This window comes from Streptomyces sp. NPDC007896 (assembly GCF_042959425.1).
Classification (GTDB): domain Bacteria; phylum Actinomycetota; class Actinomycetes; order Streptomycetales; family Streptomycetaceae; genus Streptomyces.
In genome coordinates this window covers 97923-154950 of record NZ_JBIBKX010000001.1, presented here as the reverse complement: position 1 = coordinate 154950, position 57028 = coordinate 97923, and the positions used below count along the sequence as shown (strand labels likewise).

The following is a 57028-nucleotide window of genomic DNA, read 5'->3' as shown; positions in this document are numbered from 1 at the left end:
GAGCAGCCGGGGCACGAAGCGTACGACCGTGAACATCGCCAGGGTCATGGGCAGGAAGGCGAATCCCGCGCGGAGCGGGCTGTAGCCCAGGACCTGCTGGCAGATCAGGGTGAGGAAGTAGAACGCGCCGAACATGCCCGCGGGCAGCAGCAGTACGCCCGCGTAGCCGCCCGCGCGGTTGCGGCTCGCGAACAGGCGCAGCGGCATGATCGGCTGGTCCGCGCGGGACTCGATCAGCGTGAAGCCCACCAGCAGGGCCGCCGCCGAGCTGAAGCCCAGCAGCGCCTGGGTGTCGGACCAGCCCTCCTCCGAGACCCGGATGAACGCGTACACCAGCGATGTCATCCCGGCCGTGCCGGCGAGTGCCCCCGCCGCGTCGAACCGGCCCGCGTGGCGCTGGGTCTCGGTGACGAAGCGGGGCAGGGCGACGGCGACCGCGATGCCGATCGGTACGTTGATCAGCAGGGCCCAGCGCCAGGACGCCCAGGAGGTGAGCATGCCGCCGAGGACCAGGCCGATGGAGGCGCCGATGCCCGCCATCGACGCGTAGATGCCCAGGGCGTGGTGGCGGCGCGGGCCGTCGGGGAAGTTCGTGGTGATCAGCGCGAGGGTGCTGGGTGCGGTGAGGGCGGCGCCGACGCCCTGGAGGGCGCGGGCGGTGAGCAGCCAGGCGCTTTCGGTGGCGAGACCGCCGAGTAGGGAGGATCCGGCGAAGAGCAGGACGCCGATGGTCAGGGTGCGGCGGCGGCCCGCGATGTCGCCGACCCGGCCGCCGAGGAGGAGCAGGCCGCCGAAGGTGAGGGTGTACGCGTTGAGCACCCAGGACAGGCCGGTCGGGCTGAAGTGCAGGTCCTTCTGGATGTCGGGCAGTGCGACATTGACGACGGTGGAGTCCACGCCGACCATCAGGTAGGCGGTGACGATGACGAACAGGACGGCGCCGAGCCTGGCGGGTTGGGGTGGTGCGGAGAGAGCGTCGGTGGTGGTGGACGGTGCGGACGGGGTAGACGAGGTGGACACGGTGTTCTCCCGGTCTGGCGTCCCCGGACGAAGGTGCGTACGGGCAGCACGGACTGCCCGCGAAATAAGCGGGGACTGTCTCCGTTTAACCCTCGCTAAGATACGGAGGGGGTCCCCGGTTCGCAAGGAGTATCTGAATGACGCAGGTCAAGCCCATGCGCGCGGACGCTCGGCGCAACTATGAGCGGTTGCTGAAGGTGGCGGCCGAGGCGTTCGCCGAGCACGGGGAAGGCGCGTCGCTCGACGACATCGCCAAGCGGGCGGGTGTCGGGTCGGGCACGCTGTACCGGCACTTCCCCACGCGGCAGGCGCTGTTGGAGGCGGCGTACGTCGACCGGATCGAGGCGCTCGGGGCGCGGGCCGACGAGATCGCGAAGGAACTGCCCCCGGGCGAGGCGCTGGCGGAGTGGCTCTACGAGCTGTGCGTCGGCACCATCCAGGTACGCGGAATGAAGGCCCTGCTGGGCTCGGCCGTCACGGACGGCAGCAGGGCCGCGCTCACGGCCTGCGGCACTTCCATGAAGGGGGCGGCGCAGCGGCTGGTCGAGGCGGCGCAGCGGGAGGGAACCCTGCGGCAGGACATCGAGCCGATCGAGGTCCTGCGGCTGGCTCACGGGGTGTCCACGGCCTCGGAGCTGGCGAACGGCCAGGGCAAGCAGATCCGCCGGTATCTGTCCCTGCTGACGGAGGGGCTGCGGCCGTAGCGACGGAGGGTCCTCAGGCGGTGCGTTGTCCGGCGTGCGCTGTCCGCCGGGGGGTGGGTCGGGTCCGTGGCGGCGCGTCGAGCCCGTCGCCGCCGGATCAGGCGTGGGCCGGGCAGGCGAGCCGCTGCTCGATCCGGACGTAAGCGACGGGCTTGCGACGCACCGCCATGGTCCCTTCCGTGGGTGGGCGGCCGCGGGTCAGAGGGCCTGGGCCGCGGGCTTCACCATGCCGCGGACCGTACGCGACTTCACGAAGTCGCCCATGGCCGTCATCTCCCACTCGCCGGAGAACTGCTTGATCATCTTGGCCATCATCACGCCGGTCTGGGCCTCGGCGCTGGTGAGGTCGAAGCGGACCAGCTCCTCGCCGGTGGCGGCGTCCAGCAGGCGGCAGTAGGCCTTGGCGACCTCGGTGAACTTCTGGCCGGAGAAGGAGTTGACCGTGAAGACGAGGCCGGTCGCCTCCTGGGGGAGGCGGCCGAGGTCGACCACGATCACCTCGTCGTCACCGCCGCCCTCGCCCGTGAGGTTGTCGCCGGAGTGCTTGATCGCGCCGTTCAGGATGGACAGCTTGCCGAAGTAGCAGCTGTCGATGTGGTTGCGCTGCGGGCCGTAGGCGATGACCGAGGCGTCCAGGTCGATGTCCTTGCCGCGGTACGCCGGCTCCCAGCCGAGGCCCATCTTGACCTGGGAGAGCAGCGGGCGGCCGCCCTTGACCAGGGAGACCGTCTGGTTCTTCTGGAGGCTGACGCGGCCCTTGTCGAGGTTGATCTTTCCGGAGGCGGGGGGAGTGGGAGGGGCGGGCGGCGCGGGAGGGGCCGGCGGGGTCACGGGGGTGTGCATGGGGGGTGCGGGCGGGGTCGCGGGTGCGGCTACGGGCTGGGCCGCCGGGGCGGGTGCCGGTTCCTCCACCGAGACGCCGAAGTCCGTGGCGATGCCCGCGAGGCCGTTCGCGTACCCCTGGCCGACCGCGCGGGCCTTCCAGGCGCCGTTGCGCAGATAGATCTCCACGACCACCAGCGCCGTCTCGGTGCCGAGTTGAGGGGGCGTGAACGTGCCCAGGACGCTGTTGTCGTCCGCGTTGCGGATCGTGGCCGTCGGTTCGATGCCCTGGAAGGTCTGGCCCGCGGCGTCCGGGCTCGCGGTGACCACGATCTTCTCGATGCCCGGGGGGACGGCACCGGTGTCGACGGTGATCGCGTCGGGTGCCGCACCGCCGCCCGAGCGGTACGTCACGCCCGGCCCGCTCGGCTGGTTGTAGAAGATGAAGTCGTCGTCCGAGCGCACCTTGCCGTCGGCGGTGAGCAGCAGGCCCGACACGTCGAGCCGCACCGGAGCGGCGACGTCCACCGTCACGCGCGCGGCGGAGAGAGGGATGTTCGAGCCAGGGGTCATAGCTGTCATGCCTGGTGAACGAGCGAGACCATTTTGCCGTTCCCTTACCAAGCGGCCAATTGGCGGAACCCCGAAACCCTGGCCCGAATCCCGATGATTCCCTACGGAACCACCACGATCTTCCTGCCCACGCCCGCCGCGAACTGCTGCAACGCCAGCGGATACCGCTCCAGCTCGATCCGGTCGCTGATGAAGATCTCGGGGTCGAGCACGCCGTTCGCGAACAGTTCCGCCGCCCGCTCGAAGCTGTGCAGCACGGCCATCGAACCGGTGATGGTGATCTCCTGGTTGTAGATGCGGTACGGGTCGATCGTCACGCGGGTCGCGTAGTCGGCGACCCCGAACTGGAGGAACGTGCCCGCCTTCGCCACCCGGTCCAGGCCGTCCTGGATCGCGGCCGCGTTGCCGGTGGCGTCGACGACGAGGTCCCAACCCTGCGGGCGGTCCAGCTCGTCCGCGTTCGCCGCCGACCCCGAGACACCGAGCGTGCGTGCCGTCTCCAGCCGGGCCGGGTTCAGGTCCACGACGTCCACGCTCGCCGCGCCGGTCCGCTTGGCCAGCTCCAGCATCATCAGGCCCATCGTCCCGGAGCCGTAGATCAGGACATGGGCGCCGAGCCGGGACCGCAGGACGTCGTAGCCGCGCACCGCGCAGGACAGCGGCTCCACGAGCGCGGCGTCCTGGGTGCGTACGTGCTCGGGCAGCTTCACGCAGTTCGCCACCGGGGCCACCGCGTACTGCGCGGCCCCGCCCGCCGTGGTGACGCCGATCGCGGCCCAGCGTTCGCAGAGGTTGTTGTGGCCCGTACGGCACTGCCGGCACTCGTAGCAGTACAGCGAGGGGTCGACGGCCACCCGGTCGCCGACCGCGAGCTCGGTGACCTGGGTGCCGACCCCGACCACCTCGCCCGCGAACTCGTGCCCCGGCACGATCGGCAGCTTGGGCGCGAACTCGCCCTGGAGGATGTGCAGGTCCGTGCCGCACAGGCCGCAGGCGGCGACCTCGACGACGACCTCGCGGGGGCCCGGTGTCGGGTCCGGGACCTCGGTGACGACGGCGCGGCCCACGGACTCGATGACGGCGGCCTTCATTTGACGGCTCCCAGGGAGAGGCCCTGGACCAGTTTGTCCTGGGCGGCGAACCCCGCGGCGAGCACCGGCAGGGAGATGACGAGCGAGGCGGCGCACACCTTGGCCAGGAACAGGCCCTGGCTGGTGATGAAGCCGGTCAGGAAGACGGGGGCCGTCTCGGCGACCACACCGGTCAGCACGCGGGCGAACAGCAGTTCGTTCCAGCTGAAGATGAAACAGATCAGGGCCGTGGCCGCGATGCCGGGCAGGGCTATGGGGGCCACGACGCGGGCCAGGATCGTCGGCAGTTTCGCGCCGTCGATCTGGGCCGCCTCGATCACCGCCACCGGTACCTCGGCGAGGAACGACTGCATCATCCACACCGCGATCGGCAGGTTCATGGAGGTGTAGAGGATGACCAGGAGCCAGATGTTGTCCAGCATTCCGGTGTTCTTCGCGAAGAGGTAGATCGGGAGGAGTCCGGCTACGACCGGCAGCATCTTCGTCGACAGGAAGAAGAACAGGACGTCCGTCCACTTCTTCACCGGGCGGATGGAGAGTGCGTACGCCGCCGGGAAGGCCAGCAGGAGGACGCAGAGGGTGGAGACCACCGAGGCCACCGTCGAGTTGATCAGCGCGGGCCAGGGGCTCGCGCCGCCGCCCGTGCCGAAGAAGTCGCGGTAGCCGTCGAGGGTGAGGGCGGCGCCGAAGGACGGCGGGTTGGTCGCCGCGTCCGACTCCGAGTGGAACGACGTCAGGGCCATCCATGCGATGGGCAGGAAGAACAGCACACCGAGCAGCCAGGCCAACAGGCCCAGGCCCGTCCCCCGGGCACGCCGGGGTCGTACGCGGATCGTGGTGGCGCTCATGCGCGGGACACCTCCTCGCGGAACAGGGACGAGACCACGCGCAGCGCGAAGGTCGCGATGATGATCGAACCGATGACGACCAGGACGCCCGCGGCGGAGGCGAGGCCGTTCTCGTGGGCCTGGTAGAAGCTCTGGTAGACGGTGTAGGGGAGGTTGGCCGTTCCCAGGCCGCCGGACGTGAGGGTGAAGACCGCGTCGAAGTTCTGGACGATGTAGATCGAGCCCAGCAGGGCGCCGAGTTCCAGGTAGCGGCGCAGGTGGGGGAGGGTGAGGTAGCGGAAGACCTGCCAGTCGCTCGCGCCGTCCACCCGCGCGGCCTCGATCTGCTGGTGGTCGCGGCTCTGCAGGCCGGCCAGGAGGATCAGCATCATGAAGGGCGTCCACTGCCAGACCAGGGAGGCCTCGACCGCCAGCAGTGGGGTGCCCGAGATCCAGTCGGGCTGGGGACCGCCCACGTAGTGCAGCAGTCCGTTGAGCAGGCCGTACTCCGGGTTGTAGAGCACGTGCTTCCAGAGCAGGGCGGCGGCGACCGGGACCACCAGGAAGGGGGCGATGAGGAGGGTCCTGACGATGCCCCGGCCGCGGAATGTGCGGTCCAGGAGCAGGGCCAGGCCCAGGCCGATGACCAGGCTGGCGACGACCACGGCCGCCGTCAGGAGGATCGTCGTCCACACCGAGTGGCGCAGGTCGGGGTCGGTGAGGACGTCCGAGTAGTTGGAGAGGCCGGTGAAGTGGCGGGCCTTGGGGTAGAGCGCGTTCCAGTCGAAGAAGGAGATCACCAGCGTGGCCACGAAGGGGAGCTGGGTCACGGCGATCATGAAGATCAGGGCGGGGAGCAGCGGGGCGCGGGTGGCCCAGGCGCGCAGCCGGTTGGACGGCTCTTTCAGGGTGCGTACGGGAGTGGCGGCCACGGGGGCCGTTGTCGTGGCGGTCATCGTCCCTCGTACTCCTTGGAGATCTTCTCGGCGAGTTTCTGGGACTTCTTCAGGGCCGAGTCGACGGACTGGCGTCCGGCGATGGCCGCGCTGATCTCCTGCGAGACCTTGGTGCCGAGGTCGGTGAACTCGGGGATGCCGACGAACTGGATGCCGGGCGCGGGGCGCGGCTGCACCCCCGGGTCGCGCGGGCGGGCGCCCTCGATGGCCTCGCGGGTCATCTCCTGGAAGGCGGCGGCCTCCTTGGTGTACGCGGCGTTCGTGTAGGTGGAGGCGCGCTTGCCGGCCGGCACGTTGGACCAGCCGATCGTGTCGCCGACCAGCTGCTCGTACTGCTTGCTCGAGGCCCAGGAGATGAACTTCCAGGCCTTGTCGGAGTTGTGGGAGGCCTTCTGCAGACCCCAGGCCCAGGTGTAGAGCCAGCCGGAGGACTTGGTCTTCTCGACGGGTGCGGGTACGTAGCCGATCTTGCCCTTGACCGGGGAGTCGGACGCCTCCAGGGAGCCCGCCGCGGAGGTGGCGTCGTACCACATGGCCGTCTTGCCCTGGGTCATGTTGTTGAGGCACTCGGCGAAGCCCGACTGGGCCGCGCCGGACTCGCCGTGCTTGCGGACGAGGTCCACGTAGAACTTCGTCGCCTTCTCGAACTCGGGGGAGTCGAGGCGGGCCTTCCAGTCCTTGTCGAACCAGGTGCCGCCGAAGGTGTTCACGACGGTGGTGAGGGGTGCCATGAGCTCGCCCCAGCCGGGCAGGCCGCGCAGACAGATGCCCTTCATGCCGGACTGGGCGCCGTCGGCCTCGGCGGCCAGCTGTCCCACCTGCTCCCAGGTGGGGTGGTCGGGCATCGTCAGGCCCTTCTGGGCGAAGACGTCCTTGCGGTACATCAGGAAGGACGACTCGCCGTAGAACGGCTGCCCGTAGAGCTTGCCGTCGGCGGCCGTCAGGGACTGCCGCATGGGGGCGAGGATGTCCTGCTCGTCATAGCCGCTGTCCTGGCGTACATAGGAGTCCATGTCGTGCAGCCAGCCGTTGCGGGCGTAGATCGGTATCTCGTAGTTGGAGAGTGTGGCGACGTCGTACTGGCCGGCCTGGTTGGCGAAGTCCTGGCTGATCTTGTCGCGGACGTCGTTCTCCGGCAGCACGGTGAAGTTCACCTTGATGCCGGTCTCCTTGGTGAAGTGCGCCTTGGTGAGTTTCTGCAGCTCCACCATCTGCGGGTTGTTGACCATCAGGACGTTGATGGAGTCGCCGCCCGACCCCGACCCGCCCGCTCCGACCCAACAGCCGGAGAGCAGCGGGGCGAGCAGCGTCCCTGCGGCGGCCGCGGCGAGTGCGCGCGACCTCCGTCGGCTCTGGGTTCGCATGGATCGCTCCTGGACGTATAGGGAGATAAAGGGCTTCTTCGGGTGTGGGCGTGCCCTTGTAGCGGGTGAGTTGGGTTTTCAGACTCGGATGACCTGGGGGCCTTGCAAGGAGTACCGGTGCGCCTCCGACGTCGGAAGGAGCGTGCTCGTGACGATGGCTTCCAGGGCGGTGATCTCCGCGAAGCGGCAGAAGCTGACCGCCCCGAACTTGGTGTGCACGCCCGCGAAGACCGTGCGCCGGGAGGCCCTGATCGCCTGGGCCTTGACCTCGCTGACCGCCGGGTCGGGGGTGGTGAGGCCGTGTTCGCGGGAGATGCCGTTGGCGCCGATGTACGCCAGGTCGATGACGAAGCCGGCGAGCATCTTCGTCGTCCAGTGGTCCACGGTCGCGAGCGTGCCGGGGCGGACCCGGCCGCCGAGCAGCAGGACGCTGGTGTGGTCGGCCTCGGCGAGCGCGCCCGCCGTGGCCAGGGAGGCGGTGACCACGGTCAGTGGCCGGTCCCTTGGGAGCGCCTCGGCGATGAGCTGCGGGGTGAACCCCTCGTCGATGAACACGGTCTCGGCGTCCCCGAGCAGCTCGGCCGCGGCGCTCGCGATCCGGCGCTTCTCGGGCACATGGCTGGTGGCCCGGAAGGCGAGCGTCGTCTCGAACCCGGCGCTCTCCACGGGGTAGGCGCCGCCGTGGGTGCGGCGGACCAGACCGTGGTCCTCCAGGGCGCGCAGGTCGCGCCGTACGGTCTCCTTGGCGACGCCCAGTTCGGTGGCGAGCGCGGTGACGTCGACCGCGCCGGTACGGCGGGCGGCCCTGACGATCTCCCGCTGGCGTTCTTCCGCGGTCATGGCCGGCACCTGCTCCCTGCGTCCAGTGCGTACTGCCCGTTCGGGCCCGGTGTGGGCCTTGGGGGAAGTTCTACAGCGGGTGCGCGGCACTGACCAGGCCTGTTGCGTGACCGATGATGCCCGGCTGTGACCGTTCGGCGCGGCGGGCGCCCGTGCCGGACCTGGGGCGGAGCGGTGGGCGAGGTGGGATCGGGCAGGGTTCGTGCCCGAACACGGCGGCGGGCGGGCCCGTTCGGTGCCCGCCCGCCTTCTCGCGCCGTGGCCGCAGGGTCGTCTTCCGGCCGCCCGGTCGTGAGTACGGCCGTCCGGTCGTAGGTCGTGAGTACAGCCGTCCGGTCGGAGGTCGTGAGTACGGCCATCCGGTCGTAGGTCGCGAGTGCGGCCGTCCGGTCGTAGGTCGTGAGTGCGGCCGTCCGGTCGTCAGTACGGCCAGATCGGCGGGTGCGTCGTGAAGTGGCCGCCCAGGTGGGCGTGGTCCGGGTTGGCCGGGTCGAGCTCGCCCTGTTCGGCGATGAGCTTCTCGGCGTACGGCTCGGAGTCGTCCCGCGGCTCGTAGCCCAGTGCCCGGGCCGTCGAGAGGTCCCACCACAGGCGGGTGTTGGCGGAGGAGCCGTAGACGACCGTGTGCCGTACGTCCTCGGCGGTCAGCGCCGCGTGGAAGAGGCGGGCGCCGTCCTCGGGGCTCATCCAGACGGAGAGCATGCGCACGCTGGTGGGCTCCGCGAAGCAGGAGCCGATGCGGACCGAGACCGTCTCCAGGCCGTGCTTGTCCCAGTAGAACTGCGCCAGGTCCTCGCCGAAGGACTTGGAGAGCCCGTAGAAGGTGTCCGGGCGGCGCGGGGTGTCGATCGGGATCAGGGCGCTGTCGTCGAAGGGGGCCTCGCCCTGGGGGTGCGGGGTGAAGCCGACGGCGTGGTTGGAGGAGGCGAAGACGATCCGTCGTACGCCCTCTTCGCGCGCCGCCTCGTACAGGTTGTACGTCCCCTCGATGTTCGCCTTGAGGATCTTGTCGAAGGAGGCTTCCAGGGAGATGCCCGCGAGGTGGATGATCGCGTCGACGCCCCGCACGGCCTCGCGCAGGGCGGCCTTGTCCGCGAGGTCCGCGGTGAGCGCGTCCGGCTCGCCCTCGACGGGCAGCAGGTCGAGGAGGCGCAGCCGGTAGCCGTAGTCCGGCAGCAGCCCCCGCATCAGGGTGCCGAGTCCGCCGGCGGCGCCGGTGAGCAGAACGGTGCGGGGAGCGGGCATGCGGGTGTCTCCTCACGGCCACGTGAGTGGCCGTATTCGTGTACGGCATTCACATCCATGGACACGCTAAGGAGCGCCGACCTGCTCCGTCAAGTGTCGCGCGGAGGTGGCGAATCCGCTGCTGTGTCGCGGGTTTGCGCGCTTGACCGGCCCCAAGGTCGCGCTTTAGCGTGGTGGCGTTCAGAAATATGGACATGGATCAGAAACATGCACCGGCTGTTGTGTGCGTGAGCACCTGCCCCAGGGAGAGTCCGTGACGTCAGCCCCCCTTGCCGCTCGGCTCAGCATCCCCAGCGGGCCGCTGTTCTTCCCCGTCACGGCGTACGGCCCCGACGGTGCCCTCGATCTCGACACCTACCGCGCGCACGTGCGACGCGGCGTCGAGGCCGGTGCCGCCGCCGTCTTCGCCTGCTGCGGCACCGGGGAGTTCCACGCGCTCACGCCCGAGGAGTTCCAGGAGTGCGTGCGGGCGGCCGTGGAGGAGACGGCCGGGCGAGTTCCGGTCGTCGCGGGCGCCGGATACGGGACCGCGCTCGCCGTACGGTTCGCACGCCTCGCCGAGGAGGCCGGGGCCGACGCGCTGCTCGCGATGCCGCCGTATCTGGTGGTGGCGGGGCAGGAGGGGCTCCTGCGGCACTACCGGGAACTCGCCGCCGCCACCTCGCTGGACATCGTGGTCTACCAGCGCGACAACGCCGTGTTCACGCCCGAGACCGTGGTCGAACTCGCGCGCACCGAGGGGATCATCGGTTTCAAGGACGGGGTGGGCGACCTCGACCTGATGCAGCGGATCGTGAGCGCGGTGCGCAGTGAGGTCCCCGGTGACTTCCTGTACTTCAACGGGCTGCCGACCGCCGAACTGACGGGGCTCGCGTACCGGGGCATCGGCATCACGCTGTACTCGTCGGCGGTCTTCTGCTTCGCACCCGAGATCGCCCTGGCGTTCCACACGGCGCTCAACACGGGCGACGACGAGACGGCGAACCGGCTGCTGGACGGCTTCTACCGCCCCTTCGTCGACCTGCGGGCCCAGGGCCGCGGATACGCGGTCTCCCTGGTCAAGGCGGGGGTGCGGCTGCGGGGGCTGGACGTGGGTGAGGTACGGCCGCCGCTGCACGAGCCGACCGAGGACCATGTGAAGCAGCTCGCGCAGCTGATCGAGCGTGGGTATGCGCTGCTGGAGCCGCTCGAAGGACCTGAGGGGCCTGAGGGGCCTGAAGGGCCTGAGGGAGAAGGACGGCTGGGGGAGGGCGAGTGAAGGCGTCCGCTTTCGTCTATCCGTGGGACGTCGTCGGGGATCCGGGGGCGGCCGAGCGGATCGCCGGGCTCGGGGTGCGGCAGGTGACGCTCGCCTCCGCGTACCACTCCACGCGCGCGCTGACCCCTCGCCACCCCCGGCACCGGATCGTGACGGCCTCGCACGCCGCCGTTCTGTACCCCGTCGACGACGCACGGTGGCAGGGGCGCGCGCTGCGGCCGTACGCCGCCGGGGAGTGGGCACCCGGGGACGCGTACGGGGAGGCGGCCGGCGCGCTCGCGGAGGCCGGGCTGGACGTCCACACATGGGTGGTCCTCGCGCACAACTCCCGGATGGGTGCCGAGCATCCGTCCACCTGCGTCGTCAACGCCTACGGGGACCGCTATGCGTGGGCGCCGTGCATCGCGCAGGCCGACACACGGGCGTACCTCGTCGACCTCGCGGTGGAGTCGGCGGTGCGGCCCGGGGCGCCGGGTACGGAGCTGGAGTCGCTCGGCTGGTACGGCCTCACGCATCTGCACGCCCACGACAAGATCGGCGGGGTGGGGCTCGGGGACGCCGGGCAGTACCTGATGTCGCTCTGCTTCTGCGCGGCCTGCCGGGAGGGGTACGGGGGACGCGGGCTCGACGCGGATGACCTGGCGGCGGCCGTCCGGGAGGCGCTGGAGCCGGTGTGGCGCGGGGACGTGCCGTCGGACGGCGGCTGGCCGGCGGTCGAGAAGCTGCTCGGGGGCGAGACGGCGGCCGCCACGCGCGCGTGGCGTGAGGGCGTGGCCCGTTCGCTCCAGGAGACGGCGGTCGCGGCGGTGCGGGCGGCCGCGCCGGCCGGCTTCCAGGTGTTGCTGCACGCCGATCCCGTGTCGTACCACTGCGGGGCGAACGCCGGGGTCGATCCAGGGCACATTCTCTCCGTGGCGGACGGGGTGGTGGTGCCGTGCACGGGTGGGGTGGGCCCGCTGACGCCGTTCGCGGAACAGGGGCGGGAGGCGGCCGTACTGGCCGCCAACTTCACGGTCGTGTCAGGGATGGGAGGCAGTCCGGGCACGTTGGCGGCGGACGCGGCTCGGGCGGCTTCGGCGGGCGCGACCGAACTGCGGCTGTATCACGCGGGGTTGGCCTCGGACGGGGATCTGGACGCCGTGCGGGCGGTGCTGACGGGGCCGGCCTGAGCTCAGACCCCGGGGGTGCGTCTTCTAGGTGCGGGTGAGCGGGGGCAGCGTCAGGAGGCGGGTCAGCCCGAGGACCAGGAGCAGGGGCCGGTAGTCGACCAGTTCGATCAGGCCCGCGCCGACGGCCAGCCCGAGCGCGTTCGGGGCGTACATCAGGGTGTTCGCGGTGGCGGAGGTGCGGCCGAGGAGCGGGGCCGGAGTCTCGCGCTGGACGGCGGTGTACGCGGCGATCAGGACGCAGGGGAGGCCGAAGCCGATCACCGCGCCGCAGACCAGGGCCACCGCGTCGGACGGGACCGCGCGGAGCGCGACCGCGACCGCCGTGAGGGCGGTGCCGTACGCGGCGAAGCGGCGCTCGCCCAGTCGGCGCAGCAGGGGACCCGAGACCAGGCCGATCAGCACCGAGCCGGCGCCTTGGGCGACGTAGAGGAGGCCGACGTACGCGGGGGAGTGGCCAAGACCCTCGGCGACGGCGTAGACCGTGGCGCCGTTGACGCCCGCGAAGAGCATGGTCGTGGCGGCGGCCAGGATCAGTGGCCGCAGTTCCGGGTGATGCCGGATGTGGCGGATGCCCGCGGCGGTCCGGGCCCGCCAGGCCGAGGGGTCCGACGCGGGCGGGGCCTCGCGGACCCGCAGCAGCGCGTACAGCCCGGCCGCGAGGGCGAACGTCCCGGCGTCCAGGACGGCCACCCTCGCACCGCCGTACGCCGCGTACAGGCCTGCCCCGGTCAGCGGAGCCAGGAGCTTCATGCCCTCGCCCGCCGTCATGCGCAGGCCGTTGAAGTCGCCGAGGAGGTGCCTGTCGACGGCCGTGGCCATGAGCGCCGACTCCGCCGCGTCATGGACGACGCCCGCCGCCCCGTAGAGCACCAGCACCGTGAAGAGGATCCACAGGCCCTCCCGGGTGGTCACGGCCGACAGCGTCGGCAGGAGCGCGGCCAGGGCCAGGTTCAGGGCGATCAGGAGCGGCCGGCGGCGGGTGCGGTCCGCGAGCACGCCGAGGACGGGGCCGACGAGCGTGGGGGCCCAGAGGGCGAACACGCACAGGGCCGCCAGACCGTTCGAGCCCGTCAGGTCCTTGACCCAGATGCCCGACACCAGCCACATCGCCGACGAGCCGAAGCCCGAGACCACCACTCCGGCCAGGTACAACCCCGCGTTGCGGTCACCCAGCACACGCGTCACCGTCCATGTCATGGCAGGTGATCGTGGTTCTAAGGGGGGCGGTCGGGGATCGGGCATGCGACCTATCTCCTCGGCCGGGAGCGATTCTCCTCGGCCGGGAGCGATGAGTTCCGGGCGCCGTTTCGGTCTGTCTCCGGAGTGGAGTCACAGATGAGCCGACGAGCTGAAGAGCTCAAGAGCCGGGGAGCAGCGGATGACGGACGACCGGACTTTCGACACCTTCGACCTCGGGCCGCAGGCCCTGATCGTGGCGCGCCTCGCGGCGGGGATGACGCAGGAGCAGCTCGACCGCGCCACGCCCTGTCCCGGGCTCGCGGTGCACAACATGCTCGGGCATCTGGGCGGACTGGCCGTCGCCTTCCGTGACGCCGGGCGCAAGGACCTGGGCGTCACGACCGACACCGACCCCGGTTCCGTGGTGCCGGACATCGGGCCCGACTGGCGCGCGGCCCTGCCGAAGGCGCTCGACGAGCTCGCCGAGGCCTGGCGCGACCCGGCCGCGTGGACCGGAGTGACCCGTGCCGGCGGGGTGACGCTGCCGGGCGCGGTCGCCGGGGCCGTGGCCGCCGACGAACTGGTGGTGCACGGCTGGGACCTGGCCCGGGCCACCGGCCAGGAGTACGAGCCCGACGCGGTCGCGTTGCGGGCGGCGTACGGCTTCCTCGCCGCCGCGGCCGAGAGTTCCGGCCCGGGCGGAGGCGTGTTCGGCCCCGTGGTGCCCGTGCCTGACGATGCGCCCTTCCTCGACCGCGTGATCGGCCTCAGCGGCCGCGACCCCGGCTGGAAGCCGTAGCCCCGCCTTGCCGGAGGCTCGGGCGCTGCTGAAGCGGAGTGCCGGAACGGGGGTGCCCGGCGCCTTCGCCGAGTTGCAGAGGCATATGGATGTTGCAGAGGCATATGGATACGGAAGGGCTGTGCGTGATCTGATCGCGCACGAAATCGCGGCTCTCGCGTCCCTCTGCGAGGCGGACGCCGACCGGAATCGCGAAAGCGAACGTCAGGTGAATCTCATCCCCGAGGGTGTTGGCGCCGTCGCCCGGTGGCGGGCGCGGGGGAGCCGCTCGTCACGCACATGGACCGTCCGGCGGCCCGGACCTCCTTGGTCACTCCACCTTCTTTTGTCGCAAGCGTTGACGAAACACGGCTGCGCTCCTACCTTCAACGCGTCGTACTTCGTACGTCATATATGAGACGCGATACACGAGATCAGATACAGATCCGAGAGGCGCGCATGACCTCTGTGCCCATTCCGATCCCGTCCCGCACGCAGTTCGTGCTGGAGGGGATCAAACACCGCATCCTCACCGGGCAGTTGACCCCGGGACAGGCCCTGGTCGAGACCGAGCTCGCCGCACAGTTCGGGGTGTCGAAGACGCCCGTGCGTGAGGCGCTGAAGACCCTGGCCGGCACCGGACTCGTCGTGATGAACCAGTACAAGGGCGTCACGGTGCGCATGGTGGACGCGGACATGGCGCGCGAGGTGTACGACGTGCGGCTGCTGCTGGAGCCGGAGGCGCTGCGGCGGACCGTACGGCGCGCGGCGTCGCTCGACGCCGCGCGCGACGCGCTGACCCGCGCCGACGACGCCTCCGACACCGCCGAACGCTCGCTCGCCAACCGGGAGTTCCACCGCGCCCTGTATGTCTCCTGCGGCAACCCGCTGCTCGGCCGGATGCTCGACGAAGTGCGTGACCAGGCCGCTCTCGTGTCGGCGGTCGCCTGGGCCGCGGACCCGTCCTGGGAGCGCGAGGCCGGCGAGCACCGGGAGATCCTGCGCCTCGCCCTCGACGGTGACTGCGACGGCGCGGCCCGCGCGCTGCACGCCCACATCGAGTCGTTCGTGCAACGGGCCTTCCCCGCGGCCCAGGAAGAGGTTGGACAGGAATGACAGCGACGTACGAGACCCAGCGGGCGGCGCTCGCCGAGGTCGTGGCGATCCCCGTGACCCCCTTCACGGAGGACGGGACGATCGACGGCGACACCCACCGGGCCCTGCTGCGTCGGCTGCTCGACGGCGGCATCCGCACCCTCACCCCGAACGGCAACACCGGTGAGTTCTACGCCCTGACCCCCCAAGAGCGGCAGCTCGTCACCGAGTTGACGATCGACGAGGCCGGCGACCGTGCCACCGTCCTGGTCGGCGTCGGACACGACGTGCCGACCGCCATCGCCTCCGCCCGGCACGCCCGGGAGCTCGGCGCGCAGATGGTGATGGTCCATCAGCCCGTGCACCCCTATGTCTCGGAAGGCGGCTGGGTCGACTACCACCGGGCCATCGCCGAGGCCGTGCCGGAACTGGGCGTCGTGCCCTACATCCGCAACCCGGTGCTGCCCGGCGCCCGGCTCGCCGACCTCGCCGACGTCTGCCCGAACGTGATCGGCGTGAAGTACGCCGTCCCGGACGCGGCCCGCTTCGCCGCCTTCGCCCGGGACGCGGGGCTCGACCGGTTCGTGTGGGTCGCCGGCCTCGCCGAACCGTACGCCCCCTCGTACTTCTCGGCCGGCGCCACGGGCTTCACCTCGGGCCTCGTGAACGTCGCCCCGGCCGTCTCCCTGAACATGATCGAAGCCCTCCGCGCCGGTGACTACCCGGCCGCCATGAAGGTCTGGGAGCAGATCCGCCGCTTCGAGGAGCTGCGCGCGGCGAACACCTCCGCCAACAACGTCACCGTGGTCAAGGAGGCCCTCGCCTCGCTCGGCCTGTGCCGCCGCGAGGTCCGCCCGCCGAGCAGGGAACTGCCCGACTCCGAGCGCGCGGAAGTCGCCGCCATCGCCGCGAGGTGGTCCATATGAGCCAAGGAGGAAGGGAGCCGAAGCGCCCCGAGGAGCTCCGGAGCCATCAGTGGTACGGCAGCGGCGTCTCGTCGGGTCTGCGCTCCTTCAGCCACCGGGCCCGCACCCGCCAGCTCGGCTACCTGCCCGAGGAGCACCTCGGCAAGCCGGTCATCGCGATCCTGAACACCTGGTCCGACATCAACCCCTGTCACGTCCATCTGCGCGACCGCGCGCAGGCCGTGAAGCGGGGGGTGTGGCAGGCCGGGGGCTTCCCGCTCGAGTTCCCGGTCTCCACCCTCAGCGAGACCTTCCAGAAGCCGACCCCGATGCTCTACCGCAACCTGCTGGCGATGGAGACCGAGGAACTGCTGCGCTCGTATCCCGTCGACGGCGCGGTACTGATGGGCGGCTGCGACAAGTCCACGCCCGCCCTGCTCATGGGCGCCGCGTCCGTCGACCTGCCGGCGGTCTTCGTGCCCGCCGGGCCGATGCTGCCCGGTCACTGGCGGGGCGAGGTCCTCGGTTCCGGCACCGACATGTGGAAGTACTGGGACGACAAGCGCGCCGGACTCATCGGCGACTGCGAGATGACCGAGCTGGAGAGCGGGCTCGCGCGCTCTCCGGGGCACTGCATGACCATGGGTACGGCGTCCACGCTGACGGCCGCCGCCGAGGCGCTCGGGGTGACCGTGCCCGGCGCGTCCAGCATCCCCGCCGTCGACTCCGGGCACGACCGGATGGCGGCCGCGGCGGGCCTGAGGATCGTCGAACTCGTCCGCCAGGACCGGAAGCTGTCCGACATCCTCACCGCGGACGCGTTCGAGGACGCGGTGACGACCGTCCTCGGGCTCGGCGGTTCCACCAACGCCGTGATCCATCTGATCGCCATGGCGGGCCGCTCGGGTGTCACCCTCACGCTCGACGACTTCGACCGGATCGCGCGGACCGTGCCGGTGCTCGCGAACGTCCGGCCCGGCGGCCGGAAGTACCTCATGGAGGACTTCCACTTCGCCGGCGGTCTGCCCGGGTTCCTCTCGCGGATCACCGATCTGCTGCACCTGGACCGGCCGACGGTGTCGTACGACAGCATGCGTGAGCAGCTGGCCGGCGCCCAGGTGCACGACGACGACGTCATCCGCACCCGGCACAACCCGGTCGCGGCCGAGGGGGGAGTCGCCGTACTGCGCGGCAACCTCTGCCCCGACGGAGCCGTCATCAAGCACATCGCCGCCGAGCCGCACCTGCTCGAGCACACCGGTCCCGCGGTCGTCTTCGACGACTACAAGACCATGCAGCGGACCATCAACGACCCGTCGCTCGGCATCACGGCGGACAGCGTGCTGGTGCTGCGGGGCTCCGGGCCCAAGGGCGGTCCCGGCATGCCGGAGTACGGGATGCTGCCCATCCCCGACCATCTGCTGAAGCAGGGGGTACGGGACATGGTGCGGATCTCCGACGCCCGGATGAGCGGCACGAGTTACGGCGCCTGTGTGCTGCACGTGGCGCCCGAGTCGCACATCGGCGGACCGCTCGCCCTGGTACGCACCGGGGACACGATCACCCTCGACGTCGGGGCACGGTCGCTCCAGCTCAACGTGGACGACGAGGAGTTGGAGCGGCGCAGGGCGGAGTGGACGGCGCCGCCCGAACGCTACGAGCGCGGGTACGGGGCGCTCTACAACGAGCAGATCACCCAGGCGGACACCGGCTGCGACTTCGCGTTCCTGGCCCGGCCGGGGAAGGTGCCGGACCCGTACGCGGGCTGAGCGTGCCCGCGAGGACCGCCCCTCTTTGAGTCTCACCTGATCGACATCTCGAACAGCAAGCAGTGATGAGTAAACAGCAAGCGCTTCACCCATGTGTACGTAGCAAGCGCTTCCTGTCGGTAGAGCAAGTGTTCCACGGCACCCGCCAGAACGGAGAACAGTCATGGCCCAAGCCGCAGTCGTGGCGAAACAGCCCGCGCCACCCCGGCGGCGCCGTGGCTCGGCGACGCCCCGCAAGCTGCCGTATCTGCTGATCGCCCCGGCGGGCCTGCTGATGCTGGGCTTCATCGCCTACCCGGTCATCAGCGTCTTCTACTACAGCCTGCAGAACTACAACCCCACTAAACCATGGCGCAACGGCTTCGCGGGCCTCGACAACTTCACCCACGCCTTCACCAGCGACCCCCAGTTCTGGGACACACTCACCTTCAGCGCCAAGTGGGTCTTCGTGGAGGTCGGCCTGCAACTGCTCTTCGGGCTCGCGCTCGCGCTGATCGTCAACCAGACCTTCGTGGGACGGGCCGTCGGCCGCGCGCTGGTCTTCTCGCCCTGGGCCGTCTCCGGTGTGCTGACCTCCGCGATCTGGGTGCTGCTCTACAACTCCCAGACCGGCATCACCCGTTACCTGGCCGACGCGGGCATCGGCCAGTACGGCACCAGCTGGCTGTCGGACACCTCCACCGTCTTCCCGGCGGCCGTGGTCGCCGACCTGTGGCGCGGTGTCCCCTTCTTCGCGATCCTGATCCTCGCCGACCTCCAGTCCGTCTCCAAGGACCTGTACGAGGCCGCCGAGGTCGACGGCGCCAGCCGCTTCAAGCAGTTCCTGCACATCACGCTGCCGCACCTGAAGGACGCCATCATCCTGTCCACGCTGCTGCGCGCGGTCTGGGAGTTCAACAACGTCGACCTGCTCTACACGCTGACGGGCGGTGGTCCCGCGGGCGAGACGACGACCCTCCCGCTCTACATCGCCAACACCAGCGTCGACGCCCACAACTTCGGCTACGCGTCCGCCCTCACCACGGTCGCGTTCGTGATTCTGCTCTTCTGTTCGGTCGTCTATCTGCGACTGAGCAAGTTCGGAGGCGGGGACAAGTGATCACCAAGGACGCCACGATCAGCGCCCCCGCGGCGCCCGCCCCGCTCGCCGAGGAACCCCGGGAGCGCCCGGGCAGGAAGCGCCGCGCCTGGGACGAGGTCCCGCGATGGCACATCTACCTCCCGCTCTCCCTCTACCTCCTCTTCACCCTGATCCCCTTCTACTGGATCCTGCTCTTCGCGCTCCGCCCGGCCGGCTCGACCTCGCTCGTGCCGTGGCCCATGACCTTCGACCACTTCGACAAGGTGTGGAACGACCGCAGCTTCGGGACCTACTTCCAGAACAGCGTGCTCATCGCCGTCGCCACGCTGGTGATGACGACCCTCGTCGCCCTCGCCGGCGGGTACGCCCTGGCCCGATTCGACTTCAGGATCAAGCGCGGCTTCATGCTGGCGCTGCTCTGCTCCCAGTTCGTGCCGGGCGCGCTGCTCCTGGTCCCGCTCTTCCAGATCTTCGCCAAGCTCCAGATGATCAACTCGCTGGGCAGCGTCATCATCGCCGAGACGGTCTTCCAGCTGCCGCTGTCGATGATCCTCATCAGCGGGTTCATCAGGAACGTCCCGTACTCGCTCGAAGAGGCCGCCTGGGTCGACGGCTGCGACCGCTTCACCGCCTTCCGGATCGTCGTCCTGCCCCTGCTGCGGCCCGGGCTGATCGCCGTCGGCTCCTTCGCCTTCGTGCACGCCTGGAACCACTTCCTGTTCGCCCTGATGTTCCTCAGCGACCAGAGCAAGCAGACCATCCCCGTCGGCCTCAACACGCTGATGAGCTCCGACAGCGTCGACCTGGGCGCGCTCGCCGCGGGCGGCATCATCGCGGCCGTCCCCGTCGTCATCGTCTTCGCCTTCATCCAGAAGTGGCTGATCACCGGGTTCAGCGCGGGGGCGGTGAAGGGATGAGGCCCGCCGAGGAATTCCCGTTGAGCACGTCCACCGGACAACTGCCCCTTCCCGTAGTTCTCGCGGGTGCGCGCGGTCACGGCCGCTGGCACCTGGAGAACATCCGCCGGCTCCAGGACAAGGGGCTCGTGCGGCTGGCGGGCATCTGCGAGCTGACCCCGCTCAGCGCGCAGGAACTGAACGGGCAGAGGGTCGAGCAGTCGGCCGACTTCGGCGCCCTCCTCGACTCCACCGGCGCCGCGATCGCCGTGATCTGCACGCCCATCCCCACCCACACCGACCTGGCGCTGATCGCCGCGGGCAAGGGCGTACACCTGCTGCTGGAGAAGCCGCCCGCGCCGTCGTACGCCGAGTTCCGCCGGATGGCCGACGGGGTCGCCGCGGCCGGGGTCGTCTGCCAGATCGGGTTCCAGTCGCTCGGTTCGCACGCCGTGCCCGCGATCCGGAAGCTGATCGCGCAGGGGGTGATCGGCCAGGTGACCGGGATCGGCGGGGCGGGCGCCTGGGCGCGCGACGAGGCGTACTACCGGCGGGCGCCGTGGGCGGGCAAGCGCCGTCTGAACGGCGTGGACGTGATCGACGGTGCGCTCACCAACCCCCTCGCACACGCCGTCGCCACCGCCCTGGCGCTCGACGGATCCACCCGCGCCGAGGACGTCACCGCGATCGAGACCGAGCTGCTGCACGCCAACGACATCGAGTCCGACGACACGTCCTGCGTACGGATCACCACCCCGCGGGGCCGGGTCACCGTCGCCGCCACGCTCTGTGCCGAGCGGCCCGGCGAACCGTACGTCCTGGTGCACGGCAGCAGCGGCCGGATCACCTTCTGGTACAAGCAGGACCGGGTGCTGGTGCAGCGGTCCGGGCACGGCCCGGAGGAGATCGAGTACGGCCGCACGGACCTGCTGGAGAACCTGGTCGCGCATCTGACGGAGGGTGCCGAACTGCTGGTCGCGCCGGATGCGACGGGTGCCTTCATGAAGGTGGTGGAGGCGATCCGGCAGGCGCCGGACCCGCTCGCGCTGCCCGCCGACGCCTGGGAGCCGCTCCCCGGGGAGAACCGCAGGGTCGTGCCCGGCATCGACGGACTCGTCGCGGCCGCCGCCGACACCCTCGCCCTCTACTCCGAGCTCGGCGCGTCCTGGGCCCGGCCGCACCAGGCCCCGAACCGAGCCCCGAACGACGTTCCGAGCGACGTCCCGAACAAGGCCGCGAACAGGGCCGCGAGCAGGGCCGCGAACCAGGTGGGAAACGAGGTGAGCACCCCATGAACCACGCACAGAGCACCGACTCGCTCGTCCTGCGCGTCGCGGGCCGCCCGGTCGGCCGGTACGTCACCCGGCCCGAACTCGCGCCCCGCCTCTCGCCGCGCCCCTACCTCCACCCGGTCACCACCCTGGCCGGCACGGCCGTCACCGAGCTCAGCCCCGCCGACCACACCCACCACCTCGGCGTCGGTGTCGCCGTTCCCGACGTCGAGGGGCACAACTTCTGGGGCGGGCGCACCTACGTCCGCGACCAGGGACCCACCGAGCTGGCCAACCACGGCGCCCAGCGGCACTCCGGTTTCCAGCTGCGCGACCCGGACGGCTTCGTGGAGGAGCTGCGCTGGGTGGCCGCGGGCGGCGAGCTGCTGCGGGAGCGCCGTACGGTCGCCGTCACCGAACTCACCGACTCCGCCTGGGCGTTGGACTTCACCTTCTCCCTCACCAACACGACCACCCGCCCCCTCTCGATCGGCAGCCCGGCCACCAACGGGCGGCCCGGGGCGGCCTACGGAGGCTTCTTCTGGCGGGCCCGCAAGGAAGCGCGGGCGCCGCGCGTCTTCACCGCCGACACCGAGGGCGAGGAGGCGGTCCACGGGGCCCCCGCCGACTGGCTCGCCCTCGTGGGCGCGGGCTGGACCCTCGTCTTCGCCGGGGCCACCGCCGCGACCCGCCGCGACCCGTGGTTCGTGCGCACCACCGAGTACCCGGGCGTCGGCTCCTCCCTCGCGCACACCGAACGGCTGCCGATCCCGCCCGGGGAGACGGTCGTACGCCGGATCGTCACCGTCGTCGCGGACGGCGCCCTCGGCAGCAGCGAGGCCGCGGCGCTGGTACGCAAGGCGGTGAGCCCCTGATGGCGCTGCCCTCCGCGGACCTCGGCGACGGCACCTACCGCAACCCCGTCCTCGACGCCGACTGGTCCGACCCCGACCTGCTGTGCGTGGGCGACGACTTCTACCTCACCGCCTCCAGCTTCGGCCGCGTGCCCGGCCTGCCGCTCCTGCACTCCCGCGACCTGGTCAACTGGACGCTCGTCGGGCACGCCCTCCAACTCCTCGAGCCCGCGAAGGAATTCACGAAGCCCCGGCACGACTGCGGTGTGTGGGCCCCGTCCCTGCGGTACCACGACGACCGCTTCTGGATCTTCTGGGGCGACCCCGACCACGGCATCTTCCAGGTCAACGCCTCGGAGATCCGCGGTCCCTGGACCCGGCCGCACCTGGTCAAGGAGGGCAAGGGCCTCATCGACGCCTGCCCGCTGTGGGACGAGGAGACCGGCGAGGCGTATCTCGTGCACGCCTGGGCCAAGTCCCGTGCGGGCGTCAAGAACCGGCTCACCGGCCACCGTATGCGCCCCGACGGCACCGGGCTGCTCGACGAGGGCAAGGTGATCATCGACGCGGACGTGATCCCGGGCTGGTTCACCCTCGAAGGGCCCAAGGCCTACCGGCACGACGGCTGGTTCTGGATCTTCGCACCCGCCGGGGGAGTGGAGACCGGCTGGCAGGGCGCCTTCCGCTCGCGCGGCTTCTTCGGCCCGTACGAGGAGCGGGTGGTGCTGGAGCAGGGGGACACCGAGGTCAACGGCCCCCACCAGGGCAGCTGGGTGCGCACGGGGGCCGGCGAGGACTGGTTCGCGCACTTCCAGCAGCGCGGGCCCTACGGGCGGGTCGTCCACCTCCAGCCGATGCGCTGGGGCGCCGACAGTTGGCCGGTGCTCGGTGACGAGGGCGCCCCCGTGGCCGTACACCGCAAGCCGCGACTGCCGCCGCAGCCGCCCTGCGCGCCCGCCACCGACGACGACTTCCCCGGCGGCCGGTTCGGACGGCAGTGGCAGTGGACCGCCAACCCGCAGGACGGCTGGGCCACCCAGCACTCGGGCGACGGGCTGCGGCTGAGCTGCGTACGGACGGCGGACGCGCACGACCTGCGCAGACTGCCGAACGTCCTCACTCAGCGGTTACCCGGCAGTCCCGCCACCGTCGAGGTGGAGCTGCGCCTCGACAGCGAGGAGCCCAGGGCGCGGGCGGGGCTCGCGGTGCTCGGGGACGCCTTCAGCTGGATCGGGCTCCAGCGGGAGGCGGACGGGTCGGTGCGGCTCGTGCACCGGTTCGCCGAGTCGGTCGGCATGGGGGCACCTCCCACGCCTTTGGGGCAGTGGCGGAGGGAGCGCGACGCCGCACCTTCGCGAGAGGCGCCCGAGGGGCGGGCCCGGCTGTGGATCGAGAGCGGGGCGGGGGCGCGCTGCCGGTTCTCGTACGACGTCGGGGGCGGCCGGCAGTCCTGCGGCCAGGTCTTCGCCGCCACCTCCTGGCGCTGGGTCGGCGCCCTGCTCGGACTTTTCGCACGCGCGCCCGTCGGCCCGGGACACGCCGGCGCGGCCTCGTTCACGCGGTTCCGCATCACCAGTTCCTCCCGCTGACAAGACCACACAACCCCGTTGGATCCAGAAGAAGAGAGCCGATCAATGAAGATCAACATCCACAGAACCGGGCGTGCCGCGACGGTCGTCGCCCTGGGCTCCGTGCTTGCGCTCACCGCCACCGCCTGCGGCGACAACGGCAGCGGAGCGGCGGGCGACAAGGGCACCGAGGGCTCCGGCAAGGGCGAGATCACCTTCTGGGACAACAACGGCGGTGTCCGCACCGACATCTGGAAGCAGATCATCGCGGACTTCGAGAAGAAGTACCCGGACATCAAGGTCAAGTACGTCGGCATCCCGGCGGCGAGCGCCCAGTCGAAGTACGACACCGCCATCCAGGGCGGCGGCCTGCCCGACGTCGGCGGTGTGGGCACCGCGATGCTCGCCGAGGTCGCCGTCCAGGGCGCGCTTGAGCCGCTGGACAGCCGGCTCAAGGGGAGCTCGCTGAACGGCAAGCTGAGCCAGAACCTGCTCGACGTCAGCCGGGCCGCGGGCGGCGGTGACGCCCTGTACCAGGTGCCGACCTCCGCCAACAACGGCACGCTCTGGTACCGGACGGACCTGTTCAAGGCGGCGGGACTGGACGCCCCGACCACCTGGTCGAAGTTCTACGGCGCCGCCGACAAGCTCACCGACAAGGGCAAGAACAAGTTCGGCTTCACCATCCGGGGCGGCGAGGGCGCCATCGCGCCGGCCCTCGACGCGGTGTACGGCCAGACCGGCATCACCTCGTTCTGGAACGGCGACAAGACCACCGTCAACGACCCGAAGAACGTCGCCGCCCTCGAGAAGTACATCGCCCTGTACAAGAAGGACACCCCGTCCGCCGACGTCAACAACGACTTCACCAAGATGGTCGCCCAGTGGGACAGCGGCACCATCGGCATGCTCAGCCACAACCTCGGCTCCTACCAGGACCACGTGAAGGCGCTGGGCGCGGAGAAGTTCCGCGGCATCCCGAACCCGACGCAGGACGACGGCACCCGCGTGCAGGTGTCCAACCCGGTCGACGGGATGAGCCTGTTCAAGTCCAGCAAGAACAAGGCGGCCGGCTGGAAGTTCATCGAGTTCGCCCTCTCGGCGGCGGAGAACTCCAAGTTCAACGAGTCGGCGGGACAGGTCCCGGCGAACACCGACGCCGCGAAGGACGCGTGGATCCAGAAGGCCGAGCCCACCAAGCTGGCCGCGGAGGCGCTGAACGGGGCCGGTACCAAGATCGTGCAGCTGCCGTACTACCTGCCGGACTGGAACACGATCTCCAAGTCCGACAACGAGCCGAACTTCCAGAAGCTGCTGCTCGGGAAGATGAGCGCGAAGCAGTTCCTGGACACGTTGGCTGACCAGTTGAACAAGGCTCAGGCGGACTGGAAGGCGAACCACTAGCTCAGCCGGCCGGGCGCGGTCGGTTCGGGGGCGCGGGGTTGTCTTGCGGCCCCCGGACCGGTTGTGGCTGGTCGCGCCCACGCGGCGGAGCCGCACATTGATACAGCCCCGCGCCCCTGAAGGGGCGCGCCCCTCACCCCCGGTTGAAAGGCACCCCTGTGTCCCTCACCCGCAGACAGGTCACCTCGGCGGCCCTTGCCGCCGTTCCCGTTGCCCTTGCGGCAACCGGCGCCGCACAAGCCGCCCAGCGTCGCCGCACCCTCTACATCGCCGGTGACTCCACCGCCGCCCAGAAGTACGCCGACGCCGCGCCCGAGACCGGGTGGGGCATGGCGCTTGCGTTCTTTCTGCGGGAGCACCTGGAAGTCTCCAATCACGCCGTGAACGGACGGAGTTCGAAGAGTTTCGTCGACGAGGGGCGGCTCGGCGTCATCCTCGACGTGATCCGGCCCGGTGACTTCCTGCTCATCCAGTTCGGGCACAACGACGAGAAGAGCGCCGACCCGACGCGCTACACCGAGCCCTGGACGACGTACCAGGACTACCTGCGGCAGTACGTCTACGGGGCGCGGGCCCGTGGCGCGCGGCCCGTGCTCGCCACCCCCGTCGAGCGCAGAAAGTTCGACGCGGACGGCAACGCCGTGCCGACCCACGGCGACTACCCGGCGGCGATGCGCGCCCTCGCCGAACAGGAGCGCGTGGCGCTGCTCGACATCCAGGCCCTGTCGATCGCCCTGTGGCAGCGGCTCGGCGTCGAGGAGACCAAGAAGTACTTCAACTGGACCGCGACCGAGCAGGACAACACCCACTTCAACCCGCCGGGCGCGATCGCCGTGGCCCGTCTCGTCGCGGCCGAGCTGCTGCGCCGCCGGGTGCTGGCGCACCGGGACGTGTGCCGGCTGGACGAGGAAGTCCCCGAGTCCTGGATCACCTGGCCGGACGCGGCCGCGTAACCCCCTTCCACAGAACCTCCGCCAGAAGGAGAGCCGCACAGTGAACCCACAGATATGGCATGGCCATGCCACGGCCAGGCCGGTGGCGACAGCCCTGCTGGTCGGTTGCACCGCCCTGGCCCTCGCTGTCACCGGCACCACCGCCCAGGCCCAGGCCCGGTCGGGCGACCTCGGTCGAGGGACCCTCGCCGCCGGTGACGGCTGGGGCTCCTACGGCACGGGGACCTCCGGTGGTGCGGCGGCCGACGCCGCGCACGTGTACACCGTCACCACCTGGGCCGAGTTCAAGGCCGCGCTGAAGAGCGGCGGCACCGCCCCGAAGATCATCCAGGTGAAGGGCACGATCGACGCCAACGCCGAGGGCTGCGACTCCTTCGCCGCGCCGGGCTACGACTTCGACGCCTATCTGCAGAAGTACTCGCCGGAGAACTGGGGATACGGCACCAACCTGGACGCCGAGCCCGACGACAGCCCCGAAGGCCTGCGCCGCGCCTCCGCCGCCGCCCAGGACACCGCCATCAAGGCGGAGATCCCCGCCAACACCACCCTCGTCGGCCTCGGCAAGGGCGCGGGGTTCAAGGGCGCCAGCCTCCAGATCAAGGCCGTGGACAACGTCATCGTCCGCAACCTCACCTTCGAGAGCCCGCTCGACTGCTTCCCGCAGTGGGACCCGACCGACACCTCCGTCGGCAACTGGAACTCCGAGTACGACAGCGCGGTGGTGTACGGCTCGACGCACGTCTGGCTGGACCACAACACCTTCACCGACGGGGACCACCCCGACAGCACGCTGCCCACGTACTTCGGCCGGATCTTCGAGCAGCACGACGGCGAGCTGGACATCGTCAAGGGCGCGGACTACGTGACCGCCTCCTGGAACGTCTTCGCCGACCACGACAAGACGATCCTCATCGGCAACAGCGACAGCGCGTCCACCGCCGCGGTCGACCGGGGCCACCTCAAGGTCACCTTCCACCACAACCTGTTCTCGAACCTCGTCGAGCGCGCGCCCCGGGTCCGCTTCGGCCAGGTCGACTCGTACAACAACCACTTCGTCGCGGGCGACGGCTACTCCTACAGCTACGGCATCGGCATGGAGTCCCAACTCGTCGCCGAGCACAACGCGTTCACGCTGCCCGCCGGGGTCAGTGCGGCGACCGTCCTGAAGAAGTGGAAGGAGGCGCCGCTCACGGCGGCGGACAACTACGTCAACGGGGCGGCCACCGACCTGATCGCCGTGCACAACGCGGAGATCCCGGCGGAGACACTGCAGTCCGGGGCCGGATGGACGCCGACCCTGCGGACCAAGGTCGACTCGCCCAGGGCGGTGCCGCGGATCGTGGACCACGGGGCGGGCGCCGGAAAGATCTGCTGACCAGCTGATCCGGCCGGCCAGCTGATCCGGCCGGCCAGCTGATCCGGCCGGCCAGCTGATCCGGCCGGCCAGCTGATCCGGTCGACCAGCTGATCGGGCTGACCAGCCGACTCGGTCGGCCGGCTGATCCGGTCGAACCGGCTCCGATCGTTCCACCCCTCCCGGTCAGGCCGGAGCGGCTCCGCACCGCCCCTCACCCAGGGCGCGCCGCTCCGGCCCCTCGTCCCTCCCGCAGAGCCCGCGAGGCCTTGGAGCCTCGCGGCACAGCGAAGGAGCATCGCCATGCTCTCCCGCACCACCGCACCCGGCCCTGCCGTCCCCAGCCGGAGAACCTTCCTCGTCGCCAGTGCCGGAGCCGCTCTCGCGCTCGGCCTCGCGACTCCCGCGCGGGCCCAGGCACGGCCCCAGGAGAAATCTCCCTTCGGGCGTTACGGTTCGCCGTCCACCCGGCTCACCGAGCGGACCCTGTACGTCCACCCCGGCGGCCTCGGCGACCACACCACCGTCCAGGCCGCCGTCAGCGCCGGTGGGGGCACCTCCCAGGCGTCAAGCACGGGGGGAGGGGCCGGATACACCCTGGTCATCGCGCCGGGAACGTACCGCGAGACCGTCGCCGTCGGCGTCGCCCGTACGGAGATGACCTGGATCGGCGCCTCCGGGGACCCCCGTGACGTCGTCGTCGTGTACGACAACGCCAACGGCACCCCGAAGCCCGGCGGCGGCACCTACGGGACCACCGGGTCGGCCACCACCACCGTGCAGGCCGACGGATTCACCGCCCGTGGGATCACCTTCGCCAACGACTTCCTGCGTGCCGACCACCCCGAGATCACCGGCACCCAGGCGGTCGCCGTCAAGGTGCAGGGCGACCGCTCGGCGTTCGTGGGGTGCCGGTTCCTGGGCCACCAGGACACGCTGTACGCCGACTCGCTCGCGCTCGGCACCTTCGCCCGCCAGTACTACCGCGACTGCTACGTCGAGGGTGACGTGGACTTCGTCTTCGGCCGGGCGACCGCCGTCTTCGAGCGCTGCCACTTCCGCACCCTGAACCGCACGGACCTGGCGGCCGCCCCGTACGGCTTCGTCTTCGCCCCCTCCACCGCGCTCGCCAACCCGCGCGGCTACCTGGTCACCCACGGCCGTGTCAGCAGCGAGGCCCCGGACGCGTACTACAAGCTCGCCCGCCCCTGGGTGCCCGGCTCGGACACCACCGCCCGGCCCATGCTGACCGTCCGCGACACCCGCCTCGCCGCCGGGATCGACGCGGTCGCGCCCTACACCGACATGGCGGACGCCCACCCCTGGCAGAGCCAGCGCTTCGCCGAGTACCGGAACACGGGGCCGGGCGCGGTGATCAGCGTCCCGGAGAACCGACCCCAACTGAGCCCCGCCGAGGCCGAGTCGGCGACCCGGGAGGCGTATCTCGGCGACTGGACGCCGTGGAAGGGGTGCTGAGATGCGCCGACGCGCCTTCCTCACCACGGCCGGTGCGCTCACCGTCCTCGGCGCGACTCCCGCCTTCGCGGGCGGGCGCCGGGTGCTGCACGTCCGCCCCGGTGACTCCGTCCAGGCCGCCGTCGACGCGGTGACCGGCGCCGACTGGACGATCGTCGTGCACCCGGGCACCTACCGCGAGGTCGTGAACATCCCCGCCGACAAGGCCGACCTGACACTGCGCGGTGCCACCCGCGACCCGCGCGACGCCGTCATCGTGTACGACAATGCCAACGGCACACAGAAGCCGGACGGCTCGGGGACGTACGGCACCGCCGGCTCCGCCACCTTCACCTCGGCGGCACCGGGGCTCACCGTGCACGGGCTGACGCTCGCCAACGACTGGCTGCGCGCCGACCACCCGGACATCACCGGGACACAGGCGGTGGCGGCGTACGTCACCGGGGACCGCTCGTCCTTCACCCAGGTCCGCCTGCTGGCACACCAGGACACCCTGTTCGCGGACACGACGGCCCTGACCGCCTTCGACCGCCAGTACTTCCGCGACTGCTACATCCAGGGTGACGTCGACTTCGTCTTCGGGCGGGCCACCGCCGTCTTCGAGCGCTGCCACTTCCACACCCTCGACCGGGACGTCACCTTCAGACCTGAGGGGATGGTCTTCGCGCCCTCCACGGCCCGCGCCAACCCGCACGGCTTCCTGGCCCTGCGAGGCCGGGTCACCTCGGGCGCGCAGGACGGGGCGTACAAGATCGCGCGGCCGTGGGTGCCGTCGTACGAGACGACGGCCTGGCCGTCCCTGGTCGTACGGGAGACGGAACTCGGCCCCGGCATCGACGCGGTGGCGCCCTACGTCACCATGCGCGAGGCCTACCCCTGGCAGTCCATGCGCTTTCGCGAGTACCGCAACACCGGCCCCGGCGCGGAGATCACGGTGCCGGAGAACCGTCCCCAGCTCACGGACACGGAAGCCGTGTCGCACACGCGTGCGGCGTATCTCGGCGACTGGTGCCCGTGATGTCCCCGCACCGATCACCGCGGTAGCTCCCCCACCCGCATCGACGAAAGGACCGCACTCCATGTCTCGTCGAACCGCTCTCGCCCTCGGCGCCACCCTGGCGCTCGGCGCCGGACTCGCCGTCCTGCCCACCCAGGCCCAGGCGGCGACCGTCGTCGTCAGCACCACGGCCGACCTCACCAGCGCCATCAAGAACGCCACCGCCGGCACCGTCATCCAGGTGCGCGCCGGCACGTACCATCCGACGGCCACCCTCCAGTCGACGGCCAACGGCACCTCGTCGAGCCCCGTCACCCTCCAGGCGTACGGCTCGGAGACGGTGAAGATCGACGGTTCGTCGCTGCCCGCCGGGGACTGGATCTTCAAGCTGACCGCCGACTACTGGAACGTCTCCAACCTGACCTTCCAGAACTCCCCGGACAGCGCGGTCGTCTGCCAGTCCTGCACCGGCACGAACTGGAACAACATCAAGACCATCAACGGCGGCGACTCCGGCTTCACCCTCACGGGTGACGGCACCGTCAACAACACGGTCAAGAACATCGACTCGTACGGCAACTACGACGCCGCGGGCCACGGCGAGAACGCGGACGGCGTCGCCGTGAAGTTCGGCTCCGGCACCGGCAACCTGATCACCGGCGCCCGCCTGTACAACAACTCGGACGACGGCATCGACTTCTGGTCCTTCTCGTCCCCCGTCACCGTCGAGCACACCTGGTCCTTCGGCAACGGGAAGAACCGCTGGGGCGACTCGGCCTTCGCGGGTGACGGCAACGGCTACAAGCTGGGCGGTGACGGCGAGGTCGTCGCGCACGTCGTCAACAACTCCGCCGCCTGGGACGACGCCGGCAACGGCTTCACCGAGAACTCCAACACCGGCTCGATCGTCATCAACCGCACCACCGCGTACGCCAACGGCAAGTACGGCTACTACTTCGCCACCAGCTCCGCGAAGCTCGGCAAGAACCTGGCCGTCGGCAACGGCAGCGCGGCCGTCTCCAAGGGGTCCTCCGTCACGTCTTCCGGCAACAACTGGGACTCGGGCATCTCCACCCCGTCCTTCGTCTCCACGGACGCGTCGACGACATACAACTCCCGCACGTCCGACGGCTCGCTGCCCGCGACGACATTCCTGACGACGGGCAGCACGACGATCGGCGCCACGATGAACTAGCTCTCAGCAACCGTCCCGTGCGGGAAGCGGCAGGGCCGACCGCTTCCCGCGCGTACGTCGACGCACACTCAGCCCAAGTGCCACAGGGCGTACGCCACCACGCACAGGATCACACCGGCGAACGCCATCAGCGCACCCAGGAACCGGAGATAGCCAGGGGTCGCGAAAAGGGTGGGCGACCCGCCCAGGCGCCCCATCGCCGCCCAGCTCTCCTCGTTCTTGCGGCGAATCCGCTCGGAGCGCCGGGTGGTGATCCCCCGCACGTCGAACGCCCAGCCCACCCCGCACCACAGGGCGACCAGGCCGCCCAGCAGGAACACGGCGAGGACGACCGGCGAGGGGCCGTGCGACCCCGCGGCGAGGTTGAATCCGTCAGTCAATTTTCAGATCCCTTTCGAGGTGTTCATTTCGCATTATTTCTGGCGGACTTCGACCGGCCACGGGCTGCCGGTGCCGGTCGATGCGGAGTAGTCCCCGCGCTGAATCTCAAGGAGTGCCTCGCTCGAGTAGCTCTCGATGTCCTCTACATATGGCGGGAGGCCGGGGTGATGGCTGGAGAATGTCACATTGGCCGTGAGGACATCGTCGTCGATTCCGCCCATCGAAAGAGAGACGTAGGCGCACACGGAGTTCTTCCCGAATTGGTCTGCCGCGCTTTCGAGGCATGCGAAGGAGTAGGCGAGACATCGGCGGAGAAGCTGCTCCTCGCGGCTTTGTCCGGATTCGGGAAGATCGTAGTCGGTCATTCCGCGACCGTTGACCGAGGTCTCTTCCTGGACCACGTCGAAGAAGGATCCGACCGTGCCCTCAGTCAATTCGGTCAACAGGACGGCGCCATCGGAGCCGACCGTCCAACCTCGTCCGGCGACATCCCGGAAGGGCAACGGAATGTCCGGTTCGGACAGTCGGGTGAGGTCGGTCCGCTGCATCATGGCGGCCATCATTCTGTTCATGCGCATGTCTATCCCTCGCCCAGAGCGGCGAGTCCCTTTCTGATGGCCGCGATGAATCCCGGATTGTTCCCCACGGCCTTCAATACTGAACGGGGGAGTCCGTCGAACTGTCCGGTCTCAAAATTGTACTGGTACTTTGCGCTCTTGTTCGTCTGGTCCTGGAAGTGCAGTTGGCCGGGGCGCTGCCCAGGGTTGGGATTTTCTACGTCGATTCGGTAGGGGCCCTGATTCCAGAGGGTTTTACTGGTGATCTGCGGACCGTTGGCGCCGATCATTCCCGCGGACTTGGGGTCGCGTATTCCGTACAGATCCCGCATGTCCTGAACGCGGTCGTCCACGGCCTTCGGGTGGTACGGGTCGTCCTTGAACGCGGGCTGGGAGCTGTAACCCTCCCTGAGCTGCGGGCAGGGTCCCAGGCCGAGCGGGTCCGACCAGGAGTACGGGTTGTGAACATACGCGGCCGGATTGGGGGCCGGCGCCAGACCGAGGGGGTCGGGCGAGAGATAGCGTGCGGTTTCGGGATCGTAGTAGCGGAAGTAGTTGTAGTGCAGACCCGTTTCCGGGTCGGCGTACTGGCCGGGGAAACGGAGGGGGCAGTCCGTGCCCGCCCTCCCTCGGTCCTCGGGGCCGGGGAGACTGGTGCCCCACAGGCCGGTGCGCCGCTGCCAGGTCACCTCGCCGTCGGCGGTGACCAGTTCGGCGGGGGCGCCTACGGCGTCCGTGACGATCGCGTGGAACCGGACGGCGCGATCGCCCGTGGTCTCCTCGGCCAGCCGGGCCAGGAAGGATTCCTGTGGGCCGCGCGGCGTTGGTGTGCGCTCGGTCTGCGCGACCGGCCGGTGTGTGTCGGGGGAGTAGTCCCAAGAGGTGACGCGGCCGTCGGGGGAGACCTGCTCGGCCAGGCGGGTGCCGTCCCACGAGAAGTCCGTGCGCGCGGTGACCGAACCGTCCTCGGCGAGGCGCACCTTGGCGACGCGACGTCCGAGAGGGTCGTACAGGTACTGCCAGTGCTCGCCGTCCGGGGTGGTCACCCCGGCAAGCCGGTCCTCGGCACTCCACGCGTACGTCCACGTGCGCCGCTGCCCGTTCAGGAGCATGCGTGCCCTGCGCACGAGTCGGCCCTGGGCGTCGTGATCGTACGTCGTGCGATCGGCACTGCGGATGCGGGTGCCGTCGAAGGTGCGCTCGCCGGGCGCCTCGTGGGCCGGGGCGGTGGCGTGTGTGAGGTTGCCCGCGGTGTCGTAGGCGTACGTCTCGCTCCAGCCGAGGGCGCGAACCCGGGTGACCCGGCCCGAGGCGTCCAGTTCGAATGACCGGGTGCCGGAGGTGAGTTCACGGATCTCGGTGAGATAGCCATCGGGGCGATAGGCATAGGAGCGGTGCTGGAGAAGACGGTCGCCCGCCCCGTCTCCGGTGTCGGTCACCGCCTGGGACATGAGGCGTCCAGCGGGGTCCCAGCTCTGGGAGAGCCGCACGTGATCGCCGACAAGACGCCGTGTCTCCTGGCCGGCCGCGTCGTACTCGAACCTCAGCTCTCCGGCGTCTGTACAGAGTGCGACCGCGCGGCCCACCGGATCGTAGGTCCAGTGTGAAGCGAGTCCGGACGGTGTGGTGCGACGGGTGGTGCGCCCCAGGGTGTCGTAGGCGAACGCGGTCGTACGGCCATTGACGGTCTCGCTGATGGTGCGGCCCGCCGCGTCGTACGCGAAACCGATCTCGGCGTCCGCGTTGCTCGCGGTGGCCAGACGGCCGCTCGCCGCGTAGGTGTAGACCGTCGTCCTGCCGGTGTCGTCGCGCTGCTCGGTGACACGGCCGAGCGTGTCCCGTGTGAAGTGCAGCGTCTCGCCCGCGCCGTTTCCGCGCGAGACGAGTGCGCCCGTCGCGTCGTGCTCGTAGGCGAGGACTCGGCCGTCGAAGTCGGTCTCCGCGACGAGGCGCCCCGCCCTGTCGTACGAGTACGACCACGTTCGGCCCTGCGGGTTGGTGACGCCCGTGAGGCGCAGCTCCGTGTCATGCGTGAACGTGTAGGTCGTGCCGTCCGGCGCGGTACGGGTGGCGGGGGCGTCGAACGGGGCGACGGAGTGGCGCGTGACGTTCCCCGCAAGGTCTGTGTGGGTCAGGAGATTGCCCTCGGCGTCCCAGGCCCACGACTCACGGGCGCCGTCCGGGAGTTCACGCCACTCAGGTCGGCCCTCGACCGACCAGCTCATCCGCGTCGTGCGGCCCAGCGGATCGGCGACCCCTACGATCCGGCCGAAGGTGTCGCGGCGGATGGTGGTGACCTGCCCGAGTTCGTCGGTGACCGCCACGGGGAGCCCGGCGGAATTGGAAGTGACCACCCGTGTGTGGCCGAGGGCATCGGTCAGGGTGGCCAGATGACCGGACTCGTCGTACGTGCAGCGGGTCTCGGCGCCGAGGGGGTCGCGGGTGGTGAGCAGATTGCCGCGGGAGTCGTAGGTGTGGCGCCACTCGGCACCACCGGGCTCAAGCACGTGGGCGGGCAGACCGAACGCGGTGTACGTCGCGCTCGCCACCGACCCGTCCGGCAGGGTGAGCTCGGTGAGGTTCCCGGCGCCGTCGTAGGCGAATCGGGTGGCACGCCCCAGCGGATCGGTGACGGCGAGGGGACGGGCCCCGTACGCGTCCCACTCCGTGCGCGTGACGTGCCCGAGCGGGTCCGTCTCCTCGACGACCAGGCCCTCTGCGTTGTATCGATGGCTGGAGACGCGGCCGAGGGAGTCGGTGTACGTCGTCGTGGACGCGTCGTCGTCGTACGTCAGCGTGCCCGACAGGATGCCGTCGACGCCCTCGGTGCGCACGACGCGGCCGCGTTCGTCGTAGACGTACGAGAACCAGGTGCCATTGCGGTCGGTCCAGCGCGTCATCCGGCCCTGGTCGTCGTAGGTGAACCGCAGTGGCTCACCGCTGGAGTTGACGACCTCGGTGAGGTTGCCGGACGGGTCGTAGCCGTACCGCATGACGACCGTGCCCTCGCCCACCGGGCCGTCGGGGCCGTAGCGGGACGGGGCCTCGTCGAGCAGGCGCAGGGCCGTGATGCGGGGGCCCCGGGTGTCGACGGCCAGGTAGTAGCCGCCCGAGTGGCGGATCCCGAACGGCACGCCCTCGTCGTCGCGTTCGACGTCGATGCGGGCGCCGTTGCGGTCGCTCCAGGAGTCCAGCGGGAGGTGTACGACGCCGAACGAGCCCGACGAGAAGGGGGTGCTGAAGGTGCGGACGACTCCGGAGCCGGGGTCGGTGATGGTCATGACACCGTCGGGCTTGCCGTCCCAGAGCAGCGGCCAGCGGGCGCCCTTCACGGGGAGGGTCGGTACGTCCGGCTCCGGTACGGGATACACGAGCCGCATGCCGTCCGCCGCCGCGAACACGACGCCCTCGCCGTCGATCTGCACGCACTCGTCGAGGGTGGAGATCCAGGTCGGGCCGAAACAGACGCCGCCGCGGTAGGAGGAGAGGTGGGTGCGCTGGAAGAGAAGCGGGAGGGAGGCCGGCAGCGTCACGTCGGTCTGGGCCATCAACATGGCACCGGTCGCCACGTCGATCGGCTCGCCCACGCACGGGACGCGGTCGGCCTGGCGGGCCGACGGCCCCAGCTCGACCAGGTCGGGGCGGAGCGACGGCGGGCGCAGCAGGAGGGGAGTGGTGTCGCTGAACGCGCCTTCCACGCCCGCCTTCAGTACGCCGCTGCCCGCGCCCAGCGCGCCGCCGAAGATCATCCCGTCCTTGGCGGCCTGGTTGACCTCGTCCAGGCTGAAGCCCTGCTGTAGACCGGTGACCATCTTCAGGGGCTGGGCCACGGCCAGATCGACGGTGACCGACTCGATCCCGCCGAAGGCCGCCGCGACCAGGGTGCCCGCCGCTATCTCCGCGACGGTGGCGGAGACGGCGATGCCCATGGTGGCGCCGAACTCGATGATGGCGTCGGCCGCCGCGACGGCGGCTCCGGAGGCGAGGCCCGCCGTGAAGAAGGCCAGTGCCACCCCGCCCGCGATCACGGCGGCGTCGATGCCGATCTGCGTCCAGAGTTTGTTGATGGCGTCGTCGATGGCGTCCGCGAACTTGTCCAGGGCCTTCGCCATCGCCCGGGACGACTCCGCCAGGTCGCTCAGCCAGCCGGCGTCCTTGCCCTTGGCGTAGCGGCTCCAGAACTTCTCGAACGCGTCGATCGATTCGCCGGAGTTGTGGTGGATGAGGGAGGACGCACTCGTGTGCACCGGTCCCCGCACGTCGTCGACCGCGTCGGCGAAGGTGCGCCAGGCGGTCGCCGCGGCCCGCAGCGAACCGGAGTTGGCGTCCGGCCACCACAGGCCCAACTTCAGCAGGATCTTCTTGGCCTCGTCCTCAACGCTCACCGGAACCGTCGCTCCCCGACTTGTCGGTCCCGCCGGTCTTCACCTCGGTGAACATTCCCGCGATCAGCTGGTCGTTGTCGACGGTGCCGTCCGCCAGGTCGTTCATGGCCTCGTGGATGCTCACCAGGCCGAGCACGAGGGTGCCCGCCGCGCTCTCCATCTTCTTCTGCATCGGCGAGTAGGCGTCCCCGAACTCCTTGCCCTGTTTGTCGTCGCCCCAGGGTTTTCCCAGGCTGTCCAGGGTGGTGACGAGGGTGGTGAGTGCCTTGCTGAGGTTCTTGGCCCCTTCGTGGAAGTCCGGCGCCGCGCGCTTGAGATCGGCGGTGTGGATGTGCAGAACCATGCCGTCGCCGTTGCCATCACCCATGCGGCTCTCCCCGTCTGACGCATCGTTCGCATGTGCGTTCCGACCCTAGGAGAACCGGTTCAAGGGAAGGTCAAGTCGACACCACCTGCGGGCAATGCATCCAGGGAGATGCCGCCCGCGGGTGAGGTCTCGATCGGATAAAGCCTCTCGCATGGCATGCGTGATGCGCGTAGACATTCCCTGACCTGGTGCGGAATGACCTGGTCACCCATCACCCAGATCCGGAGAATCCATGCGGAAGTCCCTCAGAGCGGCAGCCATCGCGGCCGCTTGTGCCGTCGCCGGCGGTGCTCTCTACGGCACGGGCGTCGCCACGGCCGGTCAGTCGACGGCCAACTCGACCCACGAGCCCTACAACATCGGGCTCCTGGTCAAGGACATCGACACCTACTACGGCACCACGCTCGACAGCAACGGCGTGTACCAGGCGTCCAAGGACAGCCAGTACGCCAAGGACCTGGCGCGCCTGGAGTCGGACGCCAAGCGCTACATCGACAAGGCGGCGCACAAGGCGAAGCACCGGGGCGAGAAGCCCGCGGTCGTCTTCGACATCGACGACACGCTGCTGCTCTCCCTCGACTACGAGAAGAAGACCAACTACACGTACAACTCGGCCACCTGGGCCGCGTACGTGGCCCAGGCCGACCGTCCGGCGGTCTTCGGCACCCCCGAACTCGTCGCGTACGCCAAGTCCAAGGGTGTCGAGGTCTTCTACAACTCGGGCCTCAAGGAGTCGCAGCGCGGCTCCGCGGTCGCGAACCTGAAGAAGGTCGGCGCCGACATCAATCTCGACGCCGACCACATGTTCCTCAAGGACGCGGCCAACCCGCCGTCCTATCTGAGCGCCTGCGCCACGGCCGCGGCCTGGAACTGCACCACCGTGCAGTACAAGTCCGGCACCCGGGGGCACATCGAGTCCCTCGGGTACGACATCGTCGCCAACTTCGGCGACCAGTACTCCGACCTCGACGGCGGCTACGCCGACAAGACGTTCAAGCTCCCGAACCCGACGTACTTCGTCAGCTGAGTCATGGGCTGAGTCCTCTCAGGAGCGGTCGGTCCGCACGGGGCGGATCGATTCCAGGGTCGGCACCACCGGTTCGATCGTTCCGTCGGCCGCGAACTCCATGCGGTCGATGGTGGTCTCCCGGTGTGTGCCGTCCCCGCCCGCCCTCCCGGGGCCGTTCAGGGCGAAGCGGTGGTAGACGATGTACCAGTCGTCGGTGCCGGGGACGTTCACCACGGAGTGATGTCCGGTGCCCTTGATGCCGTACTCAGGGCGCTTAAACAGGATCGTGCCCCGCTTGGTCCACGGACCGAGTGGGGACGGTCCGGTCGCGTAGGCGACGTGGTAGTTCTCGCTGCGGGTGTCGTCCTCGGACCACATGAAGTAGTACGTGCCCTGCCGCTTGACGACGAAGGACCCCTCACGGAAGTCGGGTTGCGTGATGTCCCGCACCTTCGAGGCGTCGAACGACATCATGTCGGCGTTCAGCGGCACCACGTACCCATGGCCGTTGCCCCAGTACAGATACGACCGGCCGTCGTCGTCCGTGAACACCGCCGGGTCGATCATCTGACCGGTGAACTGCCCCTTGCCGACCAGGGGTTTGCCCAGCGCGTCCTTGAAGGGACCGGCCGGGGAGTCGGACACCGCCACGCCGATCTGCTGCTCGGCACAGAAGTAGAAGTAGTACTTGCCGTCGCGTTCGGCGATCGCCGGGGCCCAGGCGTTCTTGTCCGCCCAGGACACATCGGGTCCCAGGTCCAGGATCACACCGTGGTCCTTCCAGTGGACCAGGTCCTTCGACGAGTACGCCTTGAAGCTCGTCCCGCTCCAGCCCGCATGGCCGTCCGTCGTCGGATAGATCCAGTACTGGCCGTCCAGGTAATGGACGTCCGGGTCGGCGTTGAGGCCGGGGAGGACCGGGCTGCGGTTGGGTACCGCCTCGACCGTCCAGGTCCGGTTCGTCCCGTCCGGGGCCGTCACGGTGTAGGTGCGGGGGGTGCGGAAGTCCCGGCGTGTGCCCGAGGCCGGGCTGACCTTCGCGCCCGCGCCGACCGCGAGGGTGGGGGCCAGGTGCCTGAGGTCGGTGTCCGGCTTCATCGGCAGGACGACCTTCGAGGCCGACTCGGTGACGATCGCGTACCCGTTCTGGCCCTTCGCGGTCGCGTCCACGACCGACGTGCCGGTTGTCGGATAGGCGGCCAGCAGCCGGTCGTACTCCGCCCGCGTCACCGGCATCACCGTGCCGTGCCGGGGGCTCGCGGGCAACTGGTAGTTCGTCGACATGGTCCACTTGCCCGAGTCGAGGTCGGTCGTCTCGAAGGGGACGTAACCCCGGCTGCCGTACTCGTCGATGAACAGGTACCACTTGTTCCCGGTGTTGGACTTGAAGACCGTCGGGCCCTCGCCGCGGTCGATCGAGCCGCTGCCGATGCAGTCGGAGACGAAGTCGTACGTGGTGCTGGTCAGGGAGGTCGACTTCTCGCCGGTGATGAACTTCGAGCAGGGGCTGGAGGAACTGGGGTCGCGCTCGTCCTTGGTGTAGCGGTAGTAACTGCCCTTGTTCTTGATGACCGTCGAGTCGATCACCGAGTAGCCCGGGTCGTCCCAGACCTTCGGCTCACTGAAGGTGCGGAAGTCCTTCGTGGTGGCGTACAGCATCTTGTTGTACGTCGATCCGGTGTGGTCCGGGTCGTCGTCGGCGTACAGCTTCGACGCCCAGAAGACGACGTACTCACCGAGGGAGTCGTCCCAATAGGCCTCCGGCGCCCAGGTGTTGCCCGCGTTGTCGGGGGCCACCTTCACCAGGCGCTGGTCGGTCCAGTGCACCAGGTCGGTGGACTCCCAGATCATGATGGACCTGCTGCCGTGCCGCTGCACGTAGTCCCAGCTGCCGCTGGAGTTCTGGTACATCTTCAGGTCGGTGGCGATGAGGAAGAACTTGTCGCCCTCGGGGGAGCGGATCACGAACGGGTCGCGCAACCCCTTCTCCCCGATGGTGGAGGTCAGGACGGGACTGCCCGCGTTCAATTCCCGCCAGTGCAAAGGGTCGTTGCCGCGGCTCAGCGCATAGCGGATCTGCTCGCCGTCGGCCGTGCCCTCGCCGGTGAAGTAGGCGAAGAGATAACCGGCGTACTTCGGTTCGTTCACGTGCGATGCTCCCGATGGTGACGGTGACGCGGGGCTCGGTGGGGCGGCCAGCAGGCCCAGGAGGAGCGCGAGGACGGGGATCAGGAGCGCGCGGGCGGTGCGGCGTCGCATGACACATCCTGTCGGAGTCTGGTGGATTCTGTGGGGGAAGCGCTCTCGGAGTGTTGCCAGTTGGGGGACAGCACGTCAATCGATGAGGGCGGCACGACGGCCGGCGAAAGTTTCGACCTTTTTCGTGAGCCCCCGGCAACGTTTCCCGCCACCGCGGCGACCAGGGAGCAGAAGCGGGCCGGGGCGGCCCCTCCGGCCCGCTTCGTCTCCCGTCCCCCTAGGAAAGGAACGCCCCGTGCTTCTGCGCACCGGACGCCACCGCAGGACCCGTACGCTCTCGATCGCCGCGGCGGTGGCCGTCGCCGCGGGGGCGGGTGGCGTCTACCTCGGCCTCGCGAACAACGGCTCGGCGCAGGCCGCCGCCACCACGGTCACCGTCTCCACCACCGCTCAGCTCCAGACGGCCGTCGCCAATGCCGCCGCGGGCACGACCATCCAGGTGCGCGGCGGCACGTACTACCCGACGGCCACGCTGAAGTCGACGGCGAACGGCACCGGTTCCACGCGGATCACGCTCACCGCGTACGGCAGCGAGAAGGTGAAGATCGACGGTTCCAAGCTGGCCGCCGGTTCCTGGCTGGCAGGGATCTACGGCGACTACTGGACCGTCCAGAACATCACCTGGCAGAACTCGCCCGCCCAGGGCTTCGTCGCCACCTCCTCCGTCGGTGGCGTCTTCAAGAACCTCGTCACCGCGAACAACGGGGACTCGGGTTTCACGCTGCGCGGCGACGGAACGACCGACAACCTCGTGCAGAACCTGGACAGTTACGGCAACTACGACGCCGCGAACCACGGGCAGAACGCCGACGGCATCGCCATCAAGTTCGGCTCCGGCACCGGCAACAAGGTCACCGGCGCGCGCCTCTACAACAACGCGGACGACGGCCTCGACCTCTGGCAGTTCTCCTCGCCGATCACCATCGAGCACTCGTGGTCGTACGGGAACGGCAAGAACCGCTGGAACGACTCCGCCTTCGAGGGCAACGGCAACGGCTTCAAGCTCGGCGGCGGCGGGGCCTCGGTCGCCCACGTCGTGAACAACGACGCGGCCTGGGACAACGCGGGCAACGGCTTCACCGAGAACTCCAACACCGGGGCCATCGTGCTCAACCGCAACACCGCCTACGCCAACACCGATGCGGGCTTCTTCTTCGCGACGGGCAAGGCGCGGCTCGCCAGGAACCTCGCGGTGAGCAACAAGGGCGGCCTGGACAAGCTCGGTTCCGCCACGGTCTCCGCGGCCAACAACTGGGACAGCGGCACCTCGACGCCGTCTTTCAAGTCGACGGACGCGACCACGGCGTACGGCGCCCGCTCGTCGAGCGGCTCGCTGCCGGCGACCACGTTCCTGACGACGGGCTCGACCACCATCGGCTCGACCATGAACTGACGCACCCGCGTACCGACGTACGAGGGAAAGTGAACGCCCCCGCCGGTCGTCACCGGTGGGGGCGTTCCTCTGACTGGCTCCGAGGGGGGCTCAGGCCAGCAGATCCCTTACTTGTACGTGATGTCAGATGACGTGAACCTGCAGAAGGTTCCATCCGCGCCGGTGCCGAGCTCGGTGGGCTCCTTGCCGCTGCTGTTGCCCTTGAAGCGCACGCAGGTCTTGAGCTTCTTCTTGGTGTCGCCGGTGACACGGATCTTCGACAGCGTCGCCGTGTCGCCGAAGTTGGAGTTGATGCCGACCAGCGCCTTGCCCGGGGCGGTCGCGTCGATGTCGCTGAGCACGATCGTGCGCTTGACCTGCGTCTTGCAGTTGCCGCAGGAGCGCGCCAGCTTGCCGAAGTTCTCCACATGGAAGCCGGTGATGGTGAGCTTGCCGGCGCCGTTGAACTGGAACACCTTGTCGGAGGCCTTCTGCGCGCCACCGCCGATCACGTTGTACTTCGCGGACGACGCCTTGCCCTTGAAGGTGGCCGCGTCCTCGCCGACGTCCAGCCACCACACGTTCTGCAGCGTGCAGCTGCCCAGGCAGTGGACGCCGTCGGCGGCGGGGGTGCCGATGATGACGTTCTTGAGGACCGCGCCGTCCTTCAGCTCGAAGATCGGGCCCTGGTTCTCCGACTGGTCGGAGGTGCCGAGAGAACCGCTGCCGAAGAACTTCGTCAGCTTACCGTCGTAGGTGCCCGAGACGGAGATCGTCTTCGAGACGGCCTTGCTGCCCTTGGCCGTCGGCCAGACGGAGCTGGCGCCCGCCGTGCTCAGCATCGACGTCGTGACGAGCGCGGCCCCGGTGATGCCGAGTGCGGTGACCCCACCGATCACGGACCGCCGCGCGGTGAGGCGACGACGGTGCCGGACGCGCTGTTCAGCTCGTGCAGTCATGAAGCGGATTTCCTTGCGGGGAGGGGACGTGTTCGTCTCCTGGTCGCCGCAGGTGAGGAAAGGGTTGCCGCCGTCCGCAGGTTTTTTCGAGGGGATTTTCTACGAGTCGCCGTCGGTGCCGCTCGCGGCGGCGAAGTCGCCCGCCACCGACAGCGTCCTGTCCGCGCCCCTCGCGTCCGCCGAGTAGCGGTCGTCCTTGGCGTCCCGGCCGCCGCGGGTGTGGTTGTACTGGCCCGCGAAGACCCACTGGCCGGCCCCGAGGGTGTGGCCGTCCTTGAGCACCCAGGTGTAGACGAGGAAGCCGTCCTTCTCGGTGACCGTCGTCGTGAAGTCGCTCTCGGGCGCCGAGCGCCAGGAGCCCGTGTCGCTGACCCCGCCGGTCTGCCTGATCTTCAACTCGACGGTGAGCGAGGTGAGCTTGTCGGCGTTCTTCAGGGTCACATTGCTCTGGGCCCAGAAGTCGTTGCTGTGCGGGTCGACCGAGCCGTCGGACCACAGCGAGCCGTCCTGGTTGCCCGCGGCGGGCGCCTTGGGCGCGGCGGGCGAGGAGTTCGCGGCCGAGGGGGTGTCCGAGGGGGAGGCGCTCGCCTCCCCGGACGGCTTCGAAGCACCCGAGGTGTGCGAGGGGTGCGGCACGACGGGCGCGCGGCTCGTCGCGTCCGGGGAGACGACCGGGGTCGGCGAGACCGCGACCGTCTGCTGCGGCGGGTTGTTCTCCTGCACCGCCGCGGCCACCCAGTAACCGCCGACCGCGAGGACGCCCGCCACCGCGGCCGTGGCGCCGACGATCCGTCCCCAGCCGAGCACCGGCGGACGCGCCGCGCGCCGGGGCCGACGCTCGGAGGCGCCGGACATCCCGCGCTCGACCCGGGCCAGGATGCGCGCGCGGTCGGGCTCATGCGCCTCGGCCGCCTCGTGCAGCCTGGCGCGCAGCTCGTCGTGCACGTCCTGCGCCTTCCTCATCGGTCCCTTCCTCCGGCTCCACCCGTGGGCAGCACACCTGCGTGCACCCGCATCGGGGCCTCTTCGGTGCCGAGGAGCCGCTTCAGTTCGGCCATGCCCTTCGACGTCTGGGACTTAACCGTACCCACGGAAACACCGAGGGCGAGCGCGGTGTCCTTCTCCGAGAGGTCGAAAGCGTGCCGAAGCACGACACATGCGCGCTTACGGAACGGCAGCCGGCGCAGCGCCTCCTGGACGTCGATCTTCCCCGCTATGTCGGGGTTCTCGGTCTTGTCCTCGCGCTGCGACCAGAACAGTGTGATCCGTCTGCGCTCGCGCACCGCGCTGCGGATCCGGGTGCGGGCCAGGTTCGCGACGACACCGCGGGCGTACGCCACCGGGTGGTCGGCCGCGCGCACCCGGTCCCAGCGGTGCCACAGCGCGAGCAGCGCGTCGGCCGCCAGATCGTCGGCGGCGTCCGCCTCGCCGGTCAACAGATGGGCGAAGCGGGCGAGTTCGGCATGGTGCCGCTCGAAGAAGGCGTGGAACTCCACGGAGGCTGCGTCGTCGACGACAGTGCCCACGGCTACCTCTCCTTGCTGCGGCTTTTGAGCAACCGGTGCGGGTGCGTGCGTATACGGCCCCCGTGCGCCACCCGTGAAGGAATGGTGCCCCTGTGGGGCGAGATGCGTGAGCGTACCAGCGATGCGTACAGGGCTTCGAACAGCGTATGGCGGGCCGAACTCGATTCCGTAACACGGTGAAAACCTGAAAGCGGTTCAACGCGGGAACAATCCAGCCAGCATCCGCACACCCAGCACGCAGGTCACAAGGAGTATCAGCCATGTCCGAAACCCAGAAGGTGGCCGACCGGCCAAGTGCCGCACCACCAGCGGCGAACAGCGTCGACCGGTTCTTCAGGATCTCCGAACGGGGCTCCACCTTCGGCCGGGAGATACGCGGCGGATTCGCCACGTTCTTCACCATGGCCTACATCCTTGTCCTGAACCCGATCATCCTCGGCAGCGCCAAGGACAAGTTCGGCCACCAGCTCGACAGCGGCCAACTCGTCACGGCCACCGCCCTGGTGGCCGCGGTGATGACCGTCATCATGGGCGTGGGCGGCAATCTGCCCCTCGCGATCGCCGCGGGCCTCGGCCTGAACGCCGTCGTCGCCTTCCAGATCGCCCCGCTGATGAGCTGGCCCGACGCGATGGGCCTGGTGGTCATCGAAGGCGTGATCATCTGCGTCCTGGTCCTCACCGGACTGCGCGAAGCCGTCATGAACGCCATCCCGCAACCGCTGAAGCACGCCATCGGTGTGGGCATCGGACTCTTCATCGCCTTCATCGGCTTCGTGGACGCCGGTTTCGTCAGCCGCATCCCGGACGTCGCGAACACCACCGTGCCGGTGCAGTTGGGCGCGACCGGTTCGCTGACCGGCTGGCCCGTGCTGGTCTTCTGTCTCGGCGTGCTGCTCACCATCGGACTGATGGCACGCAAGGTCAAGGGCGCCATCCTGATCAGCATCGTGACGATGACCGTGGTCGCCGTGATCATCAACTCGGCTGCGGAGATCAAGAGTTGGGGCCTGACCACGCCGAAGATCCCCTCCGACGTGGTGGCCACCCCGGACTTCGGTCTCGTCGGTCACTTCAGTCTGTTCGGCGGCTTCGGCGAGACCGGCGCCCTGACCGTCGTCCTGCTGATCTTCACCCTGATCCTGTCGGACTTCTTCGACGCCATGGGCACGATCGTCGGCATCAGCGCCGAGGCCGGACTGCTCGACGAGGAGGGCAAGGTGCCCGGCATCGGCCGGGTGCTGTTCATCGACGGCGCCGCGGCCGTCGCGGGCGGCGCGGCCTCCGCCTCCTCCAACACCGCCTACATCGAGTCCGCGGCCGGCGTCGGCGAGGGCTCGCGGACCGGCTTCTCGAACCTGATCACCGGCGGCATGTTCGCCCTCGCCCTGTTCCTGACCCCGCTGCTCACCATCGTCCCGCTGCAGGCGGCGGCCCCCGCCCTGGTCGCGGTCGGCTTCCTGATGATGACGCAGGTCAAGCACATCGAATGGGACAGCTACGAGATCGCGATCCCCGCGTTCCTGACCATCGCGGCGATGCCGTTCACGTACTCGATCACCAACGGCATCGGGGCCGGTTTCGTCGCCTACGTCGTGATCAAGGCGGTGCTCGGCAAGATACGCGAGGTCCACTGGCTGCTGTGGGCCGTGTCGGCGCTGTTCCTGGTGTACTTCGCGATCGATCCGGTGAGGCAGTTGTTCGGCGTGAAGTGACCGTACGGGAGTGAAGTGACCGTACGAAGGAAGGGCCGCCCCCAGGGGTGCGGGGCGGCCCTTCGTCGTGCGCGGTGCGTCAGTTCTTCAGCGCCGCCCGCATCATGGCCTTGGCCACCGGCGCCGCCAGGCCGTTGCCGCTGACCTCGGACCTCGCCGCGTCCGACTGCTCGACGATGACCGCCACGGCGACCTCCTTGCCGTTCGAGTCGGACTTCGCGTACGACGTGAACCAGGCGAACGGCGTCTTGCTGTTCTTCTCGCCGTGCTGGGCCGTACCCGTCTTGCCGCCCACGGTCGCGCCGGAGATCTTCGCGTTCGTGCCCGTGCCCTCGGTGACGACCGTCTGCATCGCGGACTGGAGCTGCTCGGCGGTCGTCGAGCTGACGATCTCCTTGGTTTCGGTGCTGTCGTCGTAGTTCTTCACCACATTGCCGCTCGCGTCACTGGTCTGCGACACCATGTGCGGCGAGACCAGCTTGCCGCCGTTGGCGATGGCGGCCGACACCATGGCCATCTGCAGCGGGGTCGCCGTGACGTCGTACTGGCCGATGCCGGTCAGCGCCGTGGACGACTTGTCCATGTTCGAGGGGTAGACGCTCGGGTACGCCCGCACCGGCACGTCCTGCGAGCTGTCGTTGAAGCCGAACTTCTCCGCCATCGCCTTGACCTTGTCCTGCCCGAGGTCGACGGCCATCTTCGCGAAGACGTTGTTGCACGAGTACTGGAGCGCCACCCGGATCGAGGCGTTCTTGCAGGGCGCGGAGGCGCTCTCGTTCGACAGGTCGGTCCTCGTGTTCGGCAGCGTGTACGGGTTCGGGCTGTCCGTGCCGGTGTCCACGTTCTTGTACAGCCCGTCCTCCAGCGCCGCCGCCGCGACCACCAGTTTGAACGTCGACCCGGGAGGCAGCGGCTGGCGCAGCGCCCGGTTGGTCATCGGCTTGTCCGCGTCCTGCGTCAGCTTCGTCCAGGCGGCGGAGTCGCCGGTGGTGAGCCGCGAGGGGTCGTACGACGGAGTGGAGACCACCGCGAGGATCTTGCCGTTCGTCGGGTCGATCGCGACGGCTCCGCCCTTCTTGGAGCCGAGCGCCGCGTACGCCGCCTTCTGCACGTCCGGGTCGATGGTCGTGACCACGTCACCAGGGCTGGCGCGCTTGTTGGTGATCGTGTCGAGGGGGTTCTTCAGCTGGGTGTCCGTACCGTCGAGCAGATTCTTGTAGACGCCCTCCAGCTGGGTCGCCCCGAACACCTGGGAGCTGTAGCCCGTGACCGCCGCGTACAGACTGCCGTCGGTGTACGTCCGCTTGTACTTGAGGTCGCTGCCCTTCGTCTGCGCGGAGCCGGTGATCGCCCGGCCGGCCACGATGATGTTCCCGAGCGGGTTCGCGTACTGCTCGATCGCGTTCCGTCGGTTGTTCTTGTTGTCCGCGAGTGCCTTGCCGTCGTAGAACTGCACCCAGGTCGCCCTGACCAGCAGGGAGAGCACGAGCAGCAGAGTGAAGACGGCGGCACGCCTGATCGTCTTGTTCATCCCGCTCAGAAGGACGAGCGGAAGGGAGCGAATCGTTCCCTTCCGCCCTCGTTTCTCATGCGCTGTTCATGAAGTCCGGCTCGTATGAAGTCCGGCCCAGCCCTTGAAGTCCGGCTCAGCCCTCCAGGGTGAGCACGACCTCGTCCGTGTCCTCGCCGCGCGCGTGCGCGTACCCCCGGGCGTTCGCGGTGACCCGGAACCCGCACTTCTCCAGAACCCGCCGCGACCCCGCGTTGTCGGCCGCCGCCCGCGCGTGCAGCGGGCGTTCGGGCACCTCGGCCAGCAGGTCCCGCAGCGCGGCCGTCGCGATGCCCCGGCCCCAGTACGCACGGTCGATCCAGTAGGTGACCTCGCGCTCGCCGGGCTCCCCGTACACCGCGGCGCTGCCCACGACATCGCCGTCCGCGAGGATCGTGCGCGGCACCACGTCGGACGAGGCGCGGACGCGCTTCCAGTGGGCGTCGAAGGCATCCCGGTCGGCCGGGTCCTCGGCGGTGAAGGCGGCCATCCGCAGGGACTCGGGGTCGTTCATCAGCCGGAAGAAGACCGGCAGATCACTGTCGTGGACCGGGCGGAGCGAGATCTCCATCGTCAGAGCCTCCGGGTGGCGAGGGTCAGCCGGTCGCGGGCGTCGAACAGGGCGTCCTTGACCATCTGTTCGTGCGCGGGGGTGAGCCGGGCCACCGGGACCGAGCAGCTGATCGCGTCCCGGGCGGGGGTGCGGTAGGGGATCGCGACGCCGAAGCAGCGCAGCCCCAGCGTGTTCTCCTCGCGGTCCACGGCGAAGCCCTGCTCCCGGACCTGGTGCAGCTCCTCGATGAGCTTCTCCCGGTCGGTGATCGTGTGCTCGGTCAGCGCGGGGAGCGTCTCGGGCAGCATCTTGCGGACCTGCTCGTCGGTGTGGGTGGCGAGCAGCGCCTTGCCGAGCGAGGTCGAGTGCGCGGGGAGCCGGCGGCCCACCCGGGTGAAGGGGCGCAGGTAGTGCTGCGACTGGCGGGTGGCCAGGTACACGACGTTCGTGCCGTCCAGACGCGCCAGGTGGATGGTCTCCGTGGTGTCGTCGGAGAGCCGGTCCAGGGTCGGGCGGGCCGCGGCGACCACCTCGTCGCCGTCGATGTACGAGGTGCCGACCAGCAGCGCCCGTACGCCGATGCCGTACCGCGTGCCCGTCGCGTCCGTCTCGACCCAGCCGAGCTCCACGAGGGTGCGCAGCAGCATGTAGAGGCTGGATTTCGGATAACCGACGGCCTCCTGGACCGCGGCCAGGGAGTGCATACCGGGCCGGCCCGCGAAGTACTCGAGCAATTCCACGGTCCGTACCGCGGACTTGACCTGCGCTCCGCCGCCTGTCTCGCCTGCCGACATCGCCCTTGACCCCCTCGTTCGACGGGAAATAGTCTCCGCATCATATTCACCATCAGAGACAGCGTTCAGTATATCGAACACCGCTGGTGGGTGAGACAAGAACTGCGGCATTACATCTGGAGGGACCCGCGGTGGCAGCAGCACCAGTCTGGAGTGTCGACCCCCGAACCGGGAAGCAGCGCGAGCAGGTTGCGGTGGAGGCCACGGCCCAGGAGGTCGACGAGGCCGTCCGCGCCGCGCACGCCGCCCGGGGAGCCCTCGCCGACCGCACGGTGCGCGCGGCCTTCCTGAGGACCGCCGCGGACCTGCTCGAAGCGGCCAAGGAACAGCTCGTCGAGGCCGCCGACGCCGAGACCGCGCTCGGCCCGGTCCGGCTCACCGGCGAACTCGCCCGCACCTGCTACCAGCTGCGGGCCTTCGGCGGCATCGTCGACGAGGGCGCGTTCCTCGACGTCGTCATCAACCACCCCGACGACACGGCGACCCCGCCGATCCCGGACCTGCGCCGCTACAAGGTGCCGCTGGGCGTCGTCGCCGTCTACTCCGCCTCGAACTTCCCCTTCGCCTTCTCCGTCGCCGGCGGCGACACCGCGAGCGCGCTGGCGGCCGGCTGCCCGGTCGTGGTCAAGGCCCACCCCGACCACCCGGCGCTCTCCGAGCTGGTCGCGGCCGTGCTGCGCCGGGCCGCCGCCCAGCACGACATCCCGGGCGGTGTCGTCGGCCTCGTGCACGGCTTCGAGGCGGGCGTCGAACTCGTCAAGCACCCGCTGGTCGCGGCGGCCGGGTTCACCGGTTCCATCCGCGGCGGCCGTGCCCTCTTCGACGCGGCGACCGCGCGCCCCGTGCCGATCCCCTTCCACGGCGAGCTGGGCTCCCTCAACCCCGTCGTGATCACCGAGGCCGCGGCGGCCGAACGCGCCGAGGAGATCGGCGCCGGGCTCGCGGGCTCGATGACGCTGGGCGTCGGCCAGTTCTGCGTGAAGCCGGGCCTGGTCCTGGCGCCCGCGGGCGCGGCGGGCGACCGCCTGGTGAAGTCCCTGACCGACGCCGTCAGCGACACCGACGCGGGCGTCCTCCTGGACCACCGCATGCGCGACAACTTCATCGCGGGTGTCGCCGAGCGCGCCGAGCTTCCCGGCGTCGAGACCCCGGTGACCCCGGGCTCGGGCGGCGAGCACACGGTGAGCCCCGGCTTCCTGACCGTGCCCGCGCAGAAGCTCGCCACCGAGGGCGAGCACGACCTGCTCCTGGAGGAGTGCTTCGGCCCGCTCACGGTCGTCGCCCGTTACCAGGACGAGTCCGAGGCCAGCGCGGTCCTCTCCCGCCTTCCCGGCAACCTCACCGCGACCGTGCAACTGTCGACGGAGGAGGCGGCGGGCGAAGGCCGCGGCGCGGAGATCCTCGCCGAGCTGACCCCGCTCGCCGGGCGCGTGCTGGTCAACGGCTGGCCCACCGGTGTCGCCGTGGCCCCCGCCCAGCACCACGGCGGTCCCTACCCGGCGACGACCTCGACCTCGACGTCGGTGGGCGGTACGGCGATCGAACGCTGGCTGCGGCCGGTGGCGTACCAGAACGCGCCGGAGGCGCTGCTGCCGGTGGAGCTGCGGGACGACAATCCGCTGGGGTTGCCGCGACGGTACGACGGTCACCTGGAGCGGTAGCGCTCCGCGGGTGGCGCCGTCGGGGGTGTGGTTGTTCGCGGGCTGCGGGGCCGTTACGGCTGGTCGCGCAGTTCCTCGCGCCCCTTTCGGGTCGCGGTACTTGGCCTGAGAGGATGGGTGGATGGACGTCGAACTTCCCGAACTTCCCTTCCCCCTCCGTACCTACGGGCCTGACGGGCACTGGTCGCACGAGGACGGGATACTCACCGGCTGGGCCGGCTCCCGCCAGGACCGTTTCGTGCCGCCGACCGACGAGGCACTGGACCCCGCCTCCGACGCGCCCCGCCTTCTCGGGGCGCCGGAGGGGGACTTCCAGCTGATCGCCCGCGTCACGGTCGGCTTCGGCGCGGCCTTCGACGCGGGGGTCCTCTACGTCCATGTCGGGGAGCGGGCCTGGGCGAAGCTCTGCCTGGAGAACTCCCCGGACGTGCCCACCGTCTGCACGGTGGTCACCCGGGGACACTCCGACGACGCCAACTCCTTCACCGTGGACGGCAGTTCCGTCTGGCTGCGGATCAGCCGCACGGGACGGGCCTTCGCCTTCCACGCCTCCCGCGACGGCAAGCGCTGGACCTTCATCCGGCTCTTCACCCTGGGCGACGAGAAGGAGACGTCCGCCGCGCTCGTCGGTTTCATGACGCAGTCGCCGATGGGGGAGGGGTGCGTGGTGACGTACGACGGTATCGAGTTCCGCCCGAACTGGCCCCAAGACCTGAGAGACGGCAGCTGACCGCGGGTGGGGGGTCGGCCGCGCGGCGGGAACCGTGGCCCCCTCCACCACGTCTTCGGCTGCATGATCAGCACACCCCGCACCAGGGGCCCCCTCGTCATCAGAACCGCGCTGCCCAGCGAGGCCGCCACCATCGCCGACCTCCACGCCCGCGCCCGTGCGACCTACTACCCGGACGGTCTGCCGCAAGACGGCTTCGACTGGCTCGCACGGTGGCGCGGTGCCATCGAGCGCCACGACGGCCACGTCCTGTGCGCGGTGCGCGACGGACACCTCGTGGGCATCGCCTCCTTCCGTACCGCGGAGGGCGCCCCCACCGACACCGTGACGCTCTTCCAGTTCCACGTGGCCCCCGACCGCTGGCGCGAAGGCATCGGCACCGCGCTGCACACGGCCTGCCTCGAACAGTGGCGGGCCGACGGCAAGCACACGGCCACCCTCGACGTGCACGTCGACAACGCCCGCGCCCAGGCCTTCTACGCCCGCCAGGGCTGGGTCCCGGACCCGGAGAACCCGCCCGCCGAAGGCGATCACCACCTCTTCCTGCGCTACGCCGTCACCGGGGAATGAAATCGGCCGCTTGAACGTTCACGTACTCCTGCCCCCGGAGGGGCCCGTATTCGTACGACCTGGAGAGAGCCGAAGACATGCGCGTCGAGATCTGGTCGGATATCGCTTGTCCCTGGTGTTATGTCGGAAAGGCCCGTTTTGAGAAGGCGCTCGACGCCTTCCCGCACCGTGACGAGGTCGAGGTCGTGCATCGCTCCTTCGAGCTGGACCCCGGTCGCGCCAAGGGTGACATCCAGCCCGTGATCAAGATGCTGACCAAGAAGTACGGCATGAGCGAGGCGCAGGCGCAGGCCGGCGAGGAGAACCTGGGCACGCAGGCCGCCGCCGAGGGCCTGGACTACCGCACCCGGGACCGCGACCACGGCAACACCTTCGACATGCACCGACTCCTCCACTTCGCCAAGGAGCGGGGCCGCCAGGACGAGCTGATCGGCCTGCTGTACAAGGCGAACTTCGCCGAGGAGCGGACCGTCTTCAACGACGACGAGCGGCTCGTCGAGCTGGCCGTCGCCGCCGGGCTCGACGCCGACGCGTCCCGCGAGGTGCTGGCCGACCCGAAGGCGTACGCCGACGAGGTGCGAGCCGACGAGCGCGAGGCCGCCGAGCTCGGCGCGAACGGCGTGCCGTTCTTCGTCCTGGACCGCAAGTACGGCGTCTCCGGCGCCCAGCCCGCCGAGGTCTTCGCACAGGCCCTGACCCAGGCGTGGGGCGAGCGCCCGCCGCTGAAGCTGATCCAGGACGGTTCCGCCGACGCGGAGGCCTGCGGCCCGGACGGATGCGCCGTACCGCAGCCGTAAGCCCGTCCGGCACGGCGGTGAAAGCGCAGGTCGGGGCGGACGTATAAGCAGTCCTTACCGGAACCACGCAAAACTCCGTAATGGACGAGAGGTGCTCGGGGCCGCACAGTGGTCCCATGGAGACCTTCGAGAGCCTCGTACGAGCCGAGTTCGCCCCGAAGAACACCTATCTGAACACCGCGAGCTGCGGACTCCTGCCGGCGCGCACGGTCGAGGCCATGCGCGCCGCCGTCGAGTCCGTCGCCGACGGACGGCCGTCCGACATGTTCGACGACGTGGAGGCCGCCCGCGCCGCCTTCGCCCGGCTGGCCGGGGTTCCCGCGGGCCGGGTGGCGGCCGGGGCCTCGGTGGCCGTCTACAGCGGACTGATCGCCGCCTCGCTGCCGCCGGGCGCCGAAGTCCTCACCGTGGAGGACGACTTCAGCTCCGTCGTGAACCCCTTCCACGTCCGTGGCGACCTCAAGCTGCGCGCCGTACCGCTGGAGCGGATCGCCGAGTCCGTGCGTCCGGGCACCGCGCTCGTCGCGGTCAGCGCCGCGCAGTCCGCGGACGGGCGGATCGCCGATCTGGCGGGCATCGCCCGGGCCGCGCGCGAGCACGGAGCGCGTACGTACGTGGATGTGTCCCAGGCAGCCGGCTGGCTGCCGATGGAGGCCGACGCGTACGACTTCGTCTCCTCGGTCGCCTTCAAGTGGCTCGTCTGCCCTCGGGGCGTGGCCTTCCTGGTCGTTCCGGAGGACTTCGGCGGGCTCACTGCGGTGTTCGCCGGCTGGGTCGCGGGTGAGGCGCCCTGGGACAGCTGCTACGGCCCGGTGGAGGAACTCGCCCACTCGGCCCGGCGGTTCGACGAGAGCCCCAGCCTCTTCTCGTACGCGGGAGCCCGGCACTCGCTGGAGCTCGTCGAGGAGTTGGGCGTGGCGAACGTACACGCCCATGACCTCGCCCTCGCCGACCGTTTCCGCGCCGGGCTCCAGGGGCTCGGTCACACACCGGTTTCCGCCCCCGCCTCGGCGATCGTGTCGGTGCCCGGACTCGGCCGGCGCCAGCCGGAGCTGAGCGAGGCCGGGGTCGAGGTCTCCGACCGGGCGGGCAACCTGCGCGCGGCCTTCCACCTGTACAACACCCCCGCCGACGTCGACCGACTGCTGGACGTCCTGTCCGGCTGACCCCGGCGGGGGCTCCTTCACGCTCGCGGCTGCGCCATGCCCGCGGCTACTTCACGGGCGTGAAGTCACGGGCACCGATGAACTCGGGCCTGCGGACCGGCGCCGCGAACGGCTCCACCGCCGCGTTCTCCACGCTGTTGAACACGATGAAGACGTTGCTGCGCGGGAACGGGGTGATGTTGTCCCCGGAGCCGTGCATGCAGTTGCAGTCGAACCAGGTCGCCGAACCGGCCCGGCCCGTGAAGAGCTTGATGCCGTGCCGGTCGGCCAAGCGGGTGAGCGCCTCGTCGGACGGGGTGCCCGCGTCCTGCATCTGGAGCGACTTCTTGTAGTTGTCCCGCGGGGTGGCCCCCGCACAGCCGAGGAACGTCTTGTGCGACCCTGGCATGATCATGAGGCCGCCGTTGGTGTCGTGGTTCTCGGTCAGCGCGATCGACACGGACACGGTCCGCATGTTCGCCAGCCCGTCCTCGGCGTGCCAGGTCTCGAAGTCCGAGTGCCAGTAGAACCCGCTGGCCCCGAAGCCCGGCTTGACGTTGATCCGCGACTGGTGCACGTAGACGTCCGAGCCGAGGATCTGCCGGGCCCGCCCGACGACCCGTTCGTCGCGTACGAGCGCGGCGAAGACCTCGCTGATCCGGTGCACCTCGAAGACGGACCGGATCTCCTGCGTGGCGGGCTCGACGATCGAGCGCTCGTCGGCGCGGATCGCCGGATCGGCGACCAGCCGCTCCAACTCGGCCCGGTAGAGGGCGACGTCGTCCTCGCCGATCAGTTCCTCGATCGCGAGGAAGCCGTCACGCTCGTAGGCCTGGAGGTCGGGCACGGAGACCGGCCCGGGAGTGCCGGGCGCGCCCCAGACGACCGGGTCCTGACGGGGCACGGACACCTCGGCGGCGCCGCGGCTGGGGTAGAGATCGGTGACGGTGGTCGCGGTGGTCGCAGTGGTCGTGGTGGTCGTGGTCATGGGGCTTCAGACCTCCTCGGGTTCGGTGAGCAGCGGGTAGACGCCGTTCTCGTCGTGGTCCTCCCGTCCGGTGACGGGCGGATTGAAGACGCAGACGCACCGGAAGTCGGTCTTGGGGCGCATGGTGTGGCGCTCGTGGCCGTCGAGCAGGTACATCGTGCCCGGCGTGATCCAGTGCGTCTCACCGGTCTCGTCGTTGGTCAGCTCGGCCTCGCCCGCCACGCAGAGCACGGCCTCGATGTGGTTCGCGTACCACATCGACGTCTCCGTACCCGCGTACAGGACCGTCTCGTGGAGGGAGAAGCCCACCTTCTCCTTGGCGAGGACGATGCGCTTGCTCTCCCAGGTACCCGTCGCGGCCTTCACATGCCGGTCGGTGCCTTCGATGTCCTTGAACGAACGGACTATCACGGTGGTGCCGTGCCTTTCTGTCAGATCTGTCGGATCTGTCTGACGTCTGTCTGACGTCTGCCGGACGTCTGTCAGACGGTTTCGCGTACGGCTCGGGCGAGGGTGCGCAGGCCCTCGTCGAGCTCGTCGGGGGTGATGGTGAGTGCGGGGAGGAGTTTCACGACCTCGCTCTCCGGGCCGGAGGTCTCGATGAGCAGCCCGAGTTCGAAGGCGCGCTGCGCGACGCGCCCCGCACGCTCCTTCTCGTGGAACTCAAGGCCCCAGACGAGGCCGCGCCCCCGGTACGCCTTCACGTCGGCGAGGTTCTCCTCGGTGAGGGAGATCAGCGCCTGCTCGATCTGCTCGCCGCGGGCACGGGTCTGCTTCTCCATGGCGGACCCGTCGGACCAGTACGTCTCGAGGGCCGCGGCGGCGGTGACGAACGCGGGGTTGTTGCCGCGGAACGTGCCGTTGTGCTCGCCCGGCTCCCAGATGTCCAGCTCGGGCTTGAACAGGCACAGCGACATGGGCAGTCCGTACCCGCTGATGGACTTGGACACGGTCACGATGTCGGGCACGATCCCCGCCTCCTCGAAGGAGAAGAACGCTCCCGTCCGTCCGCAGCCCATCTGGATGTCGTCGACGATGAGCAGCATGTCGCGCCGCCGGCACAGGTCGGCGAGGGCGCGCAGCCACTCGGGCCGGGCGACGTTGATGCCGCCCTCGCCCTGCACGGTCTCGACAATGACCGCGGCGGGCTGGTTGAGCCCCGACCCCTGGTCCTCGAGCAGCCGCTCGAACCAGAGGAAGTCCGGCACCTGGCCGTCGAAGTAGTTGTCGAACGGCATCGGGGTCCCGTGCACGAGCGGAATCCCGGCACCGGCCCGCTTGAAGGCGTTGCCGGTCACGGCGAGCGAGCCCAGCGACATCCCGTGGAAGGCGTTGGTGAAGGACACGATCGCCTCGCGCCCCTTCACCTTCCGCGCCAGCTTCAGCGCGGACTCGACGGCGTTGGTGCCTGTCGGCCCCGGGAACATGACCTTGTACGGCAGGTCGCGCGGCCGTAGGACGAGGTTCTGGAAGGCCTCGAGGAAGGCGCGCTTGGCGGTCGTCGACATGTCGAGACCGTGGGTGACGCCGTCGCGCTCCAGGTAGTCGATGAGGGCCCGTTTGAGTACGGGGTTGTTGTGCCCGTAGTTCAGGGACCCCGCACCGGCGAAGAAGTCGAGGTACTCGTGTCCGTCCTCGTCGAACATCCGGCTGCCCCGGGCCCGGTCGAAGACGGTGGGCCAGCTGCGGCAGTAGCTGCGCACCTCCGACTCCAGGGTCTCGAAGACGCTCAGGTCGGGCTGGATGATGGTCACGGCGAATCGCTCCTCGGTGCGTGGGGGGAAGGCAGGGGAAGGCAGGGGGATGTCCGGGCCGGCCGGGGTCGGCCCAGGGTCAGCTGGGAGCCGACGGCCCAGGGTCAGCTGGGAGCCGACGGCCCAGGGTCAGCTGGGAGCCGACGGCCCAGGGTCAGCTGGGAGCCGACGGCCCAGGGTCAGCTGGGGAGCGGACCGATCCGGTAGAGCACTTCGGGGTCGTGCGGTCCGTCCGGGAACTGCCCTGTCTCGAACAGCACTTCGCGCTCGACGCTCGCGCCGTGGCGGCGCGCGTACGAGGTGAACAGGCGCTCGGAGGCGGTGTTGCCGGGCGTGATCGTGGTCTCTACGGCGGTGATCGTCCGCTGCTCCGTGACCCGCGTGGTCAGCCCGTCGAGCAGGGCCGCGGCCAGTCCGCGTCCGCGGTGGGCGGCGTCGACGGCCACCTGCCACACGAGCAGGGTGCCCGGACGCTCGGGCCGGACGTACCCGGTGACGAAGCCGACGGGCACGCCGTCCGCGTCGCGCGCCACCGCCGACGTACCGGCGAAGTCACGGCACCACAGCAGATAGCTGTACGAGGAGTTCAGGTCGAGGGTTCCGGAGTCCTTGGCGATACGCCAGAGCGCGGCTCCGTCCGCCACCTTCGGACGGTCGATCCGAAGGCCCTCCGGCATTTCCAGGAATTCCGCTTGCAGGTCTGCTTGTGCGGCGGTCATGCGGATTGAATTTACCCAGGGAAATCTCAAATTGCATCGTCGGCCGGGGTTACGTACGACGCGCCGTTGTGTTATCACGCGCCCGTGAGAACCTGCACTGCGGGTGGTGGAAGGAGGTAGTTTGCCCGGAAAATAGGGGAGGAAGCGGGCGGGCTGTGGGGTGCGTCACAGACACATAATGACCACGAAACGTGCCCGAATTACGTCGGTTGGTGTTCGCGAAATCTTTGCGTTTAGGGACCGGGAAAGCGGGCAGAAGAATACGGGAAGCTAATCTGCGAGTTAATGCAAGAATAAGCATGGTGAGCGCCTCGTCAATTGATGCACGATTAAGCTCCGACAAGTCCGTCGATTCGCTCGCGCACGATGTCCGTGTGGCCGTTGTGACCCCTGCCCGTCCCATCCCCAATCCGGGGGCTCCGCCCCCAGACCCCCGGGTGGGTTTGTGGGCTGCGGGCCGGTGGGGGGGGGGGGGGGCGCCCCCCCCCCCCCGGGGGGGGGGGGGGGGCCCCCCCCCCCCCCCCCCCCCCCCGCGCGGCCCCCCCCCCCCCCCCCCCCGGGGGGGGGGGGGGGGGCGGGGGGCCGGGCGCCCCCCCC

At 69.8% G+C, this 57028-nt stretch carries 50 protein-coding genes (1 of these 50 running past the window's edge); 26 read left to right on the top strand and 24 right to left on the bottom strand.

Annotation, left to right across the window (positions count from 1 at the left end; translation table 11 throughout):
- On the bottom strand, positions 1-1020 hold the 5' portion of the coding sequence (locus ACFZDJ_RS00720) for an MFS transporter (RefSeq protein WP_391055133.1). It extends 432 nt beyond the left edge of the window; 1020 of the gene's 1452 nt are visible here — the first part of the coding sequence; its start codon is at positions 1018-1020; its stop codon lies off the left edge, out of view.
- 137 nt (positions 1021-1157) lie between these two features.
- Between ACFZDJ_RS00720 and ACFZDJ_RS00715 the strand changes: the two genes are divergently transcribed.
- A complete protein-coding gene (locus ACFZDJ_RS00715; protein ID WP_168508002.1) occupies positions 1158-1724 on the top strand; it encodes a TetR/AcrR family transcriptional regulator in 567 nt (188 codons plus the stop codon).
- A gap of 198 nt (positions 1725-1922) precedes the next feature.
- Here ACFZDJ_RS00715 and ACFZDJ_RS00710 read toward each other — a convergent pair whose 3' ends face one another.
- The 7 genes from ACFZDJ_RS00710 to ACFZDJ_RS00680 form a co-directional block, all read right to left on the bottom strand.
- Complete coding sequence (locus ACFZDJ_RS00710) at positions 1923-3119, bottom strand: TerD family protein (protein ID WP_390928427.1); 1197 nt, start codon at positions 3117-3119, stop codon at positions 1923-1925.
- Positions 3120-3220: 101 nt separating this feature from the next.
- On the bottom strand, positions 3221-4210 hold the full coding sequence (locus tag ACFZDJ_RS00705; RefSeq protein WP_391055130.1) for an alcohol dehydrogenase catalytic domain-containing protein: 990 nt from the start codon (positions 4208-4210) through the stop codon (positions 3221-3223).
- Positions 4207-5058 carry a carbohydrate ABC transporter permease gene (locus ACFZDJ_RS00700; RefSeq protein WP_168507998.1) on the bottom strand — a complete coding sequence of 284 codons (852 nt, stop codon included), beginning with the start codon at positions 5056-5058 and terminating at the stop codon, positions 4207-4209. The genes ACFZDJ_RS00705 and ACFZDJ_RS00700 overlap by 4 nt, the downstream gene beginning before the upstream one ends.
- Positions 5055-5993, bottom strand: a complete 939-nt coding sequence (locus tag ACFZDJ_RS00695) for an ABC transporter permease subunit (RefSeq protein ID WP_390928431.1) — start codon at positions 5991-5993, stop codon at positions 5055-5057. The genes ACFZDJ_RS00700 and ACFZDJ_RS00695 overlap by 4 nt, the downstream gene beginning before the upstream one ends.
- Positions 5990-7357, bottom strand: a complete 1368-nt coding sequence (locus ACFZDJ_RS00690; RefSeq protein WP_391055127.1) for an extracellular solute-binding protein — start codon at positions 7355-7357, stop codon at positions 5990-5992. The genes ACFZDJ_RS00695 and ACFZDJ_RS00690 overlap by 4 nt, the downstream gene beginning before the upstream one ends.
- A gap of 78 nt (positions 7358-7435) precedes the next feature.
- Positions 7436-8197, bottom strand: a complete 762-nt coding sequence (locus ACFZDJ_RS00685; protein ID WP_390928435.1) for a DeoR family transcriptional regulator — start codon at positions 8195-8197, stop codon at positions 7436-7438.
- 420 nt (positions 8198-8617) lie between these two features.
- Positions 8618-9442, bottom strand: a complete 825-nt coding sequence (locus tag ACFZDJ_RS00680; protein ID WP_390928436.1) for an NAD-dependent epimerase/dehydratase family protein — start codon at positions 9440-9442, stop codon at positions 8618-8620.
- 253 nt (positions 9443-9695) lie between these two features.
- Here ACFZDJ_RS00680 and ACFZDJ_RS00675 point away from each other — a divergent pair, with 253 nt between their 5' ends.
- Positions 9696-10700, top strand: coding sequence for a 5-dehydro-4-deoxyglucarate dehydratase (locus ACFZDJ_RS00675; RefSeq protein ID WP_390928438.1), 1005 nt, complete (start codon positions 9696-9698; stop codon positions 10698-10700).
- Positions 10697-11869, top strand: coding sequence for a hypothetical protein (locus ACFZDJ_RS00670; protein ID WP_391055124.1), 1173 nt, complete (start codon positions 10697-10699; stop codon positions 11867-11869). Before ACFZDJ_RS00675 ends, ACFZDJ_RS00670 begins: the two co-directional genes overlap by 4 nt.
- 24 nt (positions 11870-11893) lie before the next feature.
- Here the strand turns inward: ACFZDJ_RS00670 and ACFZDJ_RS00665 are convergent, their stop codons facing one another.
- The gene (locus ACFZDJ_RS00665; RefSeq protein ID WP_391055121.1) at positions 11894-13066 is read right to left on the bottom strand and encodes an MFS transporter; all 1173 of its coding nucleotides are present in this window, start codon (positions 13064-13066) and stop codon (positions 11894-11896) included.
- Between the two features lie 181 nt (positions 13067-13247).
- Between ACFZDJ_RS00665 and ACFZDJ_RS00660 the strand changes: the two genes are divergently transcribed.
- The 15 genes from ACFZDJ_RS00660 (at position 13248) to ACFZDJ_RS00590 (ending at position 30644) form a co-directional block, all read left to right on the top strand.
- On the top strand, positions 13248-13847 hold the full coding sequence (locus ACFZDJ_RS00660; RefSeq protein ID WP_391055118.1) for a TIGR03086 family metal-binding protein: 600 nt from the start codon (positions 13248-13250) through the stop codon (positions 13845-13847).
- Between the two features lie 438 nt (positions 13848-14285).
- The gene (locus ACFZDJ_RS00655; RefSeq protein ID WP_384906065.1) at positions 14286-14942 is read left to right on the top strand and encodes a GntR family transcriptional regulator; all 657 of its coding nucleotides are present in this window, start codon (positions 14286-14288) and stop codon (positions 14940-14942) included.
- Positions 14939-15847 (top strand): dihydrodipicolinate synthase family protein, encoded by a 909-nt coding sequence (locus ACFZDJ_RS00650; RefSeq protein WP_391055116.1) that lies wholly within the window; start codon positions 14939-14941, stop codon positions 15845-15847. The genes ACFZDJ_RS00655 and ACFZDJ_RS00650 overlap by 4 nt, the downstream gene beginning before the upstream one ends.
- Positions 15844-17595, top strand: a complete 1752-nt coding sequence (gene araD / locus ACFZDJ_RS00645; RefSeq protein ID WP_391055113.1) for an L-arabinonate dehydratase — start codon at positions 15844-15846, stop codon at positions 17593-17595. The genes ACFZDJ_RS00650 and araD overlap by 4 nt, the downstream gene beginning before the upstream one ends.
- A gap of 163 nt (positions 17596-17758) precedes the next feature.
- Positions 17759-18694 carry a carbohydrate ABC transporter permease gene (locus ACFZDJ_RS00640; RefSeq protein WP_101405858.1) on the top strand — a complete coding sequence of 312 codons (936 nt, stop codon included), beginning with the start codon at positions 17759-17761 and terminating at the stop codon, positions 18692-18694.
- Complete coding sequence (locus ACFZDJ_RS00635; protein ID WP_391055110.1) at positions 18691-19593, top strand: ABC transporter permease subunit; 903 nt, start codon at positions 18691-18693, stop codon at positions 19591-19593. The genes ACFZDJ_RS00640 and ACFZDJ_RS00635 overlap by 4 nt, the downstream gene beginning before the upstream one ends.
- A complete protein-coding gene (locus tag ACFZDJ_RS00630) occupies positions 19590-20867 on the top strand; it encodes a Gfo/Idh/MocA family oxidoreductase (protein WP_391055107.1) in 1278 nt (425 codons plus the stop codon). The genes ACFZDJ_RS00635 and ACFZDJ_RS00630 overlap by 4 nt, the downstream gene beginning before the upstream one ends.
- Entirely contained in the window at positions 20864-21718 is an 855-nt protein-coding gene (locus ACFZDJ_RS00625; RefSeq protein ID WP_391055105.1) for a DUF6807 family protein, read from the top strand. The genes ACFZDJ_RS00630 and ACFZDJ_RS00625 overlap by 4 nt, the downstream gene beginning before the upstream one ends.
- Positions 21718-23286 carry a family 43 glycosylhydrolase gene (locus ACFZDJ_RS00620; protein ID WP_391055102.1) on the top strand — a complete coding sequence of 523 codons (1569 nt, stop codon included), beginning with the start codon at positions 21718-21720 and terminating at the stop codon, positions 23284-23286. The genes ACFZDJ_RS00625 and ACFZDJ_RS00620 overlap by 1 nt, the downstream gene beginning before the upstream one ends.
- A 45-nt stretch (positions 23287-23331) precedes the next feature.
- Positions 23332-24669, top strand: coding sequence for an extracellular solute-binding protein (locus tag ACFZDJ_RS00615; RefSeq protein ID WP_391055100.1), 1338 nt, complete (start codon positions 23332-23334; stop codon positions 24667-24669).
- A 158-nt stretch (positions 24670-24827) separates the two neighbouring features.
- A complete protein-coding gene (locus tag ACFZDJ_RS00610; protein ID WP_391055097.1) occupies positions 24828-25622 on the top strand; it encodes a GDSL-type esterase/lipase family protein in 795 nt (264 codons plus the stop codon).
- 40 nt (positions 25623-25662) lie between these two features.
- A complete protein-coding gene (locus ACFZDJ_RS00605) occupies positions 25663-26997 on the top strand; it encodes a polysaccharide lyase family 1 protein (RefSeq protein WP_390928459.1) in 1335 nt (444 codons plus the stop codon).
- Between the two features lie 282 nt (positions 26998-27279).
- A complete protein-coding gene (locus tag ACFZDJ_RS00600; protein ID WP_391055095.1) occupies positions 27280-28452 on the top strand; it encodes a pectinesterase family protein in 1173 nt (390 codons plus the stop codon).
- A gap of 1 nt (position 28453) precedes the next feature.
- Positions 28454-29470 (top strand): pectinesterase family protein, encoded by a 1017-nt coding sequence (locus ACFZDJ_RS00595; RefSeq protein ID WP_391055093.1) that lies wholly within the window; start codon positions 28454-28456, stop codon positions 29468-29470.
- Positions 29471-29531: 61 nt separating this feature from the next.
- Entirely contained in the window at positions 29532-30644 is a 1113-nt protein-coding gene (locus tag ACFZDJ_RS00590) for a chondroitinase-B domain-containing protein (protein ID WP_390928464.1), read from the top strand.
- 68 nt (positions 30645-30712) lie between these two features.
- On the opposite strand, the gene ACFZDJ_RS00585 is transcribed toward ACFZDJ_RS00590, so the two are convergent.
- From ACFZDJ_RS00585 to ACFZDJ_RS00570, 4 genes are read right to left on the bottom strand one after another with little or no spacing between them, the layout of a single operon-like run.
- Complete coding sequence (locus tag ACFZDJ_RS00585; protein ID WP_168490404.1) at positions 30713-31024, bottom strand: hypothetical protein; 312 nt, start codon at positions 31022-31024, stop codon at positions 30713-30715.
- 33 nt (positions 31025-31057) lie between these two features.
- Positions 31058-31597: a hypothetical protein gene (locus ACFZDJ_RS00580; RefSeq protein WP_391055090.1), complete on the bottom strand. Its 540-nt coding sequence runs from the start codon at positions 31595-31597 to the stop codon at positions 31058-31060.
- A gap of 8 nt (positions 31598-31605) precedes the next feature.
- Positions 31606-35967: an RHS repeat-associated core domain-containing protein gene (locus ACFZDJ_RS00575; protein ID WP_391055087.1), complete on the bottom strand. Its 4362-nt coding sequence runs from the start codon at positions 35965-35967 to the stop codon at positions 31606-31608.
- Positions 35957-36334: a hypothetical protein gene (locus ACFZDJ_RS00570; protein ID WP_168507958.1), complete on the bottom strand. Its 378-nt coding sequence runs from the start codon at positions 36332-36334 to the stop codon at positions 35957-35959. The genes ACFZDJ_RS00575 and ACFZDJ_RS00570 overlap by 11 nt, the downstream gene beginning before the upstream one ends.
- A gap of 232 nt (positions 36335-36566) precedes the next feature.
- Here ACFZDJ_RS00570 and ACFZDJ_RS00565 point away from each other — a divergent pair, with 232 nt between their 5' ends.
- Entirely contained in the window at positions 36567-37361 is a 795-nt protein-coding gene (locus tag ACFZDJ_RS00565; RefSeq protein ID WP_391055084.1) for an HAD family acid phosphatase, read from the top strand.
- An 18-nt stretch (positions 37362-37379) separates the two neighbouring features.
- Here the strand turns inward: ACFZDJ_RS00565 and ACFZDJ_RS00560 are convergent, their stop codons facing one another.
- Complete coding sequence (locus tag ACFZDJ_RS00560; RefSeq protein ID WP_391055081.1) at positions 37380-39602, bottom strand: family 43 glycosylhydrolase; 2223 nt, start codon at positions 39600-39602, stop codon at positions 37380-37382.
- A gap of 235 nt (positions 39603-39837) precedes the next feature.
- Between ACFZDJ_RS00560 and ACFZDJ_RS00555 the strand changes: the two genes are divergently transcribed.
- Positions 39838-40995, top strand: coding sequence for a pectate lyase (locus tag ACFZDJ_RS00555; RefSeq protein WP_391055078.1), 1158 nt, complete (start codon positions 39838-39840; stop codon positions 40993-40995).
- Between the two features lie 107 nt (positions 40996-41102).
- On the opposite strand, the gene ACFZDJ_RS00550 is transcribed toward ACFZDJ_RS00555, so the two are convergent.
- The 3 genes from ACFZDJ_RS00550 to ACFZDJ_RS00540 all read right to left on the bottom strand — a co-directional run bounded on the left by ACFZDJ_RS00550 (position 41103) and on the right by ACFZDJ_RS00540 (position 43459).
- A complete protein-coding gene (locus ACFZDJ_RS00550) occupies positions 41103-41933 on the bottom strand; it encodes a pectate lyase (protein WP_391055076.1) in 831 nt (276 codons plus the stop codon).
- A 99-nt stretch (positions 41934-42032) separates the two neighbouring features.
- Positions 42033-42896: a hypothetical protein gene (locus tag ACFZDJ_RS00545; protein WP_391055073.1), complete on the bottom strand. Its 864-nt coding sequence runs from the start codon at positions 42894-42896 to the stop codon at positions 42033-42035.
- Positions 42893-43459, bottom strand: coding sequence for a SigE family RNA polymerase sigma factor (locus ACFZDJ_RS00540; RefSeq protein WP_060902186.1), 567 nt, complete (start codon positions 43457-43459; stop codon positions 42893-42895). The genes ACFZDJ_RS00545 and ACFZDJ_RS00540 overlap by 4 nt, the downstream gene beginning before the upstream one ends.
- Before the next feature lie 260 nt (positions 43460-43719).
- Here ACFZDJ_RS00540 and ACFZDJ_RS00535 point away from each other — a divergent pair, with 260 nt between their 5' ends.
- Positions 43720-45171, top strand: a complete 1452-nt coding sequence (locus tag ACFZDJ_RS00535) for a solute carrier family 23 protein (protein WP_391055071.1) — start codon at positions 43720-43722, stop codon at positions 45169-45171.
- 79 nt (positions 45172-45250) lie between these two features.
- Here ACFZDJ_RS00535 and ACFZDJ_RS00530 read toward each other — a convergent pair whose 3' ends face one another.
- The 3 genes from ACFZDJ_RS00530 to ACFZDJ_RS00520 all read right to left on the bottom strand — a co-directional run bounded on the left by ACFZDJ_RS00530 (position 45251) and on the right by ACFZDJ_RS00520 (position 48067).
- Positions 45251-46702, bottom strand: a complete 1452-nt coding sequence (locus ACFZDJ_RS00530; RefSeq protein WP_391055069.1) for a penicillin-binding transpeptidase domain-containing protein — start codon at positions 46700-46702, stop codon at positions 45251-45253.
- A 115-nt stretch (positions 46703-46817) separates the two neighbouring features.
- The gene (locus tag ACFZDJ_RS00525; protein ID WP_168507942.1) at positions 46818-47291 is read right to left on the bottom strand and encodes a GNAT family N-acetyltransferase; all 474 of its coding nucleotides are present in this window, start codon (positions 47289-47291) and stop codon (positions 46818-46820) included.
- Positions 47292-47293: 2 nt separating this feature from the next.
- A complete protein-coding gene (locus ACFZDJ_RS00520) occupies positions 47294-48067 on the bottom strand; it encodes an IclR family transcriptional regulator (protein WP_028803360.1) in 774 nt (257 codons plus the stop codon).
- Positions 48068-48198: 131 nt separating this feature from the next.
- On the opposite strand from ACFZDJ_RS00520, the gene ACFZDJ_RS00515 reads away from it, so the two are divergent.
- The 5 genes from ACFZDJ_RS00515 to ACFZDJ_RS00495 all read left to right on the top strand — a co-directional run bounded on the left by ACFZDJ_RS00515 (position 48199) and on the right by ACFZDJ_RS00495 (position 52991).
- On the top strand, positions 48199-49728 hold the full coding sequence (locus ACFZDJ_RS00515; RefSeq protein WP_391055066.1) for an aldehyde dehydrogenase family protein: 1530 nt from the start codon (positions 48199-48201) through the stop codon (positions 49726-49728).
- Positions 49729-49849: 121 nt separating this feature from the next.
- Positions 49850-50458: a DUF1349 domain-containing protein gene (locus ACFZDJ_RS00510; protein WP_168507938.1), complete on the top strand. Its 609-nt coding sequence runs from the start codon at positions 49850-49852 to the stop codon at positions 50456-50458.
- A gap of 63 nt (positions 50459-50521) precedes the next feature.
- Positions 50522-51028: a GNAT family N-acetyltransferase gene (locus ACFZDJ_RS00505; RefSeq protein ID WP_391055063.1), complete on the top strand. Its 507-nt coding sequence runs from the start codon at positions 50522-50524 to the stop codon at positions 51026-51028.
- Positions 51029-51105: 77 nt separating this feature from the next.
- The gene (locus tag ACFZDJ_RS00500; protein ID WP_384906089.1) at positions 51106-51825 is read left to right on the top strand and encodes a DsbA family oxidoreductase; all 720 of its coding nucleotides are present in this window, start codon (positions 51106-51108) and stop codon (positions 51823-51825) included.
- 116 nt (positions 51826-51941) lie between these two features.
- Positions 51942-52991, top strand: coding sequence for an aminotransferase class V-fold PLP-dependent enzyme (locus tag ACFZDJ_RS00495; RefSeq protein WP_391055060.1), 1050 nt, complete (start codon positions 51942-51944; stop codon positions 52989-52991).
- 46 nt (positions 52992-53037) lie between these two features.
- On the opposite strand, the gene thpD is transcribed toward ACFZDJ_RS00495, so the two are convergent.
- The 4 genes from thpD to ectA form a co-directional block, all read right to left on the bottom strand.
- Positions 53038-53958 (bottom strand): ectoine hydroxylase, encoded by a 921-nt coding sequence (thpD, locus tag ACFZDJ_RS00490; protein WP_391055057.1) that lies wholly within the window; start codon positions 53956-53958, stop codon positions 53038-53040.
- A 6-nt stretch (positions 53959-53964) separates the two neighbouring features.
- On the bottom strand, positions 53965-54369 hold the full coding sequence (locus ACFZDJ_RS00485) for an ectoine synthase (RefSeq protein WP_054232284.1): 405 nt from the start codon (positions 54367-54369) through the stop codon (positions 53965-53967).
- 71 nt (positions 54370-54440) lie between these two features.
- Positions 54441-55712 carry a diaminobutyrate--2-oxoglutarate transaminase gene (gene ectB / locus ACFZDJ_RS00480; RefSeq protein WP_384906092.1) on the bottom strand — a complete coding sequence of 424 codons (1272 nt, stop codon included), beginning with the start codon at positions 55710-55712 and terminating at the stop codon, positions 54441-54443.
- A 179-nt stretch (positions 55713-55891) separates the two neighbouring features.
- Positions 55892-56431 carry a diaminobutyrate acetyltransferase gene (gene ectA / locus ACFZDJ_RS00475; protein ID WP_391055055.1) on the bottom strand — a complete coding sequence of 180 codons (540 nt, stop codon included), beginning with the start codon at positions 56429-56431 and terminating at the stop codon, positions 55892-55894.
- Positions 56432-57028: the final 597 nt, after the last annotated feature.

Bases quoted from the DNA above. Each gene is read 5' to 3' on its own strand.
- ACFZDJ_RS00715 (WP_168508002.1), top strand. From the start codon at position 1,158: ATGACGCAGGTCAAGCCCATGCGCGCGGACGCTCGGCGCAACTATGAG.
- ACFZDJ_RS00710 (WP_390928427.1), bottom strand. From the start codon at position 3,119: ATGACCCCTGGCTCGAACATCCCTCTCTCCGCCGCGCGCGTGACGGTG.
- ACFZDJ_RS00705 (WP_391055130.1), bottom strand. From the start codon at position 4,210: ATGAAGGCCGCCGTCATCGAGTCCGTGGGCCGCGCCGTCGTCACCGAG.
- ACFZDJ_RS00700 (WP_168507998.1), bottom strand. From the start codon at position 5,058: ATGAGCGCCACCACGATCCGCGTACGACCCCGGCGTGCCCGGGGGACG.
- ACFZDJ_RS00695 (WP_390928431.1), bottom strand. From the start codon at position 5,993: ATGACCGCCACGACAACGGCCCCCGTGGCCGCCACTCCCGTACGCACC.
- ACFZDJ_RS00690 (WP_391055127.1), bottom strand. From the start codon at position 7,357: ATGCGAACCCAGAGCCGACGGAGGTCGCGCGCACTCGCCGCGGCCGCC.
- ACFZDJ_RS00685 (WP_390928435.1), bottom strand. From the start codon at position 8,197: ATGACCGCGGAAGAACGCCAGCGGGAGATCGTCAGGGCCGCCCGCCGT.
- ACFZDJ_RS00680 (WP_390928436.1), bottom strand. From the start codon at position 9,442: ATGCCCGCTCCCCGCACCGTTCTGCTCACCGGCGCCGCCGGCGGACTC.
- ACFZDJ_RS00665 (WP_391055121.1), bottom strand. From the start codon at position 13,066: ATGACATGGACGGTGACGCGTGTGCTGGGTGACCGCAACGCGGGGTTG.
- ACFZDJ_RS00660 (WP_391055118.1), top strand. From the start codon at position 13,248: ATGACGGACGACCGGACTTTCGACACCTTCGACCTCGGGCCGCAGGCC.
- ACFZDJ_RS00655 (WP_384906065.1), top strand. From the start codon at position 14,286: ATGACCTCTGTGCCCATTCCGATCCCGTCCCGCACGCAGTTCGTGCTG.
- ACFZDJ_RS00650 (WP_391055116.1), top strand. From the start codon at position 14,939: ATGACAGCGACGTACGAGACCCAGCGGGCGGCGCTCGCCGAGGTCGTG.
- araD (WP_391055113.1), top strand. From the start codon at position 15,844: ATGAGCCAAGGAGGAAGGGAGCCGAAGCGCCCCGAGGAGCTCCGGAGC.
- ACFZDJ_RS00640 (WP_101405858.1), top strand. From the start codon at position 17,759: ATGGCCCAAGCCGCAGTCGTGGCGAAACAGCCCGCGCCACCCCGGCGG.
- ACFZDJ_RS00630 (WP_391055107.1), top strand. From the start codon at position 19,590: ATGAGGCCCGCCGAGGAATTCCCGTTGAGCACGTCCACCGGACAACTG.
- ACFZDJ_RS00625 (WP_391055105.1), top strand. From the start codon at position 20,864: ATGAACCACGCACAGAGCACCGACTCGCTCGTCCTGCGCGTCGCGGGC.
- ACFZDJ_RS00620 (WP_391055102.1), top strand. From the start codon at position 21,718: ATGGCGCTGCCCTCCGCGGACCTCGGCGACGGCACCTACCGCAACCCC.
- ACFZDJ_RS00615 (WP_391055100.1), top strand. From the start codon at position 23,332: ATGAAGATCAACATCCACAGAACCGGGCGTGCCGCGACGGTCGTCGCC.
- ACFZDJ_RS00600 (WP_391055095.1), top strand. From the start codon at position 27,280: ATGCTCTCCCGCACCACCGCACCCGGCCCTGCCGTCCCCAGCCGGAGA.
- ACFZDJ_RS00595 (WP_391055093.1), top strand. From the start codon at position 28,454: ATGCGCCGACGCGCCTTCCTCACCACGGCCGGTGCGCTCACCGTCCTC.
- ACFZDJ_RS00590 (WP_390928464.1), top strand. From the start codon at position 29,532: ATGTCTCGTCGAACCGCTCTCGCCCTCGGCGCCACCCTGGCGCTCGGC.
- ACFZDJ_RS00580 (WP_391055090.1), bottom strand. From the start codon at position 31,597: ATGAACAGAATGATGGCCGCCATGATGCAGCGGACCGACCTCACCCGA.
- ACFZDJ_RS00570 (WP_168507958.1), bottom strand. From the start codon at position 36,334: ATGGGTGATGGCAACGGCGACGGCATGGTTCTGCACATCCACACCGCC.
- ACFZDJ_RS00565 (WP_391055084.1), top strand. From the start codon at position 36,567: ATGCGGAAGTCCCTCAGAGCGGCAGCCATCGCGGCCGCTTGTGCCGTC.
- ACFZDJ_RS00560 (WP_391055081.1), bottom strand. From the start codon at position 39,602: ATGCGACGCCGCACCGCCCGCGCGCTCCTGATCCCCGTCCTCGCGCTC.
- ACFZDJ_RS00550 (WP_391055076.1), bottom strand. From the start codon at position 41,933: ATGACTGCACGAGCTGAACAGCGCGTCCGGCACCGTCGTCGCCTCACC.
- ACFZDJ_RS00545 (WP_391055073.1), bottom strand. From the start codon at position 42,896: ATGAGGAAGGCGCAGGACGTGCACGACGAGCTGCGCGCCAGGCTGCAC.
- ACFZDJ_RS00535 (WP_391055071.1), top strand. From the start codon at position 43,720: ATGTCCGAAACCCAGAAGGTGGCCGACCGGCCAAGTGCCGCACCACCA.
- ACFZDJ_RS00530 (WP_391055069.1), bottom strand. From the start codon at position 46,702: ATGAACAAGACGATCAGGCGTGCCGCCGTCTTCACTCTGCTGCTCGTG.
- ACFZDJ_RS00525 (WP_168507942.1), bottom strand. From the start codon at position 47,291: ATGGAGATCTCGCTCCGCCCGGTCCACGACAGTGATCTGCCGGTCTTC.
- ACFZDJ_RS00520 (WP_028803360.1), bottom strand. From the start codon at position 48,067: ATGTCGGCAGGCGAGACAGGCGGCGGAGCGCAGGTCAAGTCCGCGGTA.
- ACFZDJ_RS00510 (WP_168507938.1), top strand. From the start codon at position 49,850: ATGGACGTCGAACTTCCCGAACTTCCCTTCCCCCTCCGTACCTACGGG.
- ACFZDJ_RS00505 (WP_391055063.1), top strand. From the start codon at position 50,522: ATGATCAGCACACCCCGCACCAGGGGCCCCCTCGTCATCAGAACCGCG.
- ACFZDJ_RS00500 (WP_384906089.1), top strand. From the start codon at position 51,106: ATGCGCGTCGAGATCTGGTCGGATATCGCTTGTCCCTGGTGTTATGTC.
- ACFZDJ_RS00495 (WP_391055060.1), top strand. From the start codon at position 51,942: ATGGAGACCTTCGAGAGCCTCGTACGAGCCGAGTTCGCCCCGAAGAAC.
- thpD (WP_391055057.1), bottom strand. From the start codon at position 53,958: ATGACCACGACCACCACGACCACTGCGACCACCGCGACCACCGTCACC.
- ectA (WP_391055055.1), bottom strand. From the start codon at position 56,431: ATGACCGCCGCACAAGCAGACCTGCAAGCGGAATTCCTGGAAATGCCG.